Annotated in this window: 60 protein-coding genes (2 of these 60 cut by a window edge); 54 read left to right on the top strand and 6 right to left on the bottom strand. The window is 51.1% G+C overall.

Annotated elements, in window-relative coordinates; all coding sequences use genetic code 11:
* The 8 genes from FPZ49_RS10535 to FPZ49_RS10500 all read left to right on the top strand — a co-directional run.
* On the top strand, window positions 1-195 hold the 3' end of the coding sequence (locus FPZ49_RS10535; RefSeq protein ID WP_144846302.1) for an AAA family ATPase. 810 nt of this gene lie to the left of the window's left edge; only the last 195 of its 1,005 coding nucleotides appear in the window; the start codon falls outside the window, past its left edge; its stop codon occupies window positions 193-195.
* A gap of 161 nt (window positions 196-356) precedes the next feature.
* On the top strand, window positions 357-1,691 hold the full coding sequence (hflX, locus tag FPZ49_RS10530; protein WP_144846264.1) for a GTPase HflX: 1,335 nt from the start codon (window positions 357-359) through the stop codon (window positions 1,689-1,691).
* Window positions 1,684-2,934 (top strand): methionine gamma-lyase family protein, encoded by a 1,251-nt coding sequence (locus FPZ49_RS10525; protein ID WP_144846262.1) that lies wholly within the window; start codon window positions 1,684-1,686, stop codon window positions 2,932-2,934. The genes hflX and FPZ49_RS10525 overlap by 8 nt, the downstream gene beginning before the upstream one ends.
* Before the next feature lie 137 nt (window positions 2,935-3,071).
* On the top strand, window positions 3,072-3,485 hold the full coding sequence (locus tag FPZ49_RS10520) for a MerR family transcriptional regulator (protein ID WP_144846260.1): 414 nt from the start codon (window positions 3,072-3,074) through the stop codon (window positions 3,483-3,485).
* 138 nt (window positions 3,486-3,623) lie between these two features.
* Window positions 3,624-4,928, top strand: coding sequence for a type I glutamate--ammonia ligase (gene glnA / locus FPZ49_RS10515; RefSeq protein WP_144846300.1), 1,305 nt, complete (start codon window positions 3,624-3,626; stop codon window positions 4,926-4,928).
* A gap of 135 nt (window positions 4,929-5,063) precedes the next feature.
* Complete coding sequence (locus FPZ49_RS10510) at window positions 5,064-6,158, top strand: endospore germination permease (protein WP_222429895.1); 1,095 nt, start codon at window positions 5,064-5,066, stop codon at window positions 6,156-6,158.
* Window positions 6,155-7,618 (top strand): spore germination protein, encoded by a 1,464-nt coding sequence (locus tag FPZ49_RS10505; protein WP_144846256.1) that lies wholly within the window; start codon window positions 6,155-6,157, stop codon window positions 7,616-7,618. The genes FPZ49_RS10510 and FPZ49_RS10505 overlap by 4 nt, the downstream gene beginning before the upstream one ends.
* On the top strand, window positions 7,615-8,769 hold the full coding sequence (locus FPZ49_RS10500) for a Ger(x)C family spore germination protein (protein WP_144846254.1): 1,155 nt from the start codon (window positions 7,615-7,617) through the stop codon (window positions 8,767-8,769). Before FPZ49_RS10505 ends, FPZ49_RS10500 begins: the two co-directional genes overlap by 4 nt.
* A 61-nt stretch (window positions 8,770-8,830) precedes the next feature.
* On the opposite strand, the gene lexA is transcribed toward FPZ49_RS10500, so the two are convergent.
* A complete protein-coding gene (gene lexA, locus FPZ49_RS10495; RefSeq protein ID WP_144846252.1) occupies window positions 8,831-9,451 on the bottom strand; it encodes a transcriptional repressor LexA in 621 nt (206 codons plus the stop codon).
* A 278-nt stretch (window positions 9,452-9,729) separates the two neighbouring features.
* Between lexA and FPZ49_RS10490 the strand changes: the two genes are divergently transcribed.
* From FPZ49_RS10490 to FPZ49_RS10475, 4 genes are all read left to right on the top strand, one after another.
* Window positions 9,730-9,981 (top strand): LysM peptidoglycan-binding domain-containing protein, encoded by a 252-nt coding sequence (locus FPZ49_RS10490; protein WP_186445718.1) that lies wholly within the window; start codon window positions 9,730-9,732, stop codon window positions 9,979-9,981.
* Between the two features lie 121 nt (window positions 9,982-10,102).
* Window positions 10,103-10,297 carry a DUF896 domain-containing protein gene (locus FPZ49_RS10485; RefSeq protein ID WP_144846248.1) on the top strand — a complete coding sequence of 65 codons (195 nt, stop codon included), beginning with the start codon at window positions 10,103-10,105 and terminating at the stop codon, window positions 10,295-10,297.
* A 72-nt stretch (window positions 10,298-10,369) separates the two neighbouring features.
* Window positions 10,370-10,882 carry a hypothetical protein gene (locus tag FPZ49_RS10480; RefSeq protein ID WP_186445717.1) on the top strand — a complete coding sequence of 171 codons (513 nt, stop codon included), beginning with the start codon at window positions 10,370-10,372 and terminating at the stop codon, window positions 10,880-10,882.
* A gap of 52 nt (window positions 10,883-10,934) precedes the next feature.
* On the top strand, window positions 10,935-11,729 hold the full coding sequence (locus FPZ49_RS10475; RefSeq protein ID WP_144846246.1) for an HAD family hydrolase: 795 nt from the start codon (window positions 10,935-10,937) through the stop codon (window positions 11,727-11,729).
* Between the two features lie 57 nt (window positions 11,730-11,786).
* Here the strand turns inward: FPZ49_RS10475 and FPZ49_RS10470 are convergent, their stop codons facing one another.
* Window positions 11,787-12,326, bottom strand: coding sequence for a 1,2-dihydroxy-3-keto-5-methylthiopentene dioxygenase (locus FPZ49_RS10470; RefSeq protein ID WP_144846244.1), 540 nt, complete (start codon window positions 12,324-12,326; stop codon window positions 11,787-11,789).
* A gap of 285 nt (window positions 12,327-12,611) precedes the next feature.
* Here FPZ49_RS10470 and metH point away from each other — a divergent pair, with 285 nt between their 5' ends.
* Together metH and rnz are read left to right on the top strand one after the other, a co-directional pair.
* Entirely contained in the window at window positions 12,612-16,052 is a 3,441-nt protein-coding gene (gene metH / locus FPZ49_RS10465; RefSeq protein WP_144846242.1) for a methionine synthase, read from the top strand.
* A 130-nt stretch (window positions 16,053-16,182) separates the two neighbouring features.
* A complete protein-coding gene (gene rnz, locus FPZ49_RS10460) occupies window positions 16,183-17,145 on the top strand; it encodes a ribonuclease Z (RefSeq protein ID WP_144846240.1) in 963 nt (320 codons plus the stop codon).
* Window positions 17,146-17,217: 72 nt separating this feature from the next.
* On the opposite strand, the gene tlp is transcribed toward rnz, so the two are convergent.
* Window positions 17,218-17,445, bottom strand: a complete 228-nt coding sequence (tlp, locus tag FPZ49_RS10455) for a small acid-soluble spore protein Tlp (RefSeq protein WP_144846238.1) — start codon at window positions 17,443-17,445, stop codon at window positions 17,218-17,220.
* Window positions 17,446-17,568: 123 nt separating this feature from the next.
* On the opposite strand from tlp, the gene FPZ49_RS10450 reads away from it, so the two are divergent.
* From FPZ49_RS10450 to FPZ49_RS10315, 29 genes are all read left to right on the top strand, one after another.
* A complete protein-coding gene (locus FPZ49_RS10450) occupies window positions 17,569-18,471 on the top strand; it encodes a DNA-3-methyladenine glycosylase family protein (RefSeq protein WP_144846236.1) in 903 nt (300 codons plus the stop codon).
* A gap of 20 nt (window positions 18,472-18,491) precedes the next feature.
* Window positions 18,492-18,857, top strand: coding sequence for a CidA/LrgA family protein (locus FPZ49_RS10445; protein ID WP_144846234.1), 366 nt, complete (start codon window positions 18,492-18,494; stop codon window positions 18,855-18,857).
* Window positions 18,854-19,546: an LrgB family protein gene (locus tag FPZ49_RS10440; RefSeq protein WP_144846232.1), complete on the top strand. Its 693-nt coding sequence runs from the start codon at window positions 18,854-18,856 to the stop codon at window positions 19,544-19,546. The genes FPZ49_RS10445 and FPZ49_RS10440 overlap by 4 nt, the downstream gene beginning before the upstream one ends.
* A 165-nt stretch (window positions 19,547-19,711) precedes the next feature.
* Window positions 19,712-20,482, top strand: coding sequence for a GNAT family N-acetyltransferase (locus FPZ49_RS10435; RefSeq protein ID WP_144846230.1), 771 nt, complete (start codon window positions 19,712-19,714; stop codon window positions 20,480-20,482).
* 14 nt (window positions 20,483-20,496) lie between these two features.
* Window positions 20,497-21,456, top strand: a complete 960-nt coding sequence (locus FPZ49_RS10430) for a lysophospholipid acyltransferase family protein (protein WP_144846228.1) — start codon at window positions 20,497-20,499, stop codon at window positions 21,454-21,456.
* A 16-nt stretch (window positions 21,457-21,472) separates the two neighbouring features.
* Window positions 21,473-22,393: a metal-dependent hydrolase gene (locus tag FPZ49_RS10425; RefSeq protein ID WP_144846226.1), complete on the top strand. Its 921-nt coding sequence runs from the start codon at window positions 21,473-21,475 to the stop codon at window positions 22,391-22,393.
* 135 nt (window positions 22,394-22,528) lie between these two features.
* A complete protein-coding gene (locus FPZ49_RS10420; protein ID WP_144846224.1) occupies window positions 22,529-22,744 on the top strand; it encodes a hypothetical protein in 216 nt (71 codons plus the stop codon).
* Between the two features lie 122 nt (window positions 22,745-22,866).
* On the top strand, window positions 22,867-25,152 hold the full coding sequence (locus tag FPZ49_RS10415) for a DEAD/DEAH box helicase (protein ID WP_144846222.1): 2,286 nt from the start codon (window positions 22,867-22,869) through the stop codon (window positions 25,150-25,152).
* The gene (locus tag FPZ49_RS10410; RefSeq protein ID WP_144846220.1) at window positions 25,149-26,702 is read left to right on the top strand and encodes a ribonuclease H-like domain-containing protein; all 1,554 of its coding nucleotides are present in this window, start codon (window positions 25,149-25,151) and stop codon (window positions 26,700-26,702) included. Before FPZ49_RS10415 ends, FPZ49_RS10410 begins: the two co-directional genes overlap by 4 nt.
* A 61-nt stretch (window positions 26,703-26,763) precedes the next feature.
* Entirely contained in the window at window positions 26,764-27,573 is an 810-nt protein-coding gene (locus FPZ49_RS10405) for an Fpg/Nei family DNA glycosylase (RefSeq protein ID WP_144846218.1), read from the top strand.
* 13 nt (window positions 27,574-27,586) lie between these two features.
* Window positions 27,587-28,435 carry a deoxyribonuclease IV gene (locus FPZ49_RS10400; protein ID WP_144846216.1) on the top strand — a complete coding sequence of 283 codons (849 nt, stop codon included), beginning with the start codon at window positions 27,587-27,589 and terminating at the stop codon, window positions 28,433-28,435.
* Window positions 28,432-28,773 (top strand): cyclic-phosphate processing receiver domain-containing protein, encoded by a 342-nt coding sequence (locus FPZ49_RS10395; RefSeq protein WP_144846214.1) that lies wholly within the window; start codon window positions 28,432-28,434, stop codon window positions 28,771-28,773. The genes FPZ49_RS10400 and FPZ49_RS10395 overlap by 4 nt, the downstream gene beginning before the upstream one ends.
* Before the next feature lie 22 nt (window positions 28,774-28,795).
* The gene (locus FPZ49_RS10390; protein ID WP_144846296.1) at window positions 28,796-29,560 is read left to right on the top strand and encodes an ABC transporter ATP-binding protein; all 765 of its coding nucleotides are present in this window, start codon (window positions 28,796-28,798) and stop codon (window positions 29,558-29,560) included.
* Window positions 29,560-30,594, top strand: coding sequence for an SAM-dependent methyltransferase (locus FPZ49_RS10385; protein ID WP_144846212.1), 1,035 nt, complete (start codon window positions 29,560-29,562; stop codon window positions 30,592-30,594). The genes FPZ49_RS10390 and FPZ49_RS10385 overlap by 1 nt, the downstream gene beginning before the upstream one ends.
* A gap of 26 nt (window positions 30,595-30,620) precedes the next feature.
* Window positions 30,621-31,742 carry a methyltransferase domain-containing protein gene (locus FPZ49_RS10380; RefSeq protein WP_144846210.1) on the top strand — a complete coding sequence of 374 codons (1,122 nt, stop codon included), beginning with the start codon at window positions 30,621-30,623 and terminating at the stop codon, window positions 31,740-31,742.
* Between the two features lie 229 nt (window positions 31,743-31,971).
* On the top strand, window positions 31,972-33,102 hold the full coding sequence (locus FPZ49_RS10375; protein WP_144846208.1) for an AAA family ATPase: 1,131 nt from the start codon (window positions 31,972-31,974) through the stop codon (window positions 33,100-33,102).
* Window positions 33,103-33,142: 40 nt separating this feature from the next.
* Window positions 33,143-34,315 carry a CpaF family protein gene (locus tag FPZ49_RS10370; protein ID WP_144846294.1) on the top strand — a complete coding sequence of 391 codons (1,173 nt, stop codon included), beginning with the start codon at window positions 33,143-33,145 and terminating at the stop codon, window positions 34,313-34,315.
* Entirely contained in the window at window positions 34,315-35,157 is an 843-nt protein-coding gene (locus FPZ49_RS10365; protein ID WP_144846206.1) for a type II secretion system F family protein, read from the top strand. Before FPZ49_RS10370 ends, FPZ49_RS10365 begins: the two co-directional genes overlap by 1 nt.
* A gap of 13 nt (window positions 35,158-35,170) precedes the next feature.
* Window positions 35,171-36,034, top strand: a complete 864-nt coding sequence (locus FPZ49_RS10360) for a type II secretion system F family protein (RefSeq protein ID WP_144846292.1) — start codon at window positions 35,171-35,173, stop codon at window positions 36,032-36,034.
* 28 nt (window positions 36,035-36,062) lie between these two features.
* Window positions 36,063-36,287 carry a Flp1 family type IVb pilin gene (locus FPZ49_RS10355; protein WP_144846204.1) on the top strand — a complete coding sequence of 75 codons (225 nt, stop codon included), beginning with the start codon at window positions 36,063-36,065 and terminating at the stop codon, window positions 36,285-36,287.
* Window positions 36,284-37,309: a TadE/TadG family type IV pilus assembly protein gene (locus FPZ49_RS10350; RefSeq protein ID WP_144846203.1), complete on the top strand. Its 1,026-nt coding sequence runs from the start codon at window positions 36,284-36,286 to the stop codon at window positions 37,307-37,309. Before FPZ49_RS10355 ends, FPZ49_RS10350 begins: the two co-directional genes overlap by 4 nt.
* A 27-nt stretch (window positions 37,310-37,336) precedes the next feature.
* The gene (locus FPZ49_RS36720; RefSeq protein ID WP_261381349.1) at window positions 37,337-38,692 is read left to right on the top strand and encodes a hypothetical protein; all 1,356 of its coding nucleotides are present in this window, start codon (window positions 37,337-37,339) and stop codon (window positions 38,690-38,692) included.
* A 125-nt stretch (window positions 38,693-38,817) separates the two neighbouring features.
* Window positions 38,818-39,624 carry a hypothetical protein gene (locus FPZ49_RS36715; protein ID WP_261381348.1) on the top strand — a complete coding sequence of 269 codons (807 nt, stop codon included), beginning with the start codon at window positions 38,818-38,820 and terminating at the stop codon, window positions 39,622-39,624.
* 121 nt (window positions 39,625-39,745) lie between these two features.
* Window positions 39,746-40,306, top strand: a complete 561-nt coding sequence (locus FPZ49_RS10340) for a pilus assembly protein (protein ID WP_261381347.1) — start codon at window positions 39,746-39,748, stop codon at window positions 40,304-40,306.
* On the top strand, window positions 40,303-40,827 hold the full coding sequence (locus FPZ49_RS10335) for an A24 family peptidase (RefSeq protein WP_144846201.1): 525 nt from the start codon (window positions 40,303-40,305) through the stop codon (window positions 40,825-40,827). The genes FPZ49_RS10340 and FPZ49_RS10335 overlap by 4 nt, the downstream gene beginning before the upstream one ends.
* Complete coding sequence (locus FPZ49_RS10330; protein ID WP_186445716.1) at window positions 40,806-42,293, top strand: DUF6382 domain-containing protein; 1,488 nt, start codon at window positions 40,806-40,808, stop codon at window positions 42,291-42,293. The genes FPZ49_RS10335 and FPZ49_RS10330 overlap by 22 nt, the downstream gene beginning before the upstream one ends.
* Window positions 42,294-42,299: 6 nt before the next feature.
* Window positions 42,300-43,172 carry a PP2C family protein-serine/threonine phosphatase gene (locus FPZ49_RS10325; RefSeq protein ID WP_144846197.1) on the top strand — a complete coding sequence of 291 codons (873 nt, stop codon included), beginning with the start codon at window positions 42,300-42,302 and terminating at the stop codon, window positions 43,170-43,172.
* A 41-nt stretch (window positions 43,173-43,213) separates the two neighbouring features.
* The gene (locus FPZ49_RS10320) at window positions 43,214-44,155 is read left to right on the top strand and encodes a hypothetical protein (protein WP_144846195.1); all 942 of its coding nucleotides are present in this window, start codon (window positions 43,214-43,216) and stop codon (window positions 44,153-44,155) included.
* Window positions 44,156-44,182: 27 nt separating this feature from the next.
* Entirely contained in the window at window positions 44,183-44,473 is a 291-nt protein-coding gene (locus FPZ49_RS10315) for a Dabb family protein (protein WP_144846193.1), read from the top strand.
* Here the strand turns inward: FPZ49_RS10315 and FPZ49_RS10310 are convergent.
* Window positions 44,470-44,910, bottom strand: a complete 441-nt coding sequence (locus tag FPZ49_RS10310) for a DUF2269 family protein (protein WP_144846191.1) — start codon at window positions 44,908-44,910, stop codon at window positions 44,470-44,472. The genes FPZ49_RS10315 and FPZ49_RS10310 overlap by 4 nt on opposite strands.
* Before the next feature lie 137 nt (window positions 44,911-45,047).
* Window positions 45,048-45,377: an ASCH domain-containing protein gene (locus FPZ49_RS10305; protein WP_144846189.1), complete on the bottom strand. Its 330-nt coding sequence runs from the start codon at window positions 45,375-45,377 to the stop codon at window positions 45,048-45,050.
* A gap of 87 nt (window positions 45,378-45,464) precedes the next feature.
* Between FPZ49_RS10305 and FPZ49_RS10300 the strand changes: the two genes are divergently transcribed.
* The 4 genes from FPZ49_RS10300 (at window position 45,465) to FPZ49_RS10285 (ending at window position 51,177) form a co-directional block, all read left to right on the top strand.
* The gene (locus FPZ49_RS10300) at window positions 45,465-46,529 is read left to right on the top strand and encodes a M42 family metallopeptidase (RefSeq protein WP_144846187.1); all 1,065 of its coding nucleotides are present in this window, start codon (window positions 45,465-45,467) and stop codon (window positions 46,527-46,529) included.
* A gap of 34 nt (window positions 46,530-46,563) precedes the next feature.
* The gene (locus tag FPZ49_RS10295; RefSeq protein WP_144846185.1) at window positions 46,564-48,480 is read left to right on the top strand and encodes an ABC-F family ATP-binding cassette domain-containing protein; all 1,917 of its coding nucleotides are present in this window, start codon (window positions 46,564-46,566) and stop codon (window positions 48,478-48,480) included.
* 36 nt (window positions 48,481-48,516) lie between these two features.
* Window positions 48,517-49,461, top strand: a complete 945-nt coding sequence (locus FPZ49_RS10290; protein WP_261381346.1) for a C39 family peptidase — start codon at window positions 48,517-48,519, stop codon at window positions 49,459-49,461.
* Window positions 49,462-49,563: 102 nt separating this feature from the next.
* Entirely contained in the window at window positions 49,564-51,177 is a 1,614-nt protein-coding gene (locus FPZ49_RS10285; protein ID WP_144846183.1) for an ABC-F family ATP-binding cassette domain-containing protein, read from the top strand.
* 75 nt (window positions 51,178-51,252) lie between these two features.
* Here the strand turns inward: FPZ49_RS10285 and FPZ49_RS10280 are convergent, their stop codons facing one another.
* Window positions 51,253-51,471, bottom strand: a complete 219-nt coding sequence (locus tag FPZ49_RS10280; RefSeq protein WP_144846181.1) for a hypothetical protein — start codon at window positions 51,469-51,471, stop codon at window positions 51,253-51,255.
* Between the two features lie 91 nt (window positions 51,472-51,562).
* Here FPZ49_RS10280 and FPZ49_RS10275 point away from each other — a divergent pair, with 91 nt between their 5' ends.
* The 7 genes from FPZ49_RS10275 to FPZ49_RS10245 form a co-directional block, all read left to right on the top strand.
* Window positions 51,563-51,901: a thioredoxin family protein gene (locus FPZ49_RS10275; RefSeq protein WP_144846179.1), complete on the top strand. Its 339-nt coding sequence runs from the start codon at window positions 51,563-51,565 to the stop codon at window positions 51,899-51,901.
* A 36-nt stretch (window positions 51,902-51,937) separates the two neighbouring features.
* On the top strand, window positions 51,938-52,318 hold the full coding sequence (locus FPZ49_RS10270) for a kinase-associated lipoprotein B (protein WP_144846177.1): 381 nt from the start codon (window positions 51,938-51,940) through the stop codon (window positions 52,316-52,318).
* 32 nt (window positions 52,319-52,350) lie between these two features.
* On the top strand, window positions 52,351-53,751 hold the full coding sequence (locus FPZ49_RS10265) for a sensor histidine kinase (protein ID WP_144846175.1): 1,401 nt from the start codon (window positions 52,351-52,353) through the stop codon (window positions 53,749-53,751).
* Between the two features lies 1 nt (window position 53,752).
* Window positions 53,753-54,418 (top strand): response regulator, encoded by a 666-nt coding sequence (locus FPZ49_RS10260; protein ID WP_261381345.1) that lies wholly within the window; start codon window positions 53,753-53,755, stop codon window positions 54,416-54,418.
* A 129-nt stretch (window positions 54,419-54,547) separates the two neighbouring features.
* Entirely contained in the window at window positions 54,548-55,627 is a 1,080-nt protein-coding gene (locus tag FPZ49_RS10255) for a Gfo/Idh/MocA family protein (RefSeq protein ID WP_144846173.1), read from the top strand.
* A gap of 7 nt (window positions 55,628-55,634) precedes the next feature.
* Window positions 55,635-56,282 (top strand): trimeric intracellular cation channel family protein, encoded by a 648-nt coding sequence (locus FPZ49_RS10250; RefSeq protein WP_144846171.1) that lies wholly within the window; start codon window positions 55,635-55,637, stop codon window positions 56,280-56,282.
* Between the two features lie 31 nt (window positions 56,283-56,313).
* Window positions 56,314-56,546 carry the 5' end (the start) of a hypothetical protein gene (locus tag FPZ49_RS10245; RefSeq protein ID WP_144846169.1) on the top strand. The gene runs 259 nt beyond the window's last position, so only the first 233 of its 492 coding nucleotides appear in the window; the start codon lies at window positions 56,314-56,316; its stop codon lies beyond the right edge, outside the window.

The following is a 56,546-nucleotide window of genomic DNA, read 5'->3' as shown; positions in this document are numbered from 1 at the left end:
AGCAACGCGCGTTATGTACGCAATTTGCTGGAGCGGGCTGTCCGTCTGCAAGCCGTCCGATTGCTGAACCAAAGCTCCAAGCCGAGCAAGCAGCAGCTGATGGAGCTGTATCCGGAGGATGTCCGAGTTGAAGCGCTGGAAAAGGATCTAGCTTCGCAATCCCCATTTGTTCAATATCGATCACAGTCCTTTTAATGCGCTGCCGTTGTGATAAATCGCTTAAAGGAAAGCTTTACATTGTTTTTCCTGAAAACGACGTTTACAATGGACTTGAGCGAAAAAGGACTAAAATGGAAACGAACTTGGCAAACTAACGACTTAGCTCAATCGGCATCAAAGGAGACGAATACCTACAGATGAAACAAACAATACATGAGGTCAAGCCGGATGAGCGTGATCAGGCCATTCTGGTGAGCCTAGTTACAGCAGAGCAGAAGAGGCTCGATGATTATGATCCGGAATATTCCTTGACGGAGCTCGTTCGACTGGCGGAAACAGCTGGTGTCGAGGTACTTGGGAAGCTGACGCAAAATAAGGAGTATACCGACTCCAAGTGGTTTGTCGGGAAGGGAAAGGCGGCGGAGCTGAAGGATTTGATCGCCGAGACGGGAGCGAATACCGCCATTTTCGATCAGGAGCTGTCGGGGGCGCAGGTGCGTAACCTGGAGCAGTTCCTGGATGTGAAAATTATTGACCGGACGCAGCTCATCCTTGATATTTTCGCTGGACGGGCCAAGACGCGCGAGGGCATCATCCAAGTGGAGCTGGCGCAGCTGAGCTACCTGCTTCCACGGCTGTCCGGGCACGGTAAAAATTTGTCCCGGCTTGGGGGCGGGATCGGGACCAGAGGTCCGGGGGAATCCAAACTGGAGACCGATCGCCGGCACATCCGCGGCCGGATCGACGAGCTGAAGCGCCAGCTTCATGAGGTGGTAAGGCACCGCAGCTTGCATCGCGAGCGCCGGAAGGAAACAGGGGTCTATCAGGTGGCGCTGGTCGGATACACGAATGCCGGCAAGTCCACACTGCTAAGGCAGCTGACCGATTCGGACGTGCTCGTGGAAAATCAGCTGTTTGCTACGCTGGATCCGACCTCCAGATCGCTCACGCTGCCTAGCGGGGTGGACATCGTGCTGACGGATACGGTAGGATTTATTCAGAACCTGCCGCATGAATTGGTCGCCGCGTTTCGGGCTACCTTAGAGGAGGCGAACGAAGCGGATTTGATCCTTCATGTCGTGGACAGCTCCTCGGAGATGATGACCATTCAGATGAAGGTTGTCGATCAGGTGCTGGAGGAGCTTGGTGCGCACGGGAAGGAACGCGTTACCGTGTTTAACAAGATCGATATGTGCCCTCCGGAGCAAGTGGATATGCTGACGACCGAAGGAGAGTTTTTACGGATTTCTGCGTATCGTGAAGCAGATCTGCAGCGTGTGCTGGAGACGATCGAGTCGAAGCTGATGGGAGATAGCCGAACCTTCCGCATTCCTGCCGAGAAAGGCGATATGATCTCGCTGGTGTATCGGATTGGCGAGGTGCTGGAGAACGAGGTCGACGGTGACGACATGCTGATGCGGGTACGATTGAATAACAAAGAGTATCAAAAAATGGGGTATATGCTGGCCGCGTACGATTCGGCTCGGCAAGCGCAGGGAGAAGCCAGAGGAGAGACAACCGAACATGTTTAAGGAAAAGGTGCTCGGCCTGATGAATCAGGCCGAGCTTCAAATTGATGGGAAGCTGAAAGAAATCGACCGGATCATCGACCAGAACCAATGGAAAGTGATTCGCACATTCCAGAAGCATAGGGTAAGCGATTATCACTTTGCCGGGTCGACAGGGTACGGCTATAACGACCGGGGCCGCGAGGTGCTGGATTTGGTGTATGCGGACGTGTTCGGCGCGGAAGCGGCGCTGGTACGACCGCATTTCGTTTCGGGTACGCACACGATCGGAACGGCGCTGTTCGGCGTGCTGCGTCCAGGAGACGAGCTGCTCATGATTACAGGCCGGCCGTATGACACGCTGCACAAGGTGATCGGTCAGCCGGGCGATGGTAAAGGCTCGCTTCAGGACTGGGGCATTCGGTATGGGGAAGTACCGCTGCTTGAGGACGGTTCGCCTGACTTTGCAGCCATTAGCAGCCGAATAACTCCAAGCACACGCGTCATTGGAATTCAGCGTTCACGCGGATATTCGTGGCGTCCTTCGTTCACGGTAGCACAGATCGGGGAAATGGTTCGTTACGTGAAGGAAATCAAACCGGATGTCATCGTATTTGTCGACAATTGCTATGGGGAATTCACGGAGCTGACAGAGCCGACAGAGGTTGGTGTCGACTTGATGGCAGGGTCGCTGATCAAGAACCCGGGCGGCGGCCTGGCGGCAACGGGCGGCTATATTGCTGGTAAAGCCAAATATGTGGAGCTTGCCTCGTATCGGTTAACAGCACCGGGCATTGGCGGGGAAGTGGGCGCGATGCTCGGAACGACGCGATCAATTTACCAAGGGTTATTTTTGGCGCCGCATTTAGTTGGACAAGCAGTGAAGGGCTCGGTGTTTGCCGCATCCGTATTCGAGCAGTTGGGCTTCGTCACGCATCCGCGCTGGAACGATCCTCGTACGGATCTCATTCAGGCGATTCGATTCACAAGCGCAGAGCACTTGATCGCTTTCGTGCAGGGGATTCAGCAGGCCGCAGCGGTGGACGCGCACGTTGTTCCAGAGCCGTGGGACATGCCGGGCTATGAGCATCCCGTGATTATGGCCGCCGGAACCTTTATCCAAGGGGGCAGCCTGGAGCTCTCCGCAGATGCCCCCATACGGGAGCCATACATTGCCTATATGCAGGGCGGGTTAACTTACTCCCATTGCAAAATGGGCGTGCTAACCGCCATTCAAAACATGATCGATCGGGGCTTATTAAGCTGAAAATCATGATCTGACCCTCAGAAAAAGCGCTTTCTGTAAAAAATGCTTACATATTGCATAAACCTTACACAACTTGACACATTTTGCCTTCAAGGTTACAATAAAGGTAAGGTTCAGAGTGCTTAGGAGTGATGGTCATGACTGATGAAATACGCCGTAATATGGCGCTTTTTCCGATCGGCATCGTAATGAAGCTGACCGATTTGACAGCTAGACAAATTCGATATTACGAGCAGCATGAGCTGGTCATTCCGGCTCGTACTGGCGGTAACCAACGTTTGTATTCCTTCAATGACGTAGAACGTTTGCTCGAGATCAAGGACTTGATTGAGAAGGGCGTAAACATCGCAGGGATCAAGCAGGTGCTGCTGCCGGTATCCAAAGATTCCGAAGACGCGACCATTATCAACGAGCATTCGGAAGTGAAACGCCGTGAAATGACCGATTCCCAATTGCATAAGATGCTCAAACAGCAGTTGCTTGGCGGAGGCAAACGCCCGAATCAGGTCTCGTTGATTCAAGGCGAGCTATCTCGTTTCTTTAGAAAATAATTGCTGTGCCGGGGCTTGCAGCCGCTATCCGCTGGCTAGCATGTTTGGACGTCGTCCAGACAAGCCCCGTTATCTTGGTACATAGTTTAAGGAGGAGATTGCTCAGTGACCGAAAAGAACTTCAACAAAGAAGATATTATGCGCATCGCCAAAGAAGAAAACGTCCGTTTCATTCGCTTGCAGTTTACCGATCTGCTCGGTACGATCAAGAACGTAGAGATTCCTGTCAGTCAGCTGGAGAAAGCTCTCGATAATAAAATGATGTTTGACGGCTCTTCAATCGAAGGCTATGTGCGGATTGAAGAATCGGACATGTACTTATACCCTGACTTGAATACTTGGGTTGTGTTCCCATGGGTAACTGAAGACCGAGTAGCGCGCTTGATTTGCGATATTTATTTGCCAGACGGCAGACCGTTCCCAGGCGACCCGCGCGGCATTCTGAAGGCTGCGCTCAAGGAAGCGGAAGAAATGGGCTTCACGGCAATGAACGTTGGTCCGGAACCGGAGTTTTTCTTGTTCAAGACCGATGAGAAAGGCAATCCTACGATGGAGCTGAACGACCAGGGCGGCTACTTCGACTTGGCACCGATGGATCTTGGTGAGAACTGCCGCCGTGAAATCGTGTTGACGCTCGAGGAGATGGGCTTTGAGATCGAAGCTTCCCATCATGAGGTAGCTCCGGGTCAGCACGAGATCGACTTTAAATATGAGAACGCGATTAAAGCGGCGGATCAGATCCAAACCTTTAAGCTCGTGGTCAAAACGGTCGCAAGACAGCATGGGCTTCATGCAACCTTTATGCCGAAGCCGTTGTTCGGCGTGAACGGCTCCGGGATGCACTGCCACCAGTCGCTGTTTCGCGGCAAAGAGAATGCATTCTACGATGAGAGTGATAAGCTTGGCTTGAGCACCACGGCGCGCCATTACATGGCAGGCATCCTGAAGCATGCTCGAGCGTTTGCTGCGATCACGAACCCGACGGTTAACTCGTACAAGCGTCTTGTACCAGGCTATGAAGCGCCATGCTATGTGGCTTGGTCAGCGAGCAACCGCAGTCCGATGATCCGTATCCCGGCTTCCCGCGGGCTTAGCACGCGCGTGGAAGTCAGAAACCCAGACCCAGCGGCGAACCCTTATCTGGCTCTTGCGGTTATGCTGAAAGCAGGCCTTGACGGCATCAAGAACAAAATGCAGCTGCCGCCTCCAACGGACCGCAACATTTATGTGATGACGGAAGAAGAGCGCGAAGAGCAGGGGATTCCGAGCCTGCCGGTCGATTTGAAGCAAGCGCTGGATGAGCTGCTTCGCGACGATGTGATCTGCGATGCTCTGGGCGATCATGCTTTGGCTCACTTCTATGAGCTGAAAGAAATCGAGTGGGACATCTACCGTACCCAGATCCATGCTTGGGAGCGCGAGCAGTATTTGACGCTGTACTAATCCCAGACGTATAAAAGACAAACCGTTCATTTCAAGGCTTCCTTGAATGAACGGTTTTTTTGTCGTTTCATAAATTGACCAGTTTTGGCACATCCTATGGGTGCATTTTACGTCGAAGCTACGGGAGTGTGGACTATGCTTCGTAATAAGAAGATTACGGCCTTGCAAATGTACTGCATTCTGATGCTTTCGATTGGCATATCCAATCACGTGTGGTTAATACCGGTTTTGCTGCAAGTAGCAAAACGTGATTCGTGGGTTGGCGCATGTGCCGCCATTGTCCCAATTTTGCTGTGGATCTGTGTCTTTTATCTCATTGTGAAGCGTGTTGGAAATCGAAAATTAACGGATATGCTCAGACAACAATATGGCAAGACTGTGCAGGTGCTTATTGTGAGCATCCTGTCGATCTATAGTTTTGTCATTTCGGTGCTTTCCCTGCGGGATACGGTGACGTGGACCAATGTTTCTTACTTGCCGGCTACTCCAAGAGGTGTATTGGCAGTCATGTTTATGCTCGTCTGTTTTTTCGCTGCCAGAGCAGGCATTCGCGCAATAGGGGTTACATCGGGCTTACTGCTGCCGGTGGTTGTGGTGCTCGGTTATTTAGTGGCTACGGCAAACTTTCAATACAAAGATTACTCCTTGCTGAAGCCCTTGTTCACCCATGGATATATGCCGATGCTAAGAGCTGCCATGGATACGTTTGGAGCACTGCTGGAGCTGGTCTTCATCTTGCTCATGCAGCATCATGTATCGACAAAAATTCGTTTTTCCAGTCTGGTGATTTTTGCGATTATTCTGATCGGATTGACGATAGGGCCATTAACGGGATCCATTGCCATCTTCGGGCCTTTCCAATCGGCAGATCTCAGGTATCCGGCTTTTGAGCAATGGCGAATGGTTAGAATGGGTAAATTTATTTCACATCTGGATTTTCTTTCGATATACCAATGGATCTCAGGGGCCTTTGTACGCATTTCATTGATGCTCTACCTGATAAGTGATCTCGCTGGAATCCGGCGTGAGCGTAACCGAACCATACTTTTGGGCTGCATTGCTGTATTCACTGTCGTACTTACGATTATCCCCATGAGTGATATGAAGTTTTTCCAACTGCTCAAGGATTGGTACTACCCGTCAACCGTGGGTTTAAATCTGTTTATGACCGTGGTCATTTTCGGTTTAGTCATCCTCGCTGGGAACCGAAAGGAGAATCCGTCCGGATGAATACCTTAGCCTTATCCGAGATGAATGAGCAGTCGTTTCGGGATTGGTTTGCCATGTCGGCAGACGTCCAGATTCGTACCTACGATTTCGGTACACCAAGCTATCCGATTCCACTTGTTCTCATGTATTGTGAGGGCATGGCGGATTTATCTGTGATTAATGAACTCGTGCTGACTCAGCTGCAGCATATGCTGGATTCATTCGATGAAATCAAGCCGGAACTGTTGAATAAGTACAGGACGCTTCAGCTCGAACAAATTACGACTCCGGATCCCTTGGTAACGCTGCAGCATCGGTTATATTCCGGTGAACTGATCATCTTTTTTGAAGAACACAAGTGGATCTTTTCCTTGGACATTTCTAGACCGCCGGAACGGGGGCCCGAAGAGTCGAGTACGGAAGTGTCCATTAAGGGGCCTCGGGATGGGTTCACGGAAAATCTGACCACGAATATCGCTCTCATAAGAAAACGGTTGAAAACTAAATCGTTATGCATTGAAAAATTCGTGATTGGAGAACGAACTCAAACCTCAGTCGGTTTAATCTATATATCGGATATCGCAAATCCCGAAATCATCGTAGAGGCCAAAAGCTGGTTAACAGCCATTAAAGCGGACGCTTTATTGACTAGTGCGCAATTGGAAATCCCTTCGACCTCCTTGTTCCCCCTCTTTGATAGCGTTGGTCGACCTGACTATGTCGTTCAAAGCCTATTAAGGGGCCGTTTCGCTGTCCTTGTAGAAGGAACACCGATGGCCGTTATTGCGCCGGCAAATTTATTACTTATTTTAAAATCACCTGAAGATGTGCACCTGCCGTTCTTCTATGTTTCGATTGAGCGACTGCTTCGTCTCCTTGGGCTAATTTTAGCGCTTTTTCTCCCGGGCTTTTGGATCGCCGTGTCATCATATAATCTAGATCAAATCCCCTTTCCGCTGCTTGCTACCATTTCTTCGTCGCGGCTGGGCCTCCCGTTTTCTGGGACGGTGGATTTTTTTCTCATCCTCGCCTTGTTCGAGATGTTTAGAGAAGCGGGACTTCGCTTGCCCAAGCCGGTTGGGCAAACAGTCGCTGTTGTTGGTGGGCTGATTATCGGCGATGCGGCGATTCGAGCCGGAATCACCGGTCCGATTACGCTGGTTACGACTGCGATCTCAACGATATCGATGTTTACCCTGGTCAATCAGTCTTTGGCTGGAACCATCACGCTGTTCCGACTGCTCATTCTGATTGCCTCTTCGATGTTTGGCATGTTCGGATTTATGCTGGCCGTCGTCTCGCTTGTGTTGTATTTGTCTACGTTGGAATCTTTCGGAGTGTCTTATCTTGCACCGTTGTCGCCGCCGAAGTTCCGCAATATCGCAGCGGCTGTACTGGCATTGCCCTGGAAAAAGCTTAAACGGCGTCCTGCATTTCTTCATCCGACCGATCCAACTCGTCAAGGGGGGGATGCAAGTTGAGAAGGCTTTTGATGCTTGGCTTTATGATGACGCTTCTGACCTTCACCGCTGGCTGCTGGGATATCAAATCAATCCAGGATACGAATTATGTGACAGCTGTTGGGCTTGATTTTAAGAATGGAAAGTACGTCGTTTATGGGCAAATGTTGGACTTCTCCAGCGTCGCTAAGCAAGAGGGAGGGAAGGCGGGGCAGCCTCCATCGGTTTGGGCGGGGACGGCAGAGGGGGATACGATTAGTAATGCTTTTAACAAGCTGTATGAAACATCGCAGCAGCGTATGTTTTGGGGCCATGTATCATCCGTTGTTTTTACAGAAGATGCATTGAAGCTGGGCTTATATCCGTTTCTTGATAGTCTTAGCCGAGTAGGAGAGACTCGCTACAAGCCATGGGTTTATGGCACCAAAGAACCGATCGACAAAATATTTACGGTGTTGCCCTTTTTTAACCTGTCTCCAATCGCTTCGATATTACACAATCCAATTGATGTTTACAAACAATTTTCTTTTATCCGGCCACTGCGGTTATATAAAGTGATTGTCGATTTTCGCGAGCCTAACTATACAGTCATGCTGCCAAGTCTTGAGATCGCAACGGATGCGTGGAAAAAAAACGAGAAACCAGATCCTAAGCTTAAAGTAAGCGGAGCCTATGCGATTCAGGATGGCAAGCTGAAAGGATGGGTAGAGGAGAAGCAGCTGAATGGCTTGCGATGGCTGGAAAGAAGTACGATGCGTACGCCGTTGGTAGTTTATCGTGGTGAGAAGCCTATTGTAAAGGTTACCGTTGAAAAATCCAAGAGAACGATTACTCCTCAAACCAGAGGGCAAGAAGCCAGCTTCTCTGTTCATTTTAGCGGGAATGTGCTGTTGGATGAAATCAACGTGATGATGGACGAGAAGGCAATAAAACAAGAGGTGACAAATGAAATCCGCGATCAAATTACGAATACTTTCAAATACGGACAAGAACACTCGATCGATCTTTACAGACTAACGCATGTTTTATATCGAGAGTCATTTCCTGCATGGAGCAGGTTGACTCAGAATGGCAGTAAGCCCATCAGCTATTCGCTGCAGTCTATAGATGTGGAGCTTAATATCGTCCATTCCGGAATGAACCAGTTTCATATTGAAAAAGCTCAATATTGATATTTGGACATCTTGGAAAAAAGAAAAATCCCTTTCGCTTGTGCGAAGGGGATTTCGTGTTCTAGTGAATGTCGCGGAATACGCCGATTACTTTGCCGAGGATCGAAACATGCTTAAGCCGCAATGGCTCCATGGTCTGATTCTCAGGCTGAAGTCGAATGTGATCCTTCTCTTTATAAAAGGTCTTGACAGTGGCTTCGTCTTCCTCGGTCATGGCTACCACGATCTCGCCGTTATTAGCGGTCTGCTGCTGGCGAACGATTACATAGTCTCCGTTATGAATTCCTGCATCGATCATACTTTCACCGATAACGCTGAGCATAAATACGTTATTATCTCCGACAAAGTGACTCGGAAGCGGGAAGTAGTCCTCGATGTTCTCGGTAGCTGTAATAGGTGTGCCTGCAGTAACTCGTCCGATCAAAGGCACTCTAGCAACCGATACGGCGAACGTTCCGTCGCCTACGCTTCCATCCAAGATTTCAATCGCTCTAGGCTTGGTAGGGTCGCGTCGGATCAAGCCCTTCTTCTCTAGACGCTCTAAGTGCCCGTGCACGGTAGAGCTGGACGCGAGGCCTACTGCTTCTCCAATTTCCCTTACGGATGGAGGATATCCCTTGTCCTTGACCTCATTCTTGATGAAATCCAAGATCGCTTGCTGGCGATTGGAAATCTTGCTCATGTGAATCACTCCATTTTTGGTAATCATTACTTAGAAGTATAGCACAGAACCGGAGTTCGTACAAACATAAGTTCGAAAAAGTGTTGACGCAAACGAATGTTCGTGTTATCTTTATAACAGAACAAATGTTTGGGGGATGAGTTAAGATGATTCAAAATGTACAAGTGATCGAGAAATCCAACCGACGTGGAGTAAATCATAAACAACTGATGCAAAGCAATAGGAAGTATAATAATAGAACGTATGTTCGAGCGTTCTTCTTTGGAGCTTTTCTTCTCATGATTCTTTCGATTAGCGGATTGATCTCTGCCTTCTTTGGCAACCAGGATGCCTACGCCGCTTCCAATCATAATGTGGCACAGCCTTCGGTAACGGTCGAGTCAGGGGATACGCTGTGGAGTATTGCATCCGAGCATGTGGCGAAGGGACAAGATGTTCGAGAGTATGTATTTAAGCTGAAGCAAGTCAATGGTCTAAGTTCTTCCACTGTGCATGAGGGTCAGAAGCTCTTATTACCGACTGTTCGCTAATGTGTATTCTGGTTCTTACATACGCTTCTATCTCTTGACAATCTTTTTCCTTAATGTCAAAGTATTATTAATCGCGAAGGCTTTTTCGCGGACAGCTTTGACAGACATTGGGAGGAACGCTATGAAGGAATCGGAACACGACGAAACGGTGAAACGGATCAATGAGTTAGCGCGCAAAGCGAAAGCGGAAGGATTAACGGATGATGAACTGGAGGAGCGTAATACGCTTCGCAGAAAGTACATCGATTCATTTAAATCTTCACTGCGCTCTCACCTTGAAAATATTAAAATCGTAGATAATAACGAGAATAAGTAATTCGAGTTTTCTACAGCGTTTCAGCGTGAAGTTGGTAGAGTGGAAGTAAACGAACACATAAGGGGTTAAGACATGTCACGCAAGTGGGCGCGAATGGTACGCAAGAATACGAAGGTAATTAACACCCAAAGAAAGAAGCACGGAAAGCCGCTCATTACTGATGCTGCAGCTTCCGACGGATCGGTTACATTCAAAGGCCGCAGCTGGTTTCTGCCAATGCTGCTCGTGGCTACGGGGATCTTTTGCTTCATCACGTTCCGCAATATGGCGTCACAGGACAATCTGTATTGGGTGACGGGAGCAAGTTACATTTTTCTCGCGGTAATTATTTATTGGGCGCGCAGACCGTTCCTCAAGATCGGTAAGACGGCCTTAACGTCCCGCAGATTTGGCGGTGACAAGACGATGGAAGCTTCGCAGATCGATGAAATCACACTGAGCAAGGATAGCGTAGTTGTTCAGTTCAAACCCAAGGGAAACCGTTGGGTATTTACGCGTTTTTTCAATCAGTTTCCAATGGATGACATGCAGGACAAGCTTAAAGAGTTTGCTGCGGCACACTCCATTGCCTTGAAGCAGGAGTAGGAGCAATACATTATTGGCTCACACATGGGAGAGTACAGGGAGAGAAACGAAGATGACGATTAAAGCGGTTCTGTTTGATTTGGACGATACGCTCCTTTGGGATGAGCGCAGTGTTAAAGAAGCTTTCCAAGCGACTTGCCAGGTGGCGGCTCAGCAATACGATATTGATCCGGAGAAGCTGGAAGATGCCGTACGCACCGAAGCAAGAGCACTGTACGAATCCTTTGAAACCTTCGCCTTTACGAAGATGATCGGAATTAACCCATTTGAGGGGCTTTGGGCGAATTTTACGGAAGGTGAGCAGGAGGAGTTCCGCAAGCTTCAAGCACTGGCTCCTGGCTACCGTAAGGAATCGTGGACACGCGGTTTGAAAGCACTCGGCATTGAGGATGCGGAGTTAGGTGCAGCACTTGCAGAAAAGTTTCCTGCCGAACGTCGCAATCGTCCGATCGTTTATGAAGAAACGTTTGAAGTATTGGACCAGCTGCGTGGGGCAGGCTACAAGCTGCTTCTCTTAACGAACGGATCACCGGATCTGCAGAAGGAAAAGCTTGCGGGTGTACCGCAATTGGCGCCTTATTTCGATCACATCGTAATTTCCGGTGAGTTCGGTGTGGGTAAGCCAGCGGCCTCGATTTTTGAGCATACGATGAAGCTGCTTGAGATCGGCCCTGACGAAGGAGTTATGATCGGAGATAAGCTGACAACGGATATACTCGGTTCCAATACAGTTGGGATGCGCAATATGTGGATTAACCGTCATGATCTTCCGCGCACCGAGATCGAGCCTGTGTTCGAAATTCAGAGCCTGCGTGAAATCCAAGACGTTATCTCTCGCATTGGATAAGCTAACCAATAGAAAAATCCCGTCGGCTAAGCCGGCGGGATTTTTGTATGATGATGATTATTTTTGGAAAGAAGCGTCTGCGAACGGATGAGCAATCCAGCCCTCGGTTTCGATGAAGAGGCGAACGGCTACGATTTGACGGTTTTCCATCAAAGTGAAGAAGTGGGGCTTATGCTCAGGAACGGAGATGACATCGCCAGCTTCCAGCTCCACATCGAAATAGCCAACATCTTCTGTGCCCTTGATAATGAAGATGCCTTTACCCGCTGTAATAGCGCGGACTTCATCTTCCGTATGGGTATGCACTTGCTCGAATTTTTTCAGCAGCTCATCCAGATTAGGTGTGGCGTCGGACAGTGCAATGACGTCCCACGTTCTGTAGCCGCGGCGGCTGGCCAGATCCCGAATCTCAGCATCGAATGTCGACAAAATTTCAGCCTTGTTCTCATCCGTAAGTGTAAATTTCTCTTGCAGCTGAGCAGGCAGCTTGGAAGCATTCCAATGCTCGTAAAGCACCTCTTGTTTATCCAAAAATGCCTTCACATTTTCTTCCCCGGAGATCCGCTCATTGGTGTTGCGAATACGAATTTCAGCCATGGTTTAACCTTCTTTCATCACGGATAAATTATGGAATTAGCTCCTATTTGGTATTATAGCGGATGCCAAGCTTCGTGTCGATGCACCTAAAATTAATTATTCCGATGAACATTGTCGGACAAGTTTTGAAAATTTGACGAGATTGCTTTTCATCATGTCAGGTTTCTGGTACACTATGGGTTAAATCTTATTCGAGAACTTTCGCGCTTTTATGCGGGTGGCAATATATAGATGGCCTACGCGGGAATGGTGACGGTGAGTTAGGCAGAGGGAAGGGGATCATCAATGAATAAACCAACACTGCAAGATCAGCTGCAAAAGAAAATCTTGATTCTAGACGGTGCCATGGGTACCATGATCCAGCAAGAAAACCTGACAGCGGACGATTTCGGCGGAGAAGAGCTGGATGGCTGTAACGAATATTTGGTCGTTACGCGACCGGATGTGATTCAGAAAATCCATGAAGCTTATTTTGCCGCGGGTGCGGATATTGTTGAAACGAATACGTTCGGGGCGACCAGTGTCGTACTTGCGGAATATGAGCTGCAAGACCGTGCGCGTGAGCTGAACTTGGCTGCAGCTAAGCTGGCGATCCAAGCCGCGGAAAAATACAGCACACCTGAGTGGCCGCGGTATGTTGCCGGAGCGATGGGGCCGACGACGAAGACCTTATCGGTTACGGGTGGGGTTACATTCGATGAGCTCGTAGACAGCTACTATGAGCAAGCATTGGCGCTGATCGAAGCCGGTGTAGACGCGCTGCTGCTCGAGACGTCACAGGATACGCTGAACGTGAAAGCGGGAAGCATCGGGGTGCGCAAAGCGTTCGAAACGACCGGCAAGAAGCTGCCGCTCATGATCTCGGGGACGATCGAACCGATGGGAACGACCTTAGCAGGTCAAAACATCGAATCGTTCTATATTTCGCTGGAGCATTTGGAGCCGATTTCGATTGGTCTGAACTGTGCAACAGGACCGGAGTTCATGCGGGATCATATTCGTACACTGTCGGAGATTGCGGGCACAGCTGTCAGCTGTTATCCTAATGCCGGTTTGCCAGACGAGAACGGAAACTATCATGAATCGCCTGACTCGCTTGCGAAGAAGCTGGCCGGGTTTGCCGAGCAGGGCTGGATTAATATTGCCGGTGGCTGCTGCGGTACAACACCGGACCATATTCGCGCTATGGCGGAGGCCCTGAGTCAATACCAGCCGCGCCCACAGGTGGGCACGCATCCGACAGCAGTGTCGGGGATTGAAACTATATACATTGAAGATGCGAATCGCCCATACATGGTCGGGGAGAGAACGAACGTTCTGGGTTCGCGTAAATTTAAACGATTGATCGCTGAAGGCAAATACGAGGAAGCATCTGAAATTGCCAGAGCGCAAGTAAAAGGCGGAGCCTCCGTTGTAGACGTCTGCTTGCAGGATCCGGACCGCGATGAGATGGGGGACATGCAGAAGTTTTTGGAGCTTGTCGTGAAGAAAGTCAAGGTTCCCCTCATGCTCGATTCCACCGATAACCGGGTTATAGAGCTGGGACTCAAATATTCCCAAGGGAAAGCGATTATCAACTCCATTAACCTGGAGGACGGGGAAGAAAAGTTCGAGAAGGTCGTCCCTCTCATCCATAAGTATGGTGCTGCGACGGTTGTCGGTACGATCGACGAAAGAGGACAGGCCATCACGGCGAAGGATAAGCTGGAAGTGGCGAAGCGCTCCTATGACCTTCTGGTGAATAAGTATGGATTGAAGCCCAGCGATATTATTTTTGACCCGTTGGTGTTCCCTGTTGGTACTGGGGATCAGCAGTATATTGGATCCGCGAATGAAACGATTGAGGGCATTCGTTTGATTAAAGAAGCGATGCCGGAAACCGGAACCATTCTCGGCTTAAGCAACGTGTCGTTCGGACTTCCTCCGGCAGGCCGCGAGGTGCTCAACGCCGTCTATTTGTACCATTGTACAAAAGCCGGTCTGGACTATGCGATCGTAAACACCGAAACACTGGAGCGTTATGCGTCGATTCCCGAAGAAGAGCGCACGTTAGCCGAGAAATTGATTTATGAGACGAATGATGAGACACTTGCTGACTTTGTGGCTCATTTCCGGGAGAAGAAGGTCGAGAAGAAGGAGAAAATTTCGAACCTGTCGCTCGAAGAGCGCCTCGCTTCCTATGTGGTTGAGGGTACGAAGGAAGGCTTGATTCCGGATTTGGACGAGGCCCTGCAAAAGTACGCTCCGCTAGAAATTATCAATGGACCGCTCATGAAAGGGATGGAAGAGGTCGGCCGCTTGTTCAATAACAACGAGCTGATCGTAGCCGAAGTGCTGCAGAGCGCTGAGGTCATGAAAGCATCCGTTGCTCACCTAGAGCAGTTCATGGAAAAAGCGGAAAGTGCGGTCAAGGGGAAAATCATTCTCGCGACGGTTAAAGGCGATGTGCACGATATTGGTAAAAACCTGGTAGAAATCATTTTATCCAATAATGGATATAAGATCGTTAACCTGGGGATCAAGGTACCGCCGGAGCAGCTGATTGAGGCGGCGCGCAAAGAGAAGCCGGATGCGATCGGATTATCCGGATTGCTCGTAAAATCCGCCCAGCAGATGGTTATCACGGCGCAGGATTTGAAAACGGCCGGCATCGACGTGCCGATTCTGGTAGGTGGGGCCGCCCTGACGCGCAAGTTCACAAAGACCAGAATTGCACCGGAGTATGATGGAGCTGTCTTGTATGCTAAGGATGCAATGGACGGGCTGGATATCGCGAACAAGCTAAGCGATCCGAAGCAGCGGGAGCTGTTGATTAAAGAGCTTCGTGAGAGCATGGAGTCGGATGTTCAAGAGTCGGTGCGCAAAGTGGCAATGCCGGAATTGACAAGGGTGAAGACGTCCACAGTTGATCGTACGGTGCCTGTGCAAGTGCCGCCGGACTTGGACCGCCATGTGCTGCGAGACTATCCGATGAGCCATTTGATCCCTTACATCAATATGCAGATGCTGCTGGGTCACCACTTGGGGCTGAAAGGCAAAGTAGAGAAGCTGCTGGAGGAGAAGGATCCGAAAGCGGTTCAACTCAAAGAGACGGTGGACCAAATTTTAGCTGAGGCTCAGAAGGACGGCATCATTAACGCCCATGGCATGTATCGCTTCTTCCCGGCACAATCCAAAGGCAATGAGGTGCTGGTGTACGATCCGCAGGATCACAGCAAGATACTGCAAACATTCGCCTTCCCGCGACAGGAGACCGAGCCGTTCTTATGCTTGGCCGATTATTTGAAATCGGTGGACAGCGGCGAAATGGATTACATCGGCTTCCTGGTGGTCACCGCAGGGCATGGCATTGGAGAGCGTGCGGCAGAGTGGCGTGAAAAAGGCGACTACCTGCGTTCCCATGCGCTGCAAGCGGCGGCGCTGGAGACGGCCGAGGCGTTCGCTGAGCGCGTGCACCACATGATGCGTGACGTGTGGGGCTTCCCGGATCCGGCCGAAATGACGATGCAGGAGCGTTTCGGAGCCAAGTACCGCGGACAGCGGTTCTCCTTCGGATACCCGGCGTGCCCGAATTTGGACGATCAGCAGCAGCTGTTTGCGCTAATGAAGCCGGAGGATATCGGCGTGACGCTGACCGAGGGCAGCATGATGGAGCCGGAAGCATCGGTTTCGGCAATCGTGTTCGCACATCCGCAAGCGAGATATTTCAATGTGGAGAAAATTTAGGGTATAGTATACAGGGTGGAGCCGATGTTGCTCCACTCTTTTTCCATAAAGGTACGTGGGTTGCAACTGTTACAGCGTGGAACCACGATGTCAGTTGTCAACGGAATGACGTGATTGGAGACGATGAAGCTTGGAGCTTTATTTTTTAGGGACAGGTGCAGGCATGCCTTCCAAGGAGCGGAACGTGACGTCGGTCATGCTCAATTTGCTGGCGGAGCGCAATGTGTATTGGATGGTGGACTGTGGAGAAGGGACTCAGCATCAGGTGCTGCGCGCCCCGGTGAAGATTGGCAAGCTAGAAAAGCTGTTTGTCTCTCACCTGCACGGTGATCATATTTATGGCCTGCCGGGCCTACTAACGAGCCGCTCTTACCAAGGAGGGGACACGCCCTTCACGATCTATGGACCGAAGGGGATTCGCGAGTTCGTGGAAACGGCATTGAAGATTAGCGCGGCGCATTTGACTTACGAGTTATATATACATGAGTTTGAGGACAACGAGGCTGGCGTCATTTTTGAGGATGAGCAGTTCACGGTTAGCATTGCGCCGCTCGTACACCGTGTTGAGAGCTTTGGGTTCCGCATCGTTGAAAAGCCGCAAACGGGCAAGCTCGATGTGGAAAAATTGAAGGCGCTGGGCATCGTTTCAGGACCGACCTACGGAAAAATCAAGCGCGGGGAACCCGTAGAGCTTCCTGATGGGACGGTGCTTTTGCCGGAGCAATTTATTGGGCCGTCGTACGCTGGAAGAATTGTTACAATCCTAGGGGATACACAGCCGTGTGCCAATGCGGTTACCCTTGCTGAAGGGGCTGATGTATTAGTGCATGAAGCAACCTTTGCAGAGCACCGGAAGGAGCTGGCGATTCGGTACGACCACTCCACCGCGATGGATGCGGCTAGGACGGCCAAAGACGCAGGAGCAAAAGCGCTCATTTTGACGCATATCAGCTCGCGCTACCAAGGGGAACAGGGGGAGCAGCTAACCGCCGAGGCCCAGGAGATTCATCCGGAAACCTATTTGGCTCACGATCATTTTCGGTATGAGGTACCGGGACGCAGGCAGCAGAGCAGCGGCAAAGCATCTCTCTAATAAAAAGCCTCCCGCCCTTTTGTTAAAGGGATGGAGGCTGATCGCAGATCCAGCTTGCAAGCGCGTTTGGACTTAGGATTGATCCTGGTAAGCCGCTTCGTCCTGCATTTCCGATTTGAAGCCTTCTATGCTTTGTCGGCGGCGGTCATTCTTCGACTCGATAGCTTGTCTGTCCTGAGGACTAATTTCATCCGCGTGCTCATCCAGGTAATCCTCAGCCTCCGACAGATTCTCGATCGTGTCGCTAATGGCGTTCTGCAAATGATCTAAATTGTCAGCTCGGTTATCCGGTTTTGCCATGGTTATTCCAGCTCCTTTGGATCAATTGTATAAGTGCACCTTGGGTGTGCACCCAACTTACGATACCACGCGAGGGGGCCAATTATACGTAGGAAGTATCCTTTTCGTAGGGGGAAGTTTAGGTTGACGGAGATCATATTATATCCGAAAGCACCGTATGATTTTTCCAAAATTATTGGACGAATACAGGGCGTGAAGCACGAGATGTATCGGTTGGAAGGGGAGTCGCTCTGCCGTACGATCCGCTTAGACAGTGGTGCCAGACTGATCCGGACCCGTTCGGTCGGTACGATTGGGGAGCCGCAGCTTCAAGTAGAGGTCCAAGGGGAGCTTTTGGAAAAGGATCAACGACAGCTGACAACGAGCCTTGAGCGCATGCTTTCCGTTTCAGTTGATTTGAATCCGTTTTATTCGCATATGAAATCGGTAGGGCAGGAATGGAATGCGATCTGTGAACGCTTCGTGGGACTGCCTCTAGTGCTGGAAGCGGACTTGTTCGAATGCATGTGCAAAACGATTATCGGACAGCAGCTGAACCTTGCTTTTGCCTCCGAATTAGACAAACGCTTAATGCAGCTCACAACGGAGCCGATTGAATTGGCAGGGATTTCCTATCCTGTGTTTCCATCCCCGGAGCAGGTGGCGAGGCTGGAGTATGAGCAGCTTCAAGCACTGCAATTTAGCCGTCGAAAAGCGGAATATGTGATCGATTGGGCACGCAAGGTGGCGGATGGCACGGTGGATTTGGATGCGCTATATGCCTTCAGCAATGAGGAGATCGTGGAGCGTCTAACTCGTTTGCGTGGCGTTGGCCGCTGGTCTGTGGAATGTTTTTTGCTATTTGGGATGGGTCGAACCGACCTGCTCCCCGCTGCGGATATCGGGCTTCGGAATGCGCTGAAAAAGCTGTACCGGCTCGATGAGCAGCCGAAGGAGGATGAGGTCCGCCGCATGGGAGCGGCTTGGACGCCTTGGTCCAGCTACGCCACCTTCTATCTATGGGAAAGCTTACACGATGAGGATTGACACGGAAGGAGCGCAGGGACATGATTGGCTTTGCCATATTGCTTGCTTTTTACATGCTGGGGACGGTGATTCAAGTGGGTTTACACGTACCGCTTCCAGCGAACGTCATCGGACTGATTCTTTTTACGCTATGTTTGTTTCTTCGAATTGTTAAAATTGAGTGGGTGGAGGACGCCAGCCAATTTCTCATTAAGAATATGCTGATGCTGTTTGCGCCGTTTGTGGTCGGTACGATGGTGTTCTTTTCACTGATCGGCCAGGAGGCCGTGCTAATGCTGATCAGCCTTTTCGCCAGTACGTTCGGCGTGCTCCTAATTACCGGCTGGATCACCAAGCTCTCCGTCGGGCAGTCGGCTGGCACTAAGTCAAAGGAGCGGCAGCTATGACACTTCAGGAATTCACTAACCAGCCGCTGTTCGGCATTACGCTCACCGTTATCGCCTATGCAGTGGCGCTGCTCCTGCAGAAGCGTTGGAAAGCGCTCCATCCCTTGCTCATCTGCTCCGTGCTGATTATTGTGGTCCTGATGCTGATGCGGGTGCCTTATGATACTTATAAAAAGGGCGGCGATTATATCGTATTCCTGCTTGGGCCGGCTACGGTGGCGCTCGGGGTGCCGCTGTACAAAAACGCACAGCGCATCCGGGAAAGCTTGCTTCCGATAGCTGCCGGCATCACGGTGGGAGCGATTAGCGCACTGCTGCTTACCGCCGCCTTGGTTTGGTGCTTAGGCGGCAGCCGTGAGCTGATCGTGACGATGATGCCCAAGTCCGTTACGTCGCCGATCGCGCTGGAGATTTCCCGTCAAGCCGGCGGGATCCCTGAGCTTACGGCCGTTCTGACGGTATTAACCGGACTGATCGGCAGCATGTTCGGTCCCGGTTTGCTGCGGCTAGCGGGCGTTCGCGAGGACATTCCGCTGGGCACGGCTATCGGCACGGCGTCACACGGCATCGGCACCGCCAAAATCATTCGAGACTCCGAGCTCGCCGGCAGCGTCAGCGGGTTTGCGATGGGAGTGACCGCCATTTTGACCTCAGTCTTATTTATTCCTTTATATTATTGGCTGCACTAGCTGCGCCTCTTGCTCTTCGCGGAATCGACGATGATGTCGGCTCCGCTTTTTTGTTGTGGGATAAGCTCGACGAAAACTTACAAAAGCTTCAAAGAACGAAAACGCTGGCTTAATATTCCTCTGGTACGCTGAAGCTATACTTCCCTGAAGAGAGGCGTGTTGACGATGATTCAAACGGCAAACCCGATTACTCATCCGCATCCCAGTCTGGCGTTATTGCTCGCCGAGAGCACGGCCGATAAGGAACAAGCCATGCGTCTTCGTTATCAGGTATTCGTCGAAGAGGAAAAGAACATGCAGATGCGAACTGTCGACGGCTTGGAGCAGGATGCATACGACACTTTTTGCGATCATTTGATTGTCAAGGATTTGGACACGGATCGTGTCGTTGGCACCTATCGGCTGCTTCCCGGCGAACGGGCGCTGCAGAACATCGGATTTTATTCGGAATCGGAATTTGATTTAAGTGAATTCACCATGCCTAAGACGGCCACATTGGAACTAGGCCGCAGCTGCGTCGATCCGGCTTATCGCGGCGGAAGAGTCATTCAAATGCTGTGGGAGGGCATCGCGTCTTATATTACCGAGCGGGGCTATGATTATTTGATCGGCTGCGCCAGCGTTCATTTGCGGTCCATCGAAGAGGTGAACCTGATTTATTCGATGCTCAAGCAAAAGCAGGTCATTACGGATAAATACGGCGTTAAGCCGCTGCAAACACACCGAATCCCTGGGCTTCAGCAGGTAGAATTGGATCGAAGCGAGAAAGACATTTTTCGTCTCCTGCCGCCGCTGATGAAAGGCTACCAGTGGTTGGGTGCTGAAATTGGCGGAGATCCGGCTTATGATGCTGTATTTGAGACGGTGGATTTCTTTATTGTGCTGGAGCGGGAGCGCGTGAGCAGGAGATACCGCAGGCACTTTTTGAAACCGTAGGAGGAGGCTGTCGGATGTACGATTGGATTGGCAAAGCCGCCTCGAATGAGCGTCTGCTCCAGCGGTGGGTCACGTTCACCGGATGGCTGCCTCGAAGCTGGATGCTGGGCTGCTGCCGGATCACGGCGCTGCTGCTCTTTTGGGTGTCCGGACGCGACTTAAGGGAGAAGGTGCTGGGCAATTTGCTCGACCTGCTGCCGAAGCGTTCGGAAGCGGATTTGCGCCGGATCAGGCTCAGCTATTTTCAAAATTTGGTCATTACCCTGTATGAAATTGTCCTGGAAGCCCATCGGCTGGCGGGAAGCGAGCATTGGCGCTTTCAGGTGGAAGGCGAGGCACATTTGGAGGAGGCGCTTCGATTGGGTCGGGGCGCAATTGTGTATACACCGCATGAGGGCAATTTTTTTTACTACTACTGGTATTTGTGCCAAAAGTACGATTGTTTGACGGTTGCCACCGCCGGGAGTGCGGAGCTCCGTCCGCTTTATTTGAAGTTTCAGGCGATGGGCTGTCCCGGATTGGATTACGACAATACCCCGCCGCTGGAGCTGCTTAGGAGACTGAGAAAGCATTTGCAAGGGGGAGGCGTGGTGTTTTTACTCGGCGATTTTTGGCGGCCGACGTTTCCCCGCTCGCGTCTGTTCGGTCGGGATACGCGAACTCCGGATGGGGCTTCCAGCTTATCCATCGAGCAGCAGGTGCCGGTTATTCCGCTGCATGGATGGCGTGAGCGAGGGTGGGTTCATCGGCTGCAGTTCGAGCCCGCGCTGCACCTTTCTTCAGCATTTACAAGTGCTACGCGTTCGGATGCGACGATGCTGCTGAATCGATTTATGGAACGCGTAATTACTGAGTGTCCGGAGCAGTGGTTTTACTGGTTTAATGCGCATGAGCGCTGGGAGATCCACCATGCCTCTCAAAAACGAGAAGCAGAGAGGCCGCAGGAAGACTTGCATAACACGCATTCCGCCTGACAAAGGAGAGATTGCTATGGATACTGGAAGTCATCTGCTCTTTGGGGCTTCGTTAGCCGGTCTTGCTTTGCTTTGTCCCGCCATTGGGCAGGAGCCTGTTTTGGCACATGCGGTACTGACCGCGTCCATCATCGGCTCCCATGCCCCGGATTTCGACACGGTTGCACGGCTGAAAGGGATGTCCGCGTACCTTCGCATTCATCGCGGATTGACGCATTCGCTTCCTGCTCTGATGGTGTGGCCGTTTCTGATTGCCCTGCCCGTTGCCCAAGGCTTTCATGTGTGGCACGCTTGGCCGCTGCTTCTCCTTTGGACGTTTGCAGCGGTTTTTTTCCATGTGCTGCTCGACTGGTTCAATGCCTATGGGGTGCAATGCTTCCGGCCGATCACTCGCCAATGGTGTCACCTGGATTTTCTCGCGCTGTTTGAGCCGCTGCTTTTTGTGATCCATGCGATCGGGATTGTGCTCTGGGTGTTTACGGATTTCGCGCCGGGAACGGTATTCGCAACCATTTATGCGGCCACATTCGTGTATATCGGGCTCCGGTTCCTCCATCATCGATCCGTCCTGCAGAGGATCAGCCATGTATTGAAGCTGGAAGGCAGCTACCAGGCCCTTGCTAATATGCATTGGTTTCGCTGGCAGTTTGTGGTCGAGACCAAGGATCTGTATTATACCGGAAAAGTGATCGGGAAAGAGATCGTCGTGGAGGACGTGTATTCGAAGGGAATGCCGTGCTCAGTGGTGCAGGCGACGCTCAGTACGGATGGTGTTCGAGCGTTTCTGGCGTTTGCCCAGCGGATTCATGTCTGCTATAAAGAAAAACAGGACGGATACGTCGTTGAATGGCGGGATGTACGCTTTCGGCATAATCATAAGCTGCCTTTTGGCGTCGATGTGACGCTGGATCGCAATTTGAACGTTGTCGATCAGTAGCTCGGCTGGCGGAAGAAAGCTTGGGATCCTCCTTTTGTCTAGAGTAAAACCATCTCCAAGTATGAAGAATGTGGGAATGGGTAAGAATAGTTGCAGTAAAAATCAATCAACTTCAGCTGACGGAGGGATTGCGGCATGGATTTCACAAGTCAAGACATTGCAGTGATCGATCAAGCGTTGCGTATCGCTATGCGGTCGCAGACATCGGAATCGAAGGTCCATCCATTTTATGAAGTGCTTTCCAAATTGCAAGCCAAAGCCGACATGGCGATGAGCAGGCCCTATGCCCACGCTAGCAGTATCCCGGACGGTGTCCGGTACGATTACGACGATTCGTCGGATTTGCTTTAAAATAGGACCTGGAGCGGGACGCGATTCCGTTTCAGGTCTTCTTTTTTGAAGAAGTGATTGATGCCCGAACATGTATTCGGTATAATGAGGGTAACGCTTTTTGGCACAAAGGAGTTACGCTGATGAACCGATTAACCGGCAAAGTTGCCTCTATAGATGAAATGATTGAACTGGTCAAGCAAACGCCTGAGCTGATGTCTCAGGTGACGTATTGGCATACGATTCCACCTCGCGAGGGGCGGTATGACGATTTTCCTGCCGAGCTGAACGATCAACTGCAGGAAGCGCTGAAGGGTCGCGGAGTTAGCCGGCTGTATTCGCATCAAGCGGAGTCTTTCCGTGAGGTGAGCCGCGGTCGTCATGTCGTGACGGTTACGCCGACGGCATCCGGCAAGACCTTATGCTACAACCTGCCCGTAGTCCAGGGCATCTTGAACGATGAGAGCGCGCGTGCGCTCTATTTGTTTCCCACCAAAGCGCTGGCACAGGATCAGGTGGCCGAGCTGCAGGAGCTGGCGGATGCGATGGGCGCAGACATCAAGACGCACACCTATGACGGCGATACGCCGCCAACGGTTAGGCAAGCGATTCGCAACGCCGGGCATATCGTCGTGACGAATCCGGATATGCTGCATTCCGCGATTCTGCCGCATCATACGAAGTGGGTCAAGCTGTTTGAAAATATTAAGTTCATCGTGATCGATGAAGTTCACTCGTATCGTGGAGTATTCGGCAGTCACGTTTCGAACGTGATTCGGCGGTTGAAGCGGATTTGCCGGTTTTACGGCTCGAATCCGCAGTTTATTTGCGCTTCCGCCACCATTGACAATCCGAAGGAGCACGCGGAGCGGCTCATCGGCGAGACGGTGTCGCTGGTGGATAATAATGGTGCACCTGCAGGCGAGAAGCATTTTGTGTTCTACAACCCGCCGGTCGTGAACGAACAGCTCGGTATTCGCAAGAGCAGTGTGCTGGAGACGCGCAAGATTGCAGGAATGCTGCTTCGGCAGGGCGTCCAGACGATTGTCTTTGCACGAAGTCGGGTGCGGGTGGAGATTTTGCTCACCTATCTTCAAGAGCTGGTAGCGCACGAGCTGGGCAGCAAGTCGATCCGCGGCTACCGGGGCGGCTATTTGCCGAAGCTGCGGCGGGAGATTGAGCGAGGGCTGCGCAGCGGTGAAATTCGCGGTGTCGTGAGTACGAACGCGCTGGAGCTTGGGATCGATATCGGCCAGCTTCAGGCGTGCGTGCTGAATGGTTATCCGGGCTCGATCGCCAGCACCTGGCAGCAATCGGGGCGCGCCGGACGACGACAGGAAAGCTCAATCACCTTCCTTGTGGCGAGCAGCAATCCGCTGGATCAATACATGATTCAGAACCCGCGGTATTTTATCGAGCGGCCGCCGGAGCAGGCGCTTATTCATCCTGATAACCTCATCATCTTGGTTGACCATGTCAAGTGCGCGGCCTATGAGCTGCCGTTTGAAGTGAACGAGAAATTTGGCGACGAGTCGCTGAAGGATATTCTTGAGTTTTTGACGGAGGAGCAAATTTTGCACCGGGTCAAGGATCGCTGGCACTGGATGGAGCAATCGTTCCCGGCCCATGATATCAGCTTGCGCTCGGCTGCACAGGAAAATATCATCATCATTGATATGACGAACGGCGCCCGCGTACTTGGCGAGGTAGACCGCTTCAGTGCACCGACGCTGGTGCATGAGGAAGCGATTTACATCCACGAAGGGATTCAATTCCAAGTGGAAAAGTTGGATTACGAAGAGAAGAAGGCATACGTTCGCGAAGTGAATGTGGATTACTTTACGGACGCGAGCTTAGCAGTGCAGCTCAAGGTGCTGCACGTGCATCGAGAAGCGGTGCATCGCGGTTTGGAGCGGCAGTTCGGGGAAGTGACGGTCAACGCGAAACCGACGATTTTCAAGAAAATCAAGCTGCGCACCCACGAGAATATCGGCTCCGGGCCGATTCATTTGCCGGAAGAGGAGCTGCATACGAGCTCTTATTGGTTCACCTTCGAGGACGAGGTCGCCAAGACGATGACAACGAACGACATGCAATTTGCGCTGCTAGGCTTGTCCAACGTGCTGGTTCATATCGCCCCGCTTTACTTAATGTGCGACCCCCAAGATATACGAGTCGTTCCGCAGGTAAAGGCTTTACATAACAAAAAACCGACGATTTTCTTCTATGACCGGTATCCAGGCGGTGTAGGACTTAGTGAGCGGTTGTTCGAGGTACATGGGGAGCTGATCACGGAAGCGGAGCGGTTGATCGCCTCTTGCGGCTGCTTGAGCGGTTGCCCAGCCTGTGTGGGTCCGATTGAAGAAGTCGGCCTGACCGGCAAGCAGCTGTCGCTCGGTTTGCTTCGGCAATTGGGGGGCTCCCGATGAGTTCGCTGCGAGAACGATTGCTGAGGCATAAAAAGCCGTCGTCTGTGGGCAGCAGCATTCAGGAGCCGGATGATGCTGCTAGGTATGATCGCTTGGATGAAGCTGAGACTAAGGCAGCACAAGAACGGGCGGATTGCAATGAGTGGCAGGCCATAGAAGGAATGATGGAGAGCAACGAATGGGGCTCCTTTGTGCTGCGCCGGCGCACTTACACGCCCGGCTTCCGCCATGGCAAGTACGTGCTGAGTGAGCTGGAAGGGGAGGGAGAGCCGCTCCGGTTATTGTTAGCCAAATCGTCGGAGCTTTCCGTTGCAATTGAGGGGACTCCCTTGCACGAACAGCTGCTTTTTATCGATACGGAAACGACGGGGCTTGGACTTGGAGCGGGGAATGTCCCTTTTATGGTCGGGATTGGCTTCTATAACGGCGGCGTGTTTACCGTGGAGCAAATGCTGATCCGGCATCCAGGCGAAGAGATCGCCATGCTGGCTCATCTGCAGATGAAGCTAAGAGAGCGACCGATTCTGATCTCATACAACGGCAAGTCGTTTGACTGGCCGATTGTGAAGGGCCGATATATTATGAATCGATTGCCGCTGGAAGTCGAGCCGGAGGGGCATATCGATTTTTTGTATCCATCGCGAAGCCTGTGGAGGCACACACTTCCTTCATGCCGGTTGGGTAAGGTGGAGGAAGAGCGGCTGGAGGTGCATCGGGAGGACGATGTACCGGGTTCGATGGCCCCAGCGCTTTACTTTCAATATTTGGCGGAGAAGGATCCTTCCGTGCTGAAGGGCGTCTTTTTGCACAATGAGCTGGACATTTTGTCACTGGCCGGGCTTGCGGTTCATTTCGCCGGGGTGCTTGCTGGACGGATCAGTTGGCGGCAAACCCGGGTGTACGGGCTTGAGGAGTGGTTTCGGCTGGGGCTCTGGCTCGATCGGCTGGGACTAAGCCCTGCTGCGAATGAAACGATGGATGCGTTGTCCGAGACATTGCTTTTGGAAGAGGATGATTCGTTAGAAGTGCATGATCTCGAAGCGGAAGATGGCTCAAGTCACTGGCTGCCGCTGGCGCAGTATTATAAGCAGCAGCAGCGATATGATCAGGCCTGTGCGCTGTGGAAGCGGTACATTGCACTTAAGGGAACGCGGAGCACGGCTTCACTCGAGCCCTATATCGAGCTGTCGATGTACTACGAGCATAAGGAGAAGCAGTGGGAGACGGCCTTGCAGTATGCTGAGCTCGCACTGGATAAGGTTTGGCAGCGGGGAGCGCTCATGCGAAGCGGCAAAGGAAGAGCGGCACCAAGTGGTAAAACGACGAAGAGAGCCCGAGGCTCTGGGAAATCTGATCCTGTGGATAAGGAAGCGCTGGAGTTGGAAAAGCGGATCGAACGGTTACGGCGGAAAACCGCTAATCGTAGTACCCCCGCTGCGTCAGTAAGGAAGCCGAGAGCGCCCAAGCCGTTAGGGGTGGAAGCCCAATCCAGCCGGGGGACGAAGCTCCAGGCGGAGCAATTGTCACTCCTGATCGAGCACAGCGTATAAATCCATCCGGATTTGGGAATCCAGTGTAAGGAATCCGAGCTTAGCTGGAAGGAGAATGACAATGCCCGAGCTACCAGAGATGGAAAATTACCGCCAGCTGCTGAGCGGAAGAATTATCGGTCGAACGATTACCGGTGTGGAGATCGGCAGGGAAAAATCGATTAATTTGACCCCGGAGCAGTTTGAACGGGAGGTCGTCGGTCAAGCGGTTCGATTCATCGAACGCAGAGCGAAGCATTTGCTGTTTCATCTCTCCTCCACGCGTGTGCTTGTGCTGCATTTGATGCTGGGCGGGATGATGTTTTACGGACGAAAGGAGGAGAAGCCGGATCGAACGGTCCAGGTGCGACTTTCGTTTGGAGACCACCACCTATTCTTTATCGGGCTGCGTCTTGGCTATCTTCACCTGCATGAGGCGGATGAGCTCCCAACGGTGATGGCGAAGCTGGGTCCGGAGCCGTTTGACCCGCAGCTAAACGAAGACCGATTTGCTGAGCTGTTGCGCCGTAAGAACAGCACCCTCAAAAATACACTGGTGGATCAGAGCGTGCTAGCCGGCATTGGTAACTGCTACAGCGATGAAATCTGCTTTCATGCCAGCTTGCGCCCCGTGAATCGAACCACGGCTCTCTCAGAGCAGCAGCTTTCACAGCTTTACCAATCCATGAGAACGGTATTGAACGAAGCGACACGATTTGGAGGCTATATGGAAATGCCACTGTTTGTCGGTGACACCTTGACCGGAGGCTTTGACAGCCGCTGCCGTGTATACGACCGGGAGGGAGAGCCCTGCGAACGGTGCGGTCATCCGATCGTTTTTCAAGAAGTGTCCTCCAAAAAATCGTACTGCTGTCTTCACTGTCAGCACTAAGGGAGCGTAAGCCATGAAGGTCGGCAGTCATGTCAGCACACGGGGAGGCTACCTGGAAGCAGCCAAAACAGCGATGAAGCTTGGGGGGGCTTCGTTTCAGTATTTTCCTAAGAATCCCAGGGGCTTATCGGTGAAGACGTTCAATCGTAAGGATGCCGAGCTGTGTGCCTCTTTTTGTAAGGAGCATGGGCTGGTTAGCATCGCTCATACGCCCTATCCGACGAATTTGGCGGTGGAGGAAGGAGAGCTGCGCCGGGTGACGATCGCCTCGCTGCGCAACGACTTAGAGATTGCAGACACCTGCGGTTCTGTGGGCATCATTGTCCACTTTGGCAAATATAAAGGGTCTGACCCGTTACAAGGCTATAAAAATATTATACAATGTATAGATGAAGTGCTTTCCGGGTACGCTGGACGCGCGTTAATGCTGATCGAAAATCAAGCGGGTGAAGGCAGCAGGATGGGGACGACACTCGAGGAGCTGGTTCAAATTCGGAGCTTATGCGCTTATCCGGAGCTGGTCGGCTTTTGCCTCGATACGTGCCATGCTTACGCCTCCGGCTTATGGCCCTCGTCGCAGGATGGCTGGGTGGAGCTGGAGGACAAGGCTCATAAGCTGGGTTATTTCGCATCGCTGCGAGCGATTCATTTGAACGATTCCATGTACCCCGGAGGCGCATGTAAAGACAGGCATGCCATGATAGGACAAGGTGAAATCGGCGAAGACCGATTTAGTCAGCTGCTGCGCTCCAAGGTGCTAGTACAGCAACCGGATCTTCCTGTGGTGCTGGAAACGCCGGTGCCGAAGGGAGCGACACACGCGACGGAAATTCGCTACGTGAAGGAGCTGATGCAGAAGTGATCCACCTCTATTTGGACGATTACCGCTCCTGTCCCAAAGGTTTGGTGCTCGCGCGCTATGCCGAGGAGTGCATTCTTCTGCTGCAGGAGTTCGAAGTGGATGTACTGTCGCTGGATTATGATTTGGGCTGGGGGCACCCGAATGGGATGCACGTTGTCACCCAAATCGTAACAAGCGGTCGGTATCCAAGGCGTATCTATCTGCATACGTCAAGCGATAGCGGAAGACAGGCGATGTTCCAAATGCTGTATTCACATAAACCGGATCACGTCCAGCTGCACAACGGTCCGATGACACCCGAGCTCCTCATGGAAATTGCTCAATCCGCTCAAGAATAGGTTGTGATGATCCGTGTCTCAAATTATGTCTTTAAGCCAAATTGATTTTGTACGTGAAGACCGCCATATTTTATCTGATATTAACCTCGATATTCGTCAAGGAGAGCACTGGGTGATTCTCGGAAAGAACGGCTCCGGCAAAACGACCATATTGGAGCTGCTCAATGGGTATCAATTTCCTACTAGAGGAAAAGTGCAGGTGCTCGGCAATATTTATGGAGAATGCGACGTACGCGAGGTTCGCAAGCGCATTGGATACGTTAGCCAATCGTTATACGAGAAGCTAACTCCTGCCGATTCGGTCTGGGAGGTTGTCGCTACCGGGGAGTATGGCTTCCTGCGATTTTATCAAGAAATCCCGGATGAGGTAAAAGAGAAGGCGATTGAGATGCTGGGCACCGTCAAGCTAGCGCATCTAGCTTATCAGCCGCTTGGAACCTTGTCGCAAGGAGAGCGCAAGAAAGTCATGCTAGCCCGTTCGCTCATGACCGAGCCTTCCATCCTCATTATGGACGAACCGTGCTCCGGCCTGGATCTTTTTGAACGGGAGAAGCTGTTGGAGACGGTTAACGTGCTTAGACAGAAACATATTACCGTCATTTATGTCACTCACCATATTGAGGAAATTATGCCGATGTTCAGCCATGTCTTCTTGATTGATCAGGGGCGTATTATTGCCTCCGGCGCCAAGCAAGAGGTGCTCACCGAAGATAATTTGTTTAAGGCGTATCAGGTTCCAATAAAGCTGGAATGGTTCAACGACCGTCCGTGGATTAAGGTGTTGTAATGGAAAAATCCGTATTTATCGGCACATCAAATCGAGGCTTTGCTCAGCAGGCGCAGGAAGAAATTCGCAGGCTGTTCACCGTACCTGTCCACAGTGTGTGGCTGGTGCCGAACGAGATCTTCAAATTTGAGCTGGCCGTCAATCGTGCTGAAGCTGTAAAGATGCTGCTCGAAAAAGAACCGGCTTTCTTGCGACATATGCACCCCGTAGATGCAGAGGCGGAATGGGGCGGGACAAGCGAGAGTGCCCTGCATTTCGCACTTGAGTATTTGCGAACCAGCGGCTCGCTGAGTGGACTTCGAGTCGCGGTGCAAATTCGTAAGACCGAGGATCAGATCGGCGGCGAATGCAGTCCTTCCGAGCTTAAGCAGGAGCTGGATGAGATGCTCGCCAAAGATTTTGGAGCTGAGCCTGTGGTCAAAGAAGCGGATGAAATCATCTCGATGCTGCTTGCGAGAGACCGTCTTTATATTGGCCGCTCGAAGCCGAGTGAGAACTTGTCCGATTGGTCTGGTGGAGCCGTCCGCTTCCGCAAGGAAGACGGGCAAATTTCCCGCGCCAAATTTAAACTGCTGGAGGCCGAGTCGGCGTTCGGACTGGACTTCTCGCAATATCGCTCCGCGCTGGATATCGGTGCAGCGCCTGGTGGCTGGACTTCACTTCTCCTGGAGCGAGATGTGCAGGTTACCGCGGTAGATCCGGCCAAGCTGGACGCAGGCCTACTGCGAAACCCGAAGCTGACCTATTTGCAAAAAAACGCAGGCGACGTCGTATTTTCTTCGAATGCGTTCGATTTGCTGGTCTGTGATATGAGCTGGAGCCATCGACAAATGGCGAAGCTGGTCAAAGGGCTGTTGTACGCGCTGCAAGCTGGTGGAACGGCGATCATTACCGTCAAGCTGATGAACAAAAAAGCGTTTCAAACGCTTCGAGAGGTCATCCAAGATTTATCGCCTGAGCTAGAGGTCCAGAAGGCGAAGCAGCTGTTTCATAACCGCGAGGAGTTAACGCTGTTTTTGCTTAAGCGGTATTAGACTTTTTTGAAGGCAGGTCTTGATCGATGTCGGAAGCGAAGTTCTGGAATGAGCACTATGAGGGCATCCGTACGGAGCAGGTTCGGTATGATTTTTGGCTGGAGCCCTTCCAAGAGGTGCTGAGCAGCTCCAATGGGATTCCCATTCTGGATTTGGGCTGCGGCGCCGGTAACGATACGCTTTATTTGACTGAGCGCGGGTATCAGGTGATTTCGTGTGACTTATCGGAGGAAGCGCTCAAGCATGCGAGCCAGCTTGTTCCTACAGCACAGACGCAGCAGCTGAATTTGCTGGAGCCCTTGCCATTTTCAGACGATTCCGCGCAGGTCATCATATCGGATTTGAGTCTCCATTATTTTGCATGGGCGGATACGGAAAAGGTAGCTGCCGAAATTCATCGCGTGCTGCGTCCGGGTGGGGTGCTGCTGTGCCGGGTGAATTCAACGCATGATGTGGAATATGGCGCCGGGCAGGGAGCGCAGCTGGAACCGCATTACTTCGAATGGGAAGGCAAACGCAAACGTTTTTTTGATCGTGGGCAGCTGGAGAAGCTGTTTTGCCAAGGCTGGAAGATTACACGCATGGATGAACAGTCAATGAACCGCTATGGTAAGCCCAAGCAGGTCTGGGTGCTGGCGGCGCAAAAAACGAGCCGAGGAGCTGGGGACATGGATACGTACGCGTTGATCCAAAAATATGCCGATGGCTATAACCTGTTAGTCGCTGCGTTGGACGGAGTGAGTGAGGAGCAGCTTTTGTTTAAGCCGGGTGAGAAGAAGTGGAGCATTAAAGAGGTGGTCATCCATCTTTGCGATGCCGAGCTGGTGGCGCTGGACCGGATGAAACGGGTGATTTCGGAAAACCAGCCGTTTTATTTTAAATTCGATCCCGATGCATGGGCTAACCGTTTGGATTATCACTCGCTGGACATGCAGACGTTCTTGTACTTGTTCCGCGCATTGCGTGTTTCCATGGCCTCCATTTTGGAAAATATGCCGGATGATGCGTGGCAGCGGTCAGGTGTTCATAATGTAACCGGCAAGCAAACGCTGCAGGACCTGGTCCAGATGTTTCTTGGACACGTGGACCGTCATATCCAGCAGATTGAGCGGAACAAGCGGGATTTTGCGGCCTTCAATCAAGAATGAATGGGAAATACGTTTGCAATTACCACATTTTGTGCTATAATTCAGGTAATTCAACTCAAACACAAGCGGAAGCACCGCTGTTCGAGGACTTGGTCCTTGGCAGCGCGTGCTTTTTTTTGTTTTGAAAGGGGGCGAGCCAGCAATTGAACTTCGTACAAGCTATGGAGCATAGGGGGAGATGCGGGAACAGAATAGAAGTAACGCAGCTCAAATGTAAGGAGGAAAGTGCATGAGGAAAATGACCCTGGTTTTGCTCGATTCCGATCGGTATTTCAGTGAGATGCTGTCTGTTTTTATTCGTACCTCAGAATATGCTGACCGTTTTACTATTCATTGTTTTTCATCTAAGCCGCAGGGGCTGCAGTTTCTCGAAGAAACGCAAGAGCCTTTCATATTGCTGGTTCAAGAAACCTGGTTGCCGCTACCTGAGACTTTAGCCCGGTTGAAGCTTGGCTGCACGGTGTTAATTAGTGATCATCATCACTCTGTGCTTGAAGTCGACTATCCTGTGCTCTGCAAATTCCAGCCGCTGGACCGTCTGCTCTCCGAGGTAGCAGCACATTACAACGACTATTGCGCTGTACAGCAGCCACTGCTAGGCTCCCGAAGCACCCGAGTGATTGCGGTCTATTCGACAGTTGGAGGAGCGGGGAAGACGGTCACGGCACTGCAAATAGCCAAGCAGCTAACCCTGCACGGGGAGCGCGTATGCTGCGTAAGCTTCGAAAGGCTGCCTTCCTACGCATGGTATCCTGTTCAGGATGCCGCAGGAGCTGAGGCTTTTTCCAGTATGGTTTACTACGCCAAGATGAATCCTAAGCTCCTTTCTAGCAAAATCGAGCGGTGGAAATCGAAACATCCGGTCATGAAGTTTGACTACATACCACCGCTTGCCCATCTCCGGGAATGGCAGGAGCTGACAGAGGATGACGCGGCATCCATCCTGCAAGGTCTTGTGGATGCCAAGCTGTATGATGTGCTTGTGCTGGATCTCGATTCCATATTAAACGACGTAATGCGTCAGCTGCTAGTGAAATCGGATCAAGTCCTATGGCTTTTGCTTGACGATGTGGTATATCTGCAAAAAACAGTTACATCCTTATCTGAGTTCAGACAGACGGATGAGCCCGATTCGTGGCTGGATCTCAAGAAAAAGATAAGCTTTGTTCAGAATAAGCGGACGGGTGCGCCTTTGAACGATTTTGAGGGGCTTGGCTTCCGTTTGAGCGGTGCTCTGCCCTATGTTCCAGATTGGAAGGCGATCGGGAGGCTGGAGCAGCTGAGCAGTCCGATGTTTGCCGAAGCAGCGGCAGAGCTGGTTCGGAGTAAGGAAAGCGAGGTCGTCTCGCTTGTGGTCTAACGAAACGAAGCTGGCGCTAAAGCAAAAGATTAAGGAAGCCATGGATTATGGCAGCTCAATGACCGATGAAGCGCTGCTGGAAATGATTGAGCAGGAAGTGTTCGCCTACTCTCGTACCTCCTACATCACAGCAGGGCAAAAAAAGCTGCTTGTACAAGAGCTGTACCATGCATTTCGTGGATTGGATGTACTTCAGCCGCTGGTGGATGACCGTTCGATCACCGAAATTATGGTCAATGCACATGACCAAATTTTTATCGAAAAAGAGGGACAGGTGCTGCATACCGATGTTCGGTTCGAGAGCAGGGAGAAGCTGGAGGATACGATCCAGGCTATTGTGGCCAAAGTGAACCGGATGGTCAATGAATCCAGTCCCATTGTCGATGCAAGGCTGAAGGACGGCTCAAGGGTCAATGTCGTATTGCCGCCCATAGCACTGCGTGGTCCCGCGATGACGATTCGCAAATTCCCCGAACAGCCATTAACGCTGAAGGATTTATTGGCTCGAGGAGCGCTGACGGAAGAAGCGATGCATTTCTTAATTCATCTAGTGCAGGCGAAGTACAATATTTTTATAAGCGGAGGTACGGGATCGGGGAAGACGACTTTTTTAAACGCGCTGGCCCAGTACATACCGCCTGATGAACGCATAATCACGATTGAAGATTCGGCAGAGCTGCAAATCCGAGGTATTCCGAATATGGTCAGCCTGGAAACGAGGAACGCGAATACGGAAGGCAGGGGAGAGATTCCGATTCGCGATTTGATCCGTTCTTCCTTGCGGATGCGTCCTAACCGGATCATCGTTGGAGAGGTACGGGGAGCAGAGGCGCTGGATATGCTACAGGCTATGAATACTGGGCATGATGGTTCGTTATCGACCGGGCATTCGAACTCCGTCAAGGACATGCTGAGCCGGCTTGAAACGATGGTGCTGAGCGGTGCAGCGAAGCTTCCACTAGAGTCAGTGCGTAAGCAGATGACCTCGGCGATTGATATTATGGTGCACCTGAGCCGACTTAGAGACCGTTCTCGGAGAGTGACGGAAATCTGTGAGGTTGCTGGTATCTCAGATGGAGACATCCAGATCAATCCGCTTTATCGATTCGTAGAAACCGGCGTTACGGAGGAAGGCAGAGTAATCGGACAGCTGGAAGCCGTTGGGGTCTTACATGAACGGATCTGGAAGCTGCAGATGGCAGGGATGGTGTAATGCTTCGGAACATGAGGACTTTGGAGAGCAGTAAGTCGTTCGTTTGGTGGGGCAAACGACAGGCAAGTGAGATTATTCGCGGAAAAGAGTCAAGGAAGCAGCTGCCCGACTACGATACGTACCTGCTCAGCTGGAGAGAATTCGTATTTTCTTCGCTTTGGGGAGCGGTTGTCATGGGGGGGATTGCTTATGTGTTCTTTAAGCAGCCGGCTATTTGTATGATTTTTGCGCTGGCGGGTCTTTCTTATTCTCGGCAATTTCGGAAGGGACAGATTCGGAAGCAAAAGACACAGCTGAAGCTGCAGTTTAAGCAAATGCTTGCTGCGCTCTCTTCTGCACTTGGAGCTGGGAGATCGGTGGAATCGGCGCTGCAGGAGGCATTGAGTGATCTTCAAGTATTGTATCCCGATTCCGGAGCCATGATTGTGACGGAGTTAGGACTTATGGTGCGGCGAATTGAGAATGGTGAAACGGTAGAAGCTTGCCTTATGGGCCTTAGCCGAAGAGCGCATATTGAGGAAATCGATCAATTTGCCGAGGTGTTTGTTACCTGCAAGCGATTAGGCGGAAGTCTGGTCCAGGTGATTCGACGTACTGCGACGATACTGCAGGATAAGCTGGAAATTGAGCAGGATATTCAGGTGCTTCTGGCTCAGAAACGGTTTGAAGCTAGAGTGCTGAGTGCGGCGCCTATTGTGATTATTGCTTTGCTTGCGTGGAGTACACCTGAATATATGGAGCCTCTATATCATGGTGGGGGATTGCTGATCATGGGCGTCGCGCTGGTTGTACTGTTTGGCTGCTATCTGCTGACCCAAAAAATTATGAATATAAAGGTGTGAACATTCCTTGTGGATGCTCCTGTTGTTTTTGGTTGAACTCGCGGTAGCTGCTGCAGCGTCAGCCGTATTTCGTTCGCGGTACGCTCCGTGGCTTCATGCTAACAAAGGATTGTTTGTAGCCGGGTGGGGATTTTGGCTGCCTGCGGCCTTATGGTTTATGGATCGCGTTCGTATAACCGAGCATTTTTCTGCTGCGATTGGAAAAGTTCATCAGACGATGATCGGACTGCACGGGGCCAAAGCGGCCGTGACCCAAACGAAAGGGTACGTCGTCCGGTTGATATTGCTCTGTTACGCGATGTTTTGCCTTAGTACACTTCTTAGCTGGGCAGCAGGCAATGATGAAATACTGCTTTATGGTGTGCTGCTGATGCTTGCGCTTCCCTTTGTTCAATTCCAGCAAGAGGCAGTCCGCTTGAAACGAAAAAAACAGCAGATGCTCATGGAGCTGCCGGAAGTGGTTAATCAGTTAATGCTGCTGGTCGGCGCGGGGGAGACCGTTCAGCAAGCCTTAATCCGCTCGATTAGTTCCAAAAGCCATACGAATAGCAGCCCCCTTTTAGCTGAGCTGGCACTTGTCGTTCAAATGCTGCAAATGAACGGTTCATTTCCCCGTGTCATGGAAGAGTTCAGTAAACGATGCGGGCTGCAAGAGGTGTCTTTGTTCACTACAACACTGCTGCTGAATTATAGGCGGGGCGGAGACGAGCTAATGTTATCTTTGAAGGAGCTTTCCATAACGTTATGGGATAAGCGCAAGGCGCTGGCCCGGACTCTGGGCGAAGAGGCCTCTTCAAAGATGGTTTTTCCGATGGTTATGATTTTCTTTGTAGTCATGGTTATGGTTGCAGCTCCGGCCATCATGATGATGAATTAGTACATTTAAACAAGTAGAGGAGAGATGAATGATGGAACGTTTGCAGCAAGCGTGGAGTCGGTTTTGGAACGAGGAGGATGGCCTGGGAACCTTGGAAATATTGCTGATTATCGCGGTCTTACTTATCATTGGCATCGCGTTTCGCAAATGGATCGTGAAGTGGATGGGCCAGCTGTTCAACTCTGCGGATACGCAAATTAATGGCGAGACGAACAGTATCAGGTCTGACGCGGATACCCTTTCACCACAATGACAACCTCCATTCCAGTCCAATGGCGACGATTCATTCGCAGTTCGAGTGGTCAGTTTGCCGTTGAAGCTGCTTTGACGATGCCTGTCATTTTCATTGCAACGATCAGCTTCATCTTTTTCGTTTTATATGGGTACTACCAGTCTTCCCTTGTACATGCGGCTGCAAGTGCGTCGGAACGAACGGCATTCGTTTGGGATAACAGCAAGAAGGATCTCATGACCGGCGAAGTCACAGAGGGAGCGAACGACGGGCTATATTGGCGTTTGACGAATGATAATGTGTCGAATGTACTAAGTTTTATTTTGCCGACAGGCGTGGTGAAGGTCATGCTTCCGCTGCAAAGCTCCCAGGTCCATGGGGAGAAAACGGCCGATCCGGCAGGAAAGCTGGTCAAAACGGCGGTTACTTTCCCGACGCAATGGCGCGGAGAGCTTCGGTATGAAAATGGGGGGCTGCTGCGCCGTGTAGGGGCCAGTCTGGAGCAAGCGTTCAACGCGCCATCTTACGCCCGAATTTTGTGGAACAAATCTGATGCAGCAGCAAATGCAGGAAGCTATGTGACAGATCCTGTCGAAATGATCTGGCTTACGGATTTGACGCGCACGTTTATTTCGGAAATACAAGGTCGAATCAAGCCCAAAGATGCCGCAGATGTATTGGTCGAGCCCCGCAAGAGCTTAGAGGAGCCTGTACGAATCAACAGCCACGCGCAAGCTGCGGATTATTTACGAGTTTTAGTTGGCGGAACGGCGCAAGTGGTACAAGTTAGTCCCGACCGGAAGAGAGAAATCGATGCCATGGATGCTGGGATGGTAGCTCATCAGGCTTATTACACGTTCAACGAAACCAACCTGCGGGAAGAGCAAATGCCAAAGGATGCGGAGCTTTTGAAGCAAGGGACCAAGGTTCGCGGTGTCGTCTGGCACTTCTTTAAACTATCCAAGCAGGATAAGGTCAAGCTGAGCCAAGGTCTGAAGCAGGAGCTGGAGCGCAATGGGATTGTTGTTGTTTTACACGAATAGATCAAGAGTAGGAATGGAGGGGGAGGCTTGCTTTCGCACTGGAAAAGCTGGTGGACAGAGCAGCATGGGGCTGTTTCAGTATATTTCATTTTAATTTTAATTCCGCTGTTTCTTCTATGCGGCTTGTTAATTGATGTCATTCGCTGGAAAAATGCATCCAGAGAAACAGAGCAAGCGGTCAAAGCTGGAGTCCGCTCCGTCTTATCAACATTTTCAAGTACTCTGCAGGCTTACGGGCTATATGCCATGGAGCCGGCTGCTGATGAGCAGTCGGCCGTTTTTGAACGGACGGTTGCAGGCAACTTGGACGTGATTGAAAACGAAGGTTCCTTCAGGTTTATTGATACGAAGCTGATACCTGGCAGTGCAAGGATAGTTCCGATGTATTCCTTGGCCAATCATAATGTACTAAAGCAGCAGATTTTAGAGGAGATGAAATATCGGGCGCCGATCTTGTATGGACTACAGATTCGGGACACCTTTCAGAAGACGGGTCTTGCCGCTCAAATGAATCAAGCCTCTCGCTTCTCAGAGCGCGCGGAAAAAGTCGATGCTATGCTGGAAGAAAGAGATGAGCAATTGGAGAAGGCATGGAAAGCGTTCGAAGACATCTACCAAAAGGCGCAAAATTTGCATCCGTTTTACAAAACACAGCTCAGGGACTTGAATGAACTAAGCGGTCGTATCGGGATTCATACGGCAGAAGAGATACGCAACACGTTACAGCAAGCTCGTAATCAAGTAAAAGCATTGGAAGATCAAATCCGCAACATTGATATGTCGATGGCTTCCTTGGCCCAAGCAGGGATCAGCGCGGCTGATGCGATCATGCAATTAAACCAATCCCGATTGCAATTGGTTAATCAGTTTCAAACCGCTTCACAGCTCGTCACCGAGTATGAACAGCTGCTTAACGACATTTTGCGTTATGCACAGCTGCTTACGGTCCTTAAGCTGAAATCTGAAACGGATTTTGCCGCCGTATCGACTTTGAATGACTCGTTTCAAGAGGCGATGAAGCAAGCCATTCGTGTCAACGACTCATTAAATGCAGAGCTCAGTACAGAAGCCTCCAAAAGCGGGCTGGCCGCTGATGCGGTATATCAAAATCTAAAACTTGTAAATCGGCAGGAGCTGGAGGAATTTGGTGCGGGAGTAAGTACCGCGGTATCCCTATTTTCCGGCGTTCATGCGCAAATCCAGGACAGTCTAATGTTTACGCAGCAAAAGTACAGCTCGACCGATTCGGCGTTGGATCTTTTTTTGCAAAAGGCTGTTGATCTGTATTCCAGACAGAGTCCCTTACAAGCGGAGCGGGAGCAGAAGCGAAATGACAACTCTGCGGCCAAAAAGGACCAGCGCAATAAAACGAAGCCGATCTAGACCAAATCCGACAAGGACTCGGCACTTGCAGCCTTATATCCGATGTTGATCCCTATGAATCGAACTATAACCTCCTTCAAGGAGATCCGGGGGTCGCAGGGAGCAGCGGCTATTATCAGACTTACTTGAACAGCAATCAGCGGCAAAATAGCATCCAGCCATTGCCTGATATTAATTTATTGGAAGCGGACCAAGCAGGTCTTAGCGCCATGAAGCTTTTTGCCGGGCTTAGCGATCTTATAGTGGATGTGCGGGATGAATTTTATGTCGATGAATTCGCTCTTAATAAGTTCAGCTATCGAACTTTAGGGCTTGAAAAAGACGGCGCAGGCGCTCCTAAGGAATCTAAGGAACTACCGCTTCCTGCACAGCACAAGCTTAAGAACCAGGAAGTGGAGTATATGCTTTATGGGTCACATTCCTGTGCTGGTAATTATTCTATGGCTTACGCGGAGTTGTTTGCCGTTCGACTGGCGGTTGGGATCACGGAGGCTTTAGCAAAGCCGAGCAATGAGGTGCTTGCTGCCGGGTCGCCGATGCTTGTGCTGCTAAAAGCGGTTGTGGAGGGTGCTATTGCGGCGCAGCAAGATGTTACGAAGCTTATTCAAGGTGAGCAGGTACCGATCACCAAAGGCTTTGCTAGTTCGCTTACGTTAAGCTACAAAGATTATCTTCGTCTATTTTTGCTCCTCCACAGCAAAGAATCAGTGCTGCTTTCACGAATGCAAGCGCTTCTGCAATTGAACACAGGGATCCAGTTAAGCGAAGCCTCAACATATACCGTGGGTACGGCAAGTGCCTCGCTTCACTTATGGTTTCTACCAAATGTTATGAAAACGCTCGAAGCAAGAGGGTTTTCCGGCTGTGAAGGCGGAGTTGGGGCTGGCAATAACATATGCAAAATGACTAGAACAGCGCATTTGAGATACTAGGAGGACATTTAGATGTCGATGAGGTGGGTAAAAGATCAGCAGGGAAGCATGGTGCTCGAAGCTGCGCTGGTGCTTCCCTTTTTTCGTTGCTTTCTTGATGCTGCTCTTTGGTTTTGTTCAAATGGCGCGAGCGGATATGGCGCTTCAGTCCGCTGTTTCCGAATCGGCTAAAGTAGCTGCTGCGAATATGTATCCGGTGGAGCAAGTGTATCGGAAAGGGCAGGCGAAGTGGGCTAACAGCCGGGCGAGCGGTTGGCTGAATAACGTAGTGTCTCAAGCGGAGTCCGCAAGGGAGAAGGTGATCGACGCCGAGACGTTCTCCGAAGAATATGAGCGTTGGATCCCGGATGCATTATTGCAGCTTGTACGAATTGAGCAGGAGCGTAGGGAACAGCTCGAGGCCTGGGGGCAATCGACGACCGAGGAGGCAAAAAACCAGCTCAATCAAAAGCTAGCCGAGGCTGCAACTCCCGTCGTAGCTTCTTTGACAGGGGTTCAAGGCTTGGATCGGAAGCGGTTGAAGGTGACTTCGATCGGCTTTCCCGATTTGGATGATAAAACGAACAGCTATATCACTATTGAGGCACAGTATGAGTATCATTTTGCCGTCCCCTTTTATCACAAAACGGTCTTGCTCAAGAAAAAAGCGGTGGAACGGGCTTGGGTAGGTGGAGCGGGTTGATTGTATTTTGGCTTGCGGGGATCATGCTGGCGATCGCCTTTATTACGGATACGGCCAAGCAGCAAATCCCGAATGTTTTAAACGTAATTGGAATTTTTACCGGATTACTGCTTCATTGGTTGCTTGACGGATGGGATGGGCTTGCATTCGCAACTATGGGGCTTGTTTGCGGGTTCATCCCAATGTTTGTACTCTACTTATTACGTGCGGTTGGTGCCGGCGATGTGAAGCTGTTCACGGCATTAGGCTCTTTAACTGGTGCAGGCTTCTCGCTCTATGTTATGGTCTTTTCGCTTCTTGCAGCGGGAATGGGCGGGATAATCCTTTTGTTATTTCGAAAAGATGGTATGTGGCGGTTACAGTGGCTGAGCTATCTTTTTATTCGACTGTTTGTTTGTCGCGATTGGACTGTTTTTAAGCAAGTCACGCCAGCTGCCGAAACACTCCATTTTCCGTTTATGTGGGCTGTACTCCCCGGGGCTGTGTATGCATTTTTCAGTTGGAAGCTTATGATGGCCTGATCGAAAGGGGTATACCAATGGCTGATTCACTGTATGATCTGCAAGTTGACTATGTTCGTCATCATGGACATTTCATGGTGCTGTCTTCTCCTAGAGGACTTAAGCCAGAGGAGCTATCCTCTTTTCAGATGACCATGCTGTCTACGAACCCCGTTCCTAAGCTGCTGCAGGTTCAGTTGGAGGCACGAGAAGGGGAGATTCAGCTTTATTATACGATCACGGGCAAACGAATCTTGAGGCATTGGCTAAGGCTGGAGAAGCTGTCGCTGTATCAATTTTATTCCATGCTATACCAGATCGCATCTGGACTAGACGATAGCAGAGTGTATATGCTTCAGCCTGAGCGATATGTCTTGAAAGATGAATTTATTTATTACGGGGACAGTCTGGACGATTTGTATTTCACATATGTTCCTGTTGAGCAGTTAGAAGGGAAGGCGACGATCTCTGAGGATCTGCAGCATCTGGCTTCACGTTGGATTCATCGGGTTACCGAGCTTCATGGCAGCGGCTATCAGGAGCTAATGAGTTATTTAACAGCGGAGCATTTTAATTTGCCTGAATTAACGCAGCTGTTGCTTAAACAGATGCGTTTAGCAGCTGAGGTGTGGAAGGAACAAGATGAAGTACCGATTCGCGGAGCGCGGTTGGAAAGAAATGCGAAAGTAGATTCTGAGGTGCAGTTCGTAGAGCAGCACATCAGCCCTGGAGAAACCTTATTCCCTTTATCTGCAGAAGGGGATGGTAAAGCACTGCCGGAAGTTAAACCTAATCAGCTTAAGCGAAAATCGATCTTAATGGGTGCAACAGCCATCCTTGCCTGCTGTTTTGTCTGGAAGCTGTATGCGGACACCCCGGGGACGCGTATGCTTTATATTTGCTCCGCTGTGACCATGCTTCTAGTCTGTGCCGTCTTCTTCCTTCTGAGAAAACAACGAGAGCAGGTCTTCGAAGAGAATAACAGTCATATGGTGGTGGCGGAGCCCTATGAGAATATGAAAATTAATGAAGCTGATGCAGATGATTTTTTGCGAGAAATTGGATTAGGGCAATCCAACTCGTCTAGGGAAGTTCGGTCTAATTCCAAAACCTCTATGCAGACCACACCACTTCTCTCTTCGAATGCAACAGTTTTATTGGGCCGTTTAGCTCAAGCAGGGAGTCCAACGAACCCATATTTTGAATATTCGCGGGAGGGTGTTAGACAGACGGTCATCATTCATAAAAGTCCTTTTGTTATTGGGAGAACGGAGCTGGGTGTAGATTGGGTATGGGAGGAAGAAGGCGTGTCCCGGCTGCACGCGGAGATTGTCAAAGAAGGCGACAGTATCTCGATAAAAGATTTAGGATCACGCAATGGAACATTTTTGAATGGGGAACTTTTGGTGCCATACCGGGTGCATCCGCTGAAGGAAGGTGATATTATTAAACTTATAACGACAGATTTTGTCTATAAAATGAGGTAGTCACCGTTGAATCTAACGTTTTCCATACATTGGAAGTATGGGGCTGGCACGCACACCGGCTGGTTTCGTACATTAAATGAAGATCGCTCATTGCTGCGTATGGGAACCTCTCCTAGCGGAGTACCCTATGCTGCTGCCGTGATGGCAGACGGAATGGGAGGAACCGGCGACGGTGGACTGGCAAGCGAGCTGGCTGTAGAGAAGCTAAAAACGTGGATGGAGCAAAAGCTGCCCACGGTTCTGGATGATTCGAAGTGGATGAGCAGACTGGAAATCGAAGGTACAGCGCTGCTTCATAACTTACACCGACATTTGGTGGACAAGCGTCGAGCTCATGGACAGACATTAGGCACTACGCTAACCCTATTGGTGCTATTTCAGTCGGTTTACAATATTTTTCATATTGGTGATTGCCGAATTTATAAATTTTATTCATCGGGACGGCTTGCGCAGTTAACCCGTGATCATTCATGGGTAGCGGAGCAGGTCCGCAAGGGCTTCCTCGCGAAGCACAAAGCAAGAACGCATCCCAAGCGTCATATTCTTACCCAAGGCCTGGGCCTCGGAAAAGAGCCAAAGGTCTATGTTCGATCCGGAACGTACCACCCAGGTACACTATTTCTACTAACTAGTGACGGCTTTCATGATCGGTTTTCCAACGAGGCGATAGCTATCATGCTGCGAAGAGCATCTAGCAGTTTGGAGCCACAGGACGTATGTGATCAATTGATCACACGAGCATTGGACAAGCATGCTGACGATAATATTAGCTTGCTTCTGATTAAGCCGATTGGCAGAAATAAGACGCTGAGAGCGCTGTTAGGAATTAGGACGAAGCTATGCTGGCTTTGGATTCGACGTTTATTGAGGCGCAGCTGATAAATACTAGATTTCACTCATTTTCTACTGGGGGGAAATTGATGAATGAAACATTAATTGAAATACTGAAACAGCTTCAATTGCTGACAGCCGGACAGGGAGAGTTGGTTTCAAGGATTGATAAGATTGAGGTGGGCCAAGATCGAATTACCGGAAGACTCCAAGCATTTGAAGTCGGCCAAGACAAAACCAATCTGCGTCTTGATCGCGTTGAGGAGCAGTTATCAGAGATCCCGAGGATCCGGGAAGATGTAGGGATATTACACCAAGCCGCAGCAGATTTACCAAAAATCCGTGAAGCCGTCACGGATATCCCGAAAATCCGAGAGACAATTTCTGTAATTCCCAAGTTGCTTGAAGAGGTTGATGAGATAAGCCAAACCGTAGCGGATATTCCAAAGTTCCGAGAGGCTATATCAGATTTACCCAAGATTCGCGAAGCCGTAGCTGATATCCCAAAAATCCGAGAAGCAATATCGGAAATTCCCAAGTTGCGTGAAGAAGTCACGGAGATACGCCAGTCTGTTACTGATCTACCCAAAATACGCGAAGCCGTCGCGGATATTCCAAATATCCGCCAAGCCGTCTCCGAAATTCCGCAGATACGTCGAGCTGTTGCCGAAATCACAGCGATCCGCCAAACCGTATCCGAAATTCCAATGATCCGCCAAACGGTATCTGAAATTCCAATGATACGTCAAGCGGTGATGGAAATGTCGCAAAATTTGAAGCAAACGGAAGCGAACCAAAAGACGTTCGAGCGGCATATGTCCACAGAATGTAGTAACTTTGAATATACCATTGATATCCTTCATAAAGAGCAGCTCAAATTGAAAACGGACATCGAGAAGCTAAAAAAAATCGTCAATAAATTAAATCTCCAAAAGGCCATTGAACCCGCATTGGGGGATGGCTTTTTTTACTCCGGTGGTAATGGTATAATGTTATGGTTATATTTGAAATTTGGGCCGATCTGTACATAGGTCGCTGCATAAGGAGCGGAGAAAATTATGATCACGCATGTTGTATTTTTTAAATTAAAGGACCGCAGTCCGGAAGCGATTAAAGTCACTTACGATGTACTGAAAAATATGGATGGAAAAATTCCGGTGCTCCGTCATATCGAAGTGGGCATGGACGTCCTTCATCAGGCTCGCTCTTACGATATCGCTCTGATTACAAAGTTTGATTCACTAGAAGATCTTCAAGTCTACGACGAGCATCCGGTGCATGTCGAAGTAAAGGCGCATATGAAGCAAGTGCTGGACGGCACTAGTCTTTGTGTAGACTTCGAAAGCTAGGCCGGCCACAGCTGGGGCTTCATAATCATAAGCCAGAGCATGAGAAAGAGGACGAATAAATAGACATACAGCGAGCGGCTCAGCTTTTTTAGAAGGGCTGCTCGGTCTTGGTCAGCGGATTGGCGGAGCTTGCGAATAGTCGGGGAAAACGCCCGAGCCAAAAAAAAGATCGATCCGAACAAGACGGCAAACGTGCCCGCAATCCATGGTGTGGTCCATGGCCAGCCTCCGAGCCACATAAGCAAGAAGCCCGATGCGACGAGAACATGCCCGGCATGCTTGGATAAACGGACGACAAAATGAAATGAGTCCAACATCGAGGATTGCAGCGCACCATCAGCAGAATGCAATTTGCGAAGCATGGGGATCAAGACGAAGAACGGTCCGATGGATACCATCGCACTAACCGAGTGGATAAATACAAGCCAATGATACATTGTAGCGAGCCTCCAAAAGAAACAGTAGCATTGCAAGGGATGAGGAACAAAACAGTGCAGCAGTAGCTGCTCACGACTCAGCTGTGAACGATTCGGCCGTCGTGAGCATAGATACCGCTACACTGTTTTTTGCATGATTAGATGGCGCGGAATTCGTGTACCCATACCTTCATATGCGGAAGCCACGGCATGCCGGCGTGCATCGACAGAATGTAGTTTTTATAGGCTTCCACATTCGGGTAGCCTTCGGTTTGAACTGCTTCGTCCGTTAGCTCGCCAAGCGACTGCTGGTAAACCTTGGTCACTTCGAATTGGCGTCCTTTGAGCTCCATGATTTCGCCGATATCTGCGTAACGTCCGTTACGGCGAGTGGCGGTTTTTTCACCGCTAAGCACCTTTTCGATATCTTCTTCAACGGTTACGAGTCGCTCAATACTACAGGTTTTTGGTGGCAAAGTTTCAGACATAGTGAAGTTTCCTCCTTGATTTTCAGATCCAAACGTAGCTTACACGAAAATAATTCCAGAAGCAAATGATTGAAAAGGGGTTTTCCCATGAAAAATCAAATTAACATGGACTATGTGAACGAAGTGTTACAATGGTTGCTGTCCACGCCAAGTCCAAGCGGCTACTGCCATACGATCATGAACAAGCTGGCGTCGGAAGCTGAAAAACTGGGCTTTCCTCTCGCGTTTACCCCCAAAGGCTGCGGGATCATAACGGTTCCGGGAAAGCAACAAGGTCGCGTGATCGGCTTGTCCGGACATGTAGATACGCTTGGGGCTATGGTACGCTCGATTAAGTCGAATGGCACGCTTCGTTTCACGCTAGTCGGCGGGTTCATGCTGGGCTCCGTCGAAAATGAATACTGCCAAGTACATACAAGAGACGGCCGCGTTTATGACGGAACGATCATGACAAGCAAGCCTTCGGTGCATGTCTATCCAGACGCTCGTGAGCTTAAGCGCGAGGAATCCGTCATGGAAGTGCGACTGGATGAGCGGGTGAAAAATGCAGCTGATGCGACTGCGCTTGGCATTGCGGTGGGAGATCCAATTTCCTTCCAGCCTAGAACGGAGTTTAAAGCGAACGGCTATATCAAGTCACGACACTTGGACGATAAGGCCGGCGTTGCAGCGCTCTTTGGGCTGCTTGAGCTCCTGAAGCGGGAGAACCTTCAGCCGGAGTACACGATCAAAATATTGATCAGCACCTACGAAGAGGTAGGTCATGGAGCCGCGTGGATTCCTCAGGACATCACCGAAATGATCGCTGTGGATATGGGCGCCATGGGCGATGATCTCAGCTGCACAGAATGGGACGTGTCCATTTGTGCCAAGGATTCCTCCGGTCCGTATGACTATGCAATGACTTCGAAGCTGATTGAGCTCGCTAAGCGGGACGGCTTGTCGTACGCGGTGGACATCTACCCGCAATACGGCTCGGATGCATCGGCTGCGCTGCGCGGCGGGAGCAATATTCGCGCAGCATTGATCGGTCCTGGCGTGCATGCTTCACATGCCATGGAACGTACACATGTGGATGGTATCCTACATACAACGGCGCTGCTGGCGGCCTACGTCACGGAACCGGCGAAAGAATACGGCAGCGGAAATTAGTTAGCAACCAGCAAGAAGAGAGGAACACCAGTAAATGAACATTTTAACAGTGGAAGAGTTATATAAAAGCTACGGCGAGAAGGTGCTGTTCGACGACGTCCATTTTCAAATTAATGAGAAAGAACGAATCGGGCTCGTTGGAGTCAACGGGACAGGGAAGTCGACGCTGCTCAAGGTCATGGCGGGTCTGGAGCCGCTGGAAAAGGGCAAGTTGATCCATGCCAATCACTTTCGGGTGGAATATTTGCCGCAAAATCCGGTGTTCGAGTCGGATTCAACGGTGCTGGAGCAGGTGTTTCACGGCGAAACTCCGCTGATGCAAGCGCTCAGAGAGTATGAATGGGCACTGGCCGAGCTGCAGCTCGCGCCGGAGGACGAGAAACGTCAAGCGAAGCTCTTCACCGCTCAGCAGCGCATGGATGCGACTGGAGCATGGGAAGCATCGACCATCGCCAAAACGGTTTTGACCCAGCTGGGAATTCGCGATTTTGGGCAAAAGGTCGGTACGTTGTCCGGAGGGCAGCGCAAGCGGGTAGCGATGGCTCGGGTGCTGATCCAGCCGGCGGACTTGCTCATACTCGATGAGCCGACTAACCATATCGATCATGAGACGGTCGAGTGGCTGGAGGAGTTTTTGAGCAAATGGAAAGGGGCCTTGCTGCTCGTCACGCATGACCGCTACTTTCTGGATCGGGTGACGAACCGAATTTTCGAGCTGGATCGAGGCAAGCTGTACAGCTACGAAGGAAATTATGCCGCCTTCCTGGAAAAGAAAGCAGACCGACTGGAACGGGAAGCAGCGGAGGAAGATAAGCGGCAAAACCTGCTGCGCCGTGAGCTGGCCTGGCTGCGACGAGGCGCTAAAGCTAGAACCACGAAGCAAAAGGCTCGCGTGGAACGAGTCGTTGCATTGCGCGACAAGAAGGTGGACGGTCCGTCTGCCCAATTGGAAATGGCACTCGGTGCCAGCCGGCTCGGGAAAAAAATCATGGAGCTGGAGGACGTCTCCAAGTCATTCGGCAGCCGCAAGGTGCTCGATAACTTCAGTTATATCGTTCTCCCTGAAGATCGGGTGGGCATCATTGGCCCAAACGGAACCGGCAAATCCACATTGCTCAATATGCTGGCAGGGAGAATGATGCCGGATCACGGAACAATCGACGTCGGTCCGACCGTGAAGCTCGCATACTATACACAGGAAGCCGTCGAGATGGACGAGAAGATGAGGGCGATCGATTACATCAAGGAAGCTGCGGAAGTGATCCACACGACATCAGGCGAGGCAATCACGGCAGCGCAAATGATGGAGCGTTTCCTCTTTTCGCCATCGCAGCAATGGACTCCGATTGGCAGGCTTTCCGGCGGTGAGAAGCGGAGATTATACCTGCTGCGTACTCTGATGGGCGAACCGAATGTGCTCCTGCTGGACGAGCCTACAAATGATTTGGACATTCAAACGCTGACGGTGCTGGAGGAATATTTGGAGGATTTTCCAGGGGTCGTTATTACTGTATCCCATGACCGGTATTTCTTGGACCGGACGGCAGATCATTTATTCGTGTTTGAAGGCGACGGAAGGGTTCGACGGTTCTTTGGGAATTACACGGAATACATGGACGTGCTGAAGACGGAGCGGCAGGTGGAAGAGCAAGCGCGAAGAGAACAGAAGGCGGCGGAGCCGGGAGTGAATGATCCGAAGCGGGATGCGAATCGTCCACGCAAGCTTTCTTTTAAAGATCAGAAGGATTGGGATGAGATCGAAGGCCGGATCGCAGGACTGGAAGAGCGACTCTCCCAGATCAAGTCGGAGATCGAAAAGGCTGGGAGCGACTACGGTAAGGTGCAGACGCTATTCCATGAGGAGCAGGAGCTGAACGCCAAGCTCGAGCAAGCCATGGACCGCTGGACGGAGCTTTCCGAGCTGGTCGAACAAATCGCGAATAACAAGTAATAGGGCTGAGACTGTTGCAGCAAGGAGGGGGATCAAATGAAAAACGCGAAGTGCTGCGCCCTGCTGATGGGAGCGATGTTTATGCTTGGAGGCTGTGCATCCAGTACAGTAGATGAGGCATATTTACCAACGAACACGGCAGTGGCAGTACAATCAACGATTAAGCCTGCCATCATCCCCCTCTCCAATGATCAAACCGATGATGACAATCCGATTAACTTCGAGCTGACACCCTACACGGCGTGGCAGGACGCTATTTTCATAGGCGCGTTCCCTGAGTATGAAGCTGCTGTGGGAGAAGCCAAGCATTTTGCCGGATCGTCTGTCCAATTTAAGAAAAGGCCGATCTGGTCCAACGTCGAGCCTGCCGGAGAAGCGCTGATCGATGCACCGCTGATCTATCAGATGCCGGAGCTGGAACGAGGCTGTGAAGTGACGAGTCTGGCCATGCTGCTCCAGCATGCCGGCATCAATGTAGACAAAATGACGCTGGCGGCGGCCATTCACAAAGATTCGACACCATTTACGATCAAGGATCACATGATTCATTTTGGCAATCCGAATGACGGCTTTGTTGGCGATATGGCCACGTTCGAGGAGCCGGGCTACGGCGTCTACCATCAGCCGGTCAAGGAGCTTGCGGAAACCTATCTGCAAGGGCAAATTATCGATGCCACGGGCGCCGAGTTCGATGACCTGTACCATTTTCTAGATCAAGGCGTTCCCGTATGGGGGATTGTGAACATGGACTATGTAGAGTTGGATGACGATGCGTTCGAAACTTGGGATACGCCTGAGGGGACGATGGATATCACGTATCGGGAGCATTCGGTGCTGGTCACAGGGTATGACGATCATTATATTTATATTAACGATCCGCTGGGAGAAGAAGAACGAACGGAAAAGGCGGATTTCATCGCCGCGTGGAACCAAATGGGCCGACAGGCGATCACGTATGTAAAATTTTCGCAACAAAGCTGACAGGTGTTGGGAACCAAGCGGTACTTATGCTATACTATATGTTTGGAAGCGGTATTGATTATAAGGCTTTAGTCTACAACTAGGAAAGTGGGTAATTTTTTCATGATTACGGTTACGGGTGTCACATTAAGATACGGGAAACGTGCTTTGTTCGAGGATGTTAACATTAAGTTTACTCCAGGCAACTGCTATGGCTTGATCGGAGCGAACGGTGCAGGCAAATCGACGTTCCTGAAAATTTTGTCCGGCGAAATGGAGCCAAACAAAGGCGAAGTCAGCATTACTCCGGGTGAACGGATGGCAGTATTAAAACAGAACCATTTTGAATATGACGAGTTTCAGGTGCTTCCAACAGTTATCATGGGGCATGCTCGTTTGTTTGAAATTATGGAAGAGAAAAATGCGCTGTACGCCAAACCGGATTTCTCCGAGGAAGACGGCATGCGCGCGGCGGAGCTGGAAGGCGAGTTCCAGGATCTTGAAGGCTGGCAGGCGGAGTCGGATGCGGCTGAGCTGTTGATCGGTCTGGGCATTCCGAAGGATCTCCACGATGTGCAGATGAAAGAGCTGGACGGCAACCAGAAGGTCCGCGTCCTGTTGGCGCAAGCGTTGTTCGGTAATCCGAATATTCTGCTGCTCGACGAGCCTACGAACCATTTGAACATTGAGTCGATCAACTGGCTGGAGAACTTCCTGGCCCGTTATGAAGGCACAGTCATTGTTGTATCCCATGACCGTCACTTCCTGAACCAGGTATGTACACACATCGCGGATATCGACTTCGGCAAAATCCAGCTGTATGTCGGTAACTATGATTTCTGGTACGAGTCCAGTCAGCTGGCGCTCAAGCTGGTGCGCGAATCGAATAAAAAAGTCGAAGAGAAGCGTAAAGAGCTGGAAGAGTTTATTCGCCGATTCAGCGCCAATGCGTCCAAGTCCAAGCAAGCGACCTCCCGTAAAAAGACGCTGGAGAAGCTCACCCTCGAGGATATCAAGCCATCGACGCGTAAATATCCGTTTATCAAGTTTACTCCAGAGCGCGAAGCAGGCAAGCAGCTGCTGCAGGTGGATCGGATCTCCAAGACAGTGGACGGCCAGCTCATGCTGAACAATGTCAGCTTTACCGTCAACAAAGGCGACAAAATCGCGCTGGTCGGCCCGAACGGGATTGCCAAAACGACCCTGTTCCAAGTGCTCATGGGCGAGTTGGAGGCGGATGCTGGTGAGTATAGCTGGGGGGTTACGACTACGCAAGCGTATTTCCCTAAGGACAACTCCGAGTACTTCAACACGGATATCAACCTCGTGGATTGGCTGCGCCAATATTCGAAGGATCAGGATGAATCGTATCTGCGCGGGTTCTTAGGCCGCATGTTGTTCTCCGGTGAAGAAGCGCTGAAAAAAGCAAGTGTGCTGTCCGGGGGCGAGAAGGTGCGCTGCATGCTGTCCAGAATGATGATGACGGGCGGCAACGTACTCATCTTGGATGAGCCGACGAACCATTTGGATCTCGAATCCATCACCGCGCTGAATAATGGCTTGATCGATTTTGACGGAACGATGCTGTTCGTATCCCATGACCATCAGTTCGTCCAAACGATCGCGAACCGAATCATCGAGATCACACCAAACGGTATGATCGACAAAATGATGACCTACGACGAGTATTTGGCGAATGACGACGTGAAGAAGCAGCGCGAAGCGCTCTACGTGTAACGCTAAAAAAGGATGAGACGCTGTCCTCTTACGACGACGGCGCTCATCCTTCTTTTCCATACGCCCAGGTAAAGCTTAGCTTCCTCCGGTACGACGGCGCTGGTTATTCGGCTTTTTGTTGTTCTGGCTGCGCATGACCGCGTCATTGCCGGCACGCATTTGGCCTCCGCCCTTGCCTTCGGCCTGTGCTTGTTTCTTCTGTGCAAGCTTGTTCTTAATGGCATCCGCCAAACTCATCTTGCGGGGTTCTTCCGCAGTTACGGACGTTTCGTTTGTATTAGGGGAATCTGACATTTTCTACACCTACCCTGATCTTAATAATTCCATAATACTGATTTGTGAGTTCGGAAGCAATACTCTCCGAATGAAAGGGAGGTACTAGTCTGTGCAGCTGCAGGAATGGAGCGAAGAGCAGCTCAAAAATTGGACGGCCGAGTCTAGGACCGGTCAAGGGAACAGCGAGCTTGAAGTCCCGATACGCTTTGTGTTTTTTTACACTCCGCTTTGCGGCACTTGTAAAGTCGGGGAACGGATGCTGGAGGTCGTGCTGGAGCTGAACCCGATGCTGCCGCTCGGCAAATGCAACGTCAATGCTTGCCGCACCTTGCCCTATGAGTGGCAAATTGAAAGCGTACCCTGCTTGCTTCGCTGGGAACAGGGACAGGTGCAAGCCAAGCGGTACAGGCTTTCTGCAGTCGATGAGTTATATCGTTTTATGAGTTAAGCGACGATCAATGACAATAATTGTAATCCATAGGAGATGATCACGATGCTTCAAGCAGGAGACTTAGTAAGAGCCGCATACAAAACAGGGGAATATATCGGTGAGATTGTCGAGCAGACCTCCCCGATGAAAGCCGCAGTCAAAATATTGTCGGTCATCAAGCATCCGACGCAAGGCGATTTACATAATCCTTCGAACCCGGATGTGCCGTTCTTTCATCAGCGTCGTGCACTGGCTCATCAAGAAATTGCGCTGATGCCGCTCGATACGATTCGGCCATACAGCGGTGAGGTGCCGGAATACAAAGCGTCACTGCATGCGGCGCTGCATCGCGATATGGAGCAGCTTCAGCGGACGATCCGGTTTGCAGAGCGATGCCTGGAGGAGCTGGAGCAGCTCAAGAAAGAATATAACTAATCGCTGCAGCGTAGTCGGAGTGTGATTTTCAAATGCTGTTTGTGCTTATCGGGCTTTGGGTGATCGGACTGCTCTTGCTGCTGACCGACCCGAAACGGACGACGACCCGCTGGATCAGCTGCATTGCATTTACGGGCGGCTCCGGCGGCTTATCGGCCGTCATTGCGGACGATATCGTTCCGCTGGCGCAGAGTCACCTGGTGCTGTCAGATCGAATGGCGAGCGCTCTGTACACGGCGGAGCTGGCCAGCTCCCTCCTTTGTTATTACGGACTTCCTTACACGTTCATCATGTTCGCGATTCATTATTATCCGAACTACGCTTTGTGGAAGCCGTCATGGAAGCGGTTCATTCCGTGGCTTCTGCTCCTTCCGATCGCGGTATCCTTCCTGTTCGAACCACGCCCGGGGGATCCGATTCCGTACATTTTTGTATCCTTTTGGACGACGCCTTATATTTTAGCCGGGATCGTGCTTCTCATCCTGTCGGTGCGAATGGAGCGGAACTCCTTTTTACGAAGAAGCCGGTTGCTCACGACCGCTGCAGCTGCGCCGACGTTGTTTTTCTCCATGTTCACCTTATATCTTCTTCCGGCATACTTTCATTTATATGAGCTGTGGCGCTACAACGCGGGGGCGATTGCGATCACACTTGCGATTATCGTGGGGTCCAGCTTTCGTTACGGGTTCATGGGCCTGCAAATTTCCATCCAAAACCAGAAGCTCGATTACACGTTGAGAGCGATTACGTCGGGAACGTCCATTTTGAACCACGCCATCAAAAACGATGTGGGCAAAATCCGACTGTTCAGCGACAAAATCAAAGCGGATGCATTAGCCGGGCAATCGTCACCGGAGCAGGTGGTGCAAGATATCGAAGTGATCATGGCGGCCTCGCAGCACATTTATGACATGATCTATCGAATCCATGGCCAAACCCAGGAAGTGGAACTGAAGCTCGAAGTCATTCGACCCGCCGAAGTGTTAAGCCAATGCTTACGGATGCTGTCTCTTGATCTGCGGAACATTCAGGTGCAGGAATTCTATGCTTTCGATGGGGAAATGCTTGGCGACAGAGCGCAGCTGACCGAGGTTTGGACCAACGTAATCAGCAATGCCGTGGAAGCAATGCCTCAGGGGGGCAGCTTGACGGTGCGGTTGACGGAAACGAAGCGCAAAGTGGTAGTCGAGATCAAGGATTCCGGATCCGGGATGAACGCTCAGCAGCTGAAGCGGGTATTCGACCCCTTTTACACCACCAAGGGCGGAAAAAAATTAAACTTCGGCTTAGGCCTATCCTACTGCTATACTATTGTACAAAAGCATAAAGGCGCGATGAGCATGGACAGTAAGCCCGGGCAAGGCACGAGTGTATTCATGCAGTTTCCCAAGCTGACTCGGGCGGACGCGAGGAAAGGAGAGACATGGACCTAAGATGACGATTGAAGCGGCAAAAATACGTGTATTTCTTTGTGAGGACGATCCGGATTGGCTCAGAGGCTTGGTCAGCTATTTAAAAAAGGAGCCGGACTTTGAGGTGATTGGGCACGCGTCGAGCGGTCCGGAGGGGGTCACGTTCTTGGAGCAGCACGAGGCGGATGTCGTCCTCATGGATATCATGATGTCTGATAACCCCGAAGGGCTGTGGGCTGCCGCCGAGATCGTCAAATGCAGCGGTGCCCGGGTGATCATGCTTTCGTCGATGGAGGAGAAGGAATTCATTTTCGAAGCATTCAAAGCCGGTGCAGTAGATTACATGGTGAAGTCGGATTTCAGCGAAATCCCTCAAGCGATTCGAGGTGCGTTCCAGAAGCGCAGCAGCATTCATCCGAGTGTGGCGGAGAAGATGCGCGAAGAATTTCGCCGCCTGAAGCAGCTGGAGCAGGAAGTGCGAATGAAGGAGCTCAAGGCGCTTTTGACCCCAACCGAGCTGCAGGTGCTGGACTTGATCGAGAAGGGGCATACCCAGACGCAGATCGCAGACAAATTCGTTGTTTCGATCCGGACGATCAAGGTGCACGTGGGCAACATTCTCAAAAAGCTCGGCGGTAAAAGCAGCAAAGAAGCGGCGCAAAAAGCTAAGGATATGGGCATTTTGTAAACGAACGGCAGTCTGGTGCTCCCTACCGGCTGTTGTTTTTTTGCATATACCATGAGGACGAGCTTTTATGGTATAGTAGGAGCAGTTTGAGTTGGGAAAATCATGGCAAAGCTAATGGAGGTAGAGAACATGGGAGCAAATGACAAGATTCAAATCGGCGTGATCGGTGCCGGCAATATCGGGAACGTACATATCCAGGAGTTTAGAAAATTGTCTGATCAAGCTGCCATTGCCGCAGTGACGGACGTATACCAGCCTCTCGCGCAAGAGCGGGCAAAGACCTACGATATCCCAAAGGTGTACGAATCGTATCATGAGCTGATTCAAGATCCAAGCATCGACGCCGTGATTATCGGGGTACCGAACGAGGCGCATGCTCCGGTCGCGATAGAAGCTCTGAATGCCGGCAAGCACGTGCTGTTGGAGAAGCCGATGGCGGTCAATGCGGCATCCGCGAAGGAGATCGTAAAGGCGCACCAAAAATCCGGCAAAACGCTCATGATGTCGCACCAGATGCGCTGGGAGCCGCTCAATTTGCAGGTGAAGGAACAAATCGACAAGGGCGCTTTGGGAACCATTTACAATGTCAAAACCGGCTGGCTTCGCCGCAAGGGCATTCCGGGCTGGGGCACTTGGTTTACTCAGATGTCCAAATCAGGCGGCGGTCCGCTGATCGATATCGGCGTGCATATGCTCGACCTGTCGCTCCATTTGATGGGCAATCCGAAGCCTGTGTCCGTGTTCGGAACGACCTATGCTGAGTTCGGACCGAAGAAGCGCGGGATCGGAACCTGGGGCAAGCCGGATTGGAACGGTACGTACGATGTAGAGGATTTGGCGACGGCGCTGATTAAGCTGGAAAATGGCAGCACGTTGACACTCGATGTCAGCTGGGCGGCGAATACGGATTTTGTAGACAATGGTCCTTATGTTTACCTCATGGGTTCCGAAGGTGGTGCATCGCTGCGCGGCAATAAAGGTCGGCTGCATACCGAGCTATTTGACCGGATCGCGGATGTCGAGTTAACCGTTCCGCAGAACGATGAAGGTGCGCGGGTACGCTTGTCCCGTCATTTTCTTGAATGCGTTAGAGAGGGCAAAGAGCCGATCACCTCGGCGATGTCCGGTCTGACGAATAGCTTAGTGCTTGAGGCGATTTATGAATCCTCCAGAACAGGGAATGTAGTCACATTAGATTGGAGTCTGTAATGTAGCTATGGAAGGCTTGTTTGAGATTAATCTGCAATTATTTAGCGTTATAGGTACGATTGCGTTCGCGATTTCGGGCGCGGTCGTCGCCATGGAAGAAGACTACGACATCTTAGGCGTATTCGTACTGGCCCTCGTCACCGCATTCGGCGGCGGGGTCATTCGAAATTTGCTGATCGGAGTTCCGGTGACGACGCTATGGGAGCAGGGGGTGGCGCTCAAAACCGCGCTGCTGTCGGCGTTCTTGGTGTTTATCTTCCCAGTCAGCTGGATTCGCAAGTGGAAAACGTGGGAAGCCTTCTTTGATGCACTCGGGTTGTCCGCGTTTTCGATCCAAGGCGCGCTCTACGCGACGAAGATGAATGTGCCGCTGAGTGCCGTGATGGTAGCAGCGATGCTCACAGGAATCGGCGGAGGGATCATCCGCGACGTGTTGGCCGGCCGCAAGCCGCTGGTGCTTCGCGATGAGATTTACGCGGTTTGGGGGATGCTAGCAGGCTATGCCATTGGGCTTGGCTGGGCCAAAAGCTCGATTGAGCTGCTGGTGCTGTTTGTAGTGGTAGTAGCCTTCCGGATGCTGTCCGTGCAATTCAGGTGGCGGTTGCCTAGGCGCTCGCTTCGCCTGCACGAGAAGCCCGTGCCTAAACGGAGCTAACCAGCTACAACATGGAGGTGGCTTACGATATATGAATACATCTTGGCACGCTTGGAAAAAAGTACCTTCCGAGTCGATCGCTGAGCGGCTGGAAACCGTTCGTGCCCTGCAAGAAGATGGGCATGAGCAGTATGAAATCGCCAAGGATCGGGAGACGGGGGAGCATTATCTGCATTATGCCTACCTGCATCGGAATTTTGCGGCCGTCGGGCCCGCGGCTGGTCAGGAGGAAGTGTTCCATCAGCTGATGCCGCTGGACAGTGA

It is taken from the genome of Paenibacillus cremeus (assembly GCF_007786445.1).
In the GTDB taxonomy this organism is placed as follows: Bacteria; Bacillota; Bacilli; order Paenibacillales; family NBRC-103111; genus Paenibacillus_G; species Paenibacillus_G cremeus.
This window is presented reverse-complemented; position numbering and strand designations above follow the sequence as displayed.

Excerpts from the sequence above, each read along its gene's own strand:
- FPZ49_RS10310 (WP_144846191.1), bottom strand. The coding sequence starts at position 44,910 with ATGTATCATTGGCTTGTATTTATCCACTCGGTTAGTGCGATGGTATCC.
- FPZ49_RS10510 (WP_222429895.1), top strand. The coding sequence starts at position 5,064 with ATGCTTCGTAATAAGAAGATTACGGCCTTGCAAATGTACTGCATTCTG.
- FPZ49_RS10525 (WP_144846262.1), top strand. The coding sequence starts at position 1,684 with ATGTTTAAGGAAAAGGTGCTCGGCCTGATGAATCAGGCCGAGCTTCAA.
- FPZ49_RS10305 (WP_144846189.1), bottom strand. The coding sequence starts at position 45,377 with ATGTCTGAAACTTTGCCACCAAAAACCTGTAGTATTGAGCGACTCGTA.
- FPZ49_RS10375 (WP_144846208.1), top strand. The coding sequence starts at position 31,972 with ATGAGGAAAATGACCCTGGTTTTGCTCGATTCCGATCGGTATTTCAGT.
- FPZ49_RS10365 (WP_144846206.1), top strand. The coding sequence starts at position 34,315 with ATGCTTCGGAACATGAGGACTTTGGAGAGCAGTAAGTCGTTCGTTTGG.
- FPZ49_RS10485 (WP_144846248.1), top strand. The coding sequence starts at position 10,103 with ATGAAGGAATCGGAACACGACGAAACGGTGAAACGGATCAATGAGTTA.
- FPZ49_RS10470 (WP_144846244.1), bottom strand. The coding sequence starts at position 12,326 with ATGGCTGAAATTCGTATTCGCAACACCAATGAGCGGATCTCCGGGGAA.
- FPZ49_RS10415 (WP_144846222.1), top strand. The coding sequence starts at position 22,867 with ATGAACCGATTAACCGGCAAAGTTGCCTCTATAGATGAAATGATTGAA.
- FPZ49_RS10260 (WP_261381345.1), top strand. The coding sequence starts at position 53,753 with ATGACGATTGAAGCGGCAAAAATACGTGTATTTCTTTGTGAGGACGAT.
- FPZ49_RS10480 (WP_186445717.1), top strand. The coding sequence starts at position 10,370 with ATGTCACGCAAGTGGGCGCGAATGGTACGCAAGAATACGAAGGTAATT.
- FPZ49_RS10370 (WP_144846294.1), top strand. The coding sequence starts at position 33,143 with ATGGATTATGGCAGCTCAATGACCGATGAAGCGCTGCTGGAAATGATT.
- FPZ49_RS10420 (WP_144846224.1), top strand. The coding sequence starts at position 22,529 with ATGGATTTCACAAGTCAAGACATTGCAGTGATCGATCAAGCGTTGCGT.
- FPZ49_RS10445 (WP_144846234.1), top strand. The coding sequence starts at position 18,492 with ATGATTGGCTTTGCCATATTGCTTGCTTTTTACATGCTGGGGACGGTG.
- FPZ49_RS10360 (WP_144846292.1), top strand. The coding sequence starts at position 35,171 with ATGCTCCTGTTGTTTTTGGTTGAACTCGCGGTAGCTGCTGCAGCGTCA.
- FPZ49_RS10340 (WP_261381347.1), top strand. The coding sequence starts at position 39,746 with ATGGCGCGAGCGGATATGGCGCTTCAGTCCGCTGTTTCCGAATCGGCT.
- FPZ49_RS10295 (WP_144846185.1), top strand. The coding sequence starts at position 46,564 with ATGAACATTTTAACAGTGGAAGAGTTATATAAAAGCTACGGCGAGAAG.
- FPZ49_RS10315 (WP_144846193.1), top strand. The coding sequence starts at position 44,183 with ATGATCACGCATGTTGTATTTTTTAAATTAAAGGACCGCAGTCCGGAA.
- FPZ49_RS10300 (WP_144846187.1), top strand. The coding sequence starts at position 45,465 with ATGAAAAATCAAATTAACATGGACTATGTGAACGAAGTGTTACAATGG.
- FPZ49_RS10410 (WP_144846220.1), top strand. The coding sequence starts at position 25,149 with ATGAGTTCGCTGCGAGAACGATTGCTGAGGCATAAAAAGCCGTCGTCT.
- FPZ49_RS10350 (WP_144846203.1), top strand. The coding sequence starts at position 36,284 with ATGACAACCTCCATTCCAGTCCAATGGCGACGATTCATTCGCAGTTCG.
- FPZ49_RS10475 (WP_144846246.1), top strand. The coding sequence starts at position 10,935 with ATGACGATTAAAGCGGTTCTGTTTGATTTGGACGATACGCTCCTTTGG.
- FPZ49_RS10285 (WP_144846183.1), top strand. The coding sequence starts at position 49,564 with ATGATTACGGTTACGGGTGTCACATTAAGATACGGGAAACGTGCTTTG.
- lexA (WP_144846252.1), bottom strand. The coding sequence starts at position 9,451 with ATGAGCAAGATTTCCAATCGCCAGCAAGCGATCTTGGATTTCATCAAG.
- FPZ49_RS10280 (WP_144846181.1), bottom strand. The coding sequence starts at position 51,471 with ATGTCAGATTCCCCTAATACAAACGAAACGTCCGTAACTGCGGAAGAA.
- FPZ49_RS10270 (WP_144846177.1), top strand. The coding sequence starts at position 51,938 with ATGATCACGATGCTTCAAGCAGGAGACTTAGTAAGAGCCGCATACAAA.
- FPZ49_RS10520 (WP_144846260.1), top strand. The coding sequence starts at position 3,072 with ATGACTGATGAAATACGCCGTAATATGGCGCTTTTTCCGATCGGCATC.
- FPZ49_RS10490 (WP_186445718.1), top strand. The coding sequence starts at position 9,730 with ATGATTCTTTCGATTAGCGGATTGATCTCTGCCTTCTTTGGCAACCAG.
- FPZ49_RS10385 (WP_144846212.1), top strand. The coding sequence starts at position 29,560 with ATGGAAAAATCCGTATTTATCGGCACATCAAATCGAGGCTTTGCTCAG.
- FPZ49_RS10440 (WP_144846232.1), top strand. The coding sequence starts at position 18,854 with ATGACACTTCAGGAATTCACTAACCAGCCGCTGTTCGGCATTACGCTC.
- FPZ49_RS10320 (WP_144846195.1), top strand. The coding sequence starts at position 43,214 with ATGAATGAAACATTAATTGAAATACTGAAACAGCTTCAATTGCTGACA.
- FPZ49_RS10505 (WP_144846256.1), top strand. The coding sequence starts at position 6,155 with ATGAATACCTTAGCCTTATCCGAGATGAATGAGCAGTCGTTTCGGGAT.
- FPZ49_RS10265 (WP_144846175.1), top strand. The coding sequence starts at position 52,351 with ATGCTGTTTGTGCTTATCGGGCTTTGGGTGATCGGACTGCTCTTGCTG.
- FPZ49_RS10430 (WP_144846228.1), top strand. The coding sequence starts at position 20,497 with ATGTACGATTGGATTGGCAAAGCCGCCTCGAATGAGCGTCTGCTCCAG.
- FPZ49_RS10380 (WP_144846210.1), top strand. The coding sequence starts at position 30,621 with ATGTCGGAAGCGAAGTTCTGGAATGAGCACTATGAGGGCATCCGTACG.
- FPZ49_RS10435 (WP_144846230.1), top strand. The coding sequence starts at position 19,712 with ATGATTCAAACGGCAAACCCGATTACTCATCCGCATCCCAGTCTGGCG.
- FPZ49_RS10290 (WP_261381346.1), top strand. The coding sequence starts at position 48,517 with ATGAAAAACGCGAAGTGCTGCGCCCTGCTGATGGGAGCGATGTTTATG.
- metH (WP_144846242.1), top strand. The coding sequence starts at position 12,612 with ATGAATAAACCAACACTGCAAGATCAGCTGCAAAAGAAAATCTTGATT.
- FPZ49_RS10255 (WP_144846173.1), top strand. The coding sequence starts at position 54,548 with ATGGGAGCAAATGACAAGATTCAAATCGGCGTGATCGGTGCCGGCAAT.
- FPZ49_RS10355 (WP_144846204.1), top strand. The coding sequence starts at position 36,063 with ATGATGGAACGTTTGCAGCAAGCGTGGAGTCGGTTTTGGAACGAGGAG.
- tlp (WP_144846238.1), bottom strand. The coding sequence starts at position 17,445 with ATGGCAAAACCGGATAACCGAGCTGACAATTTAGATCATTTGCAGAAC.
- FPZ49_RS10425 (WP_144846226.1), top strand. The coding sequence starts at position 21,473 with ATGGATACTGGAAGTCATCTGCTCTTTGGGGCTTCGTTAGCCGGTCTT.
- FPZ49_RS10400 (WP_144846216.1), top strand. The coding sequence starts at position 27,587 with ATGAAGGTCGGCAGTCATGTCAGCACACGGGGAGGCTACCTGGAAGCA.
- FPZ49_RS10250 (WP_144846171.1), top strand. The coding sequence starts at position 55,635 with ATGGAAGGCTTGTTTGAGATTAATCTGCAATTATTTAGCGTTATAGGT.
- glnA (WP_144846300.1), top strand. The coding sequence starts at position 3,624 with ATGCGCATCGCCAAAGAAGAAAACGTCCGTTTCATTCGCTTGCAGTTT.
- FPZ49_RS10405 (WP_144846218.1), top strand. The coding sequence starts at position 26,764 with ATGCCCGAGCTACCAGAGATGGAAAATTACCGCCAGCTGCTGAGCGGA.
- hflX (WP_144846264.1), top strand. The coding sequence starts at position 357 with ATGAAACAAACAATACATGAGGTCAAGCCGGATGAGCGTGATCAGGCC.